The organism is Jejudonia soesokkakensis (assembly GCF_042664795.1).
GTDB classification, from domain to species: domain Bacteria; phylum Bacteroidota; class Bacteroidia; order Flavobacteriales; family Flavobacteriaceae; genus Jejudonia; species Jejudonia soesokkakensis.
Genome location: NZ_JBHTBN010000002.1, coordinates 57,672 through 115,342 on the forward strand (window position 1 = coordinate 57,672; position 57,671 = coordinate 115,342).

The following is a 57,671-nucleotide window of genomic DNA, read 5'->3' on the forward strand; positions in this document are numbered from 1 at the left end:
CAATTGCCTACATGCCGTTAGTGCTCAGCGGAATTCTCCTTACATTCCGTGGAAAATATCTCTGGGGTTTCCTGCTTACTACAGTTGCCATGGCGCTGGAGTTGGTCGCAAACCATTTTCAGATGACTTATTATTTGCTATTTCTGGTAATTTGTATTGGAATAGCATATCTGGTAGATGCTTTCAGAAAAAAAATGCTGCCTCATTATTTTAAGGCAATCGGAATTATGGCATTGGGTGTACTTATTGCCGTAGGTCTAAACGCTACAAATATTATGGCGACCAAGGAATATGCAGATACTTCTACGCGTGGCAATAGTGAATTGACTATTAATCCAGACGGTTCTCCAAAAGAAAGTAGCTCAGGCTTACCCTATGAATATATCACTGAATATAGCTACGGAAAAGCAGAATCACTCAATTTATTTATTCCAAAATTTATGGGTGGTGGCTCGGGGGACGAATTACCCGACGATTCCCAAGTAACTGAAACGCTCATCAAATCTGGTATCCCAAGGGAACAAGCAGGAGAGATTTTATATTATACGAGACCCTACTGGGGAGATCAACCTATCGTCGCAGCTCCTGCATATATAGGTGCTGTGGTTATTTTTCTAGCTGTGTTGGCATTATTCTTAGTAAAAGGGAGAATTCGATGGTGGATCTTAGGAGCGTTCTTTTTAAGTCTTTTATTGTCATGGGGTAAAAATTTCCCTTTACTAACCGATTTCTTTATTGAGTATGTTCCATTATATGATAAGTTTAGGGCAGTTTCCTCCATACAGGTTATTATTGAGCTCGTCTTGCCTATTCTGGCAATCGTTGGTTTGCATCAATACTTTAATGAGTTTGTTAGTTCTGAAGCTAAAAAGAAAGCACTCGTATGGTCAACGGGAATCGTTGGCGGACTTACAGTTGTCCTTATTCTATTTAAAGGTACCTTATTTGACTTTGCAACGCCAATAGACCGCCAAATTGCAGATGCCTTTCAATTGCCTTTTACCTACATTGAGGCGCTCAAAGAAGACCGTATGGCACTAATGACAGAGGACGCTATACGATCACTCATATTTGTTTTGCTAGCTGCTGGCGTGCTTTGGTTGTTTTTAAAATCGAAAGTAAAAGAAGGCTTAGCTATTGCTGGATTAGTTCTATTAATTGCCATAGATCTGGTTGGGGTAGATACCCGGTATGTGAATAATGAAGATTTCGTACAGGCAAGAATTATGGAGCAGCCGTTTCAAGAGAATGGTGCGAATATACAAATTGCCAAAGATGATGGACATTTTCGAGTATACGATGCCACAAATGATGCGTTTACCAGTGGACAAGCAAGTTATTTTCACAATGCACTCGGAGGGTACCATGCCGCAAAACCACAACGTATCAATGATATCAATGAGTTTTACATTCGGAAAGGAGATATTGGTATTTTAAATATGATGAATGTACGTTACATCATTGTACAGAATGAAGGTGGCGGTCCAGTAGCCCAAAGAAATCCATATGCAAACGGGAATGCATGGTTCGTTGAAAATGTGCTCTTTGCTGAAGATGCCAATCAGGAAATTAAACTACTGGACAGCTTAAATACGAAAACGACAGCCGTTGTTCATCAAAAATATAAAGATCAATTACCCTTAGCAAAGATAAAAAGGGATTCCACGGCAAGTATCGATTTGATTAGCCACGAACCAGAACATCTCATATACGAAGCTTCTTCTACCTCACCACAATTAGCCATTTTTTCTGAAGTCTATTACAAAGATGGGTGGAACGCTTACATTAATGACAAACCCGTCGACTATATTCGTGCAGATTACGTGTTAAGAGCACTTCCCGTACCTTCAGGAAATAATAAAATCGAATTTAAGTTTGAACCTTCAGTAATTAAAACCGGAAGTACGATCACCCTGGCAAGCAGTATTCTATTACTTCTTGTATTGGTAGGTGGTATTTATTATACTTTCAGAAAGAACAAACAACCTGAAGCTTAATCTCTATGAAGCGCGTTCTCATACTTACATATTACTGGCCACCTGCGGGAGGCCCTGGAGTGCAGCGCTGGCTAAAGTTTGTTACATATCTTAAAGAATTTGGTATTGAACCTATTGTTTTTGTTCCTGAAAATCCAAATTATCCACTTATTGATTCTGAAATTATAAGCGAAGTCCCCAAGGATATTGAAGTCGTTAAATTTCCAATTAAAGAGCCCTACAAACTGGCAAAATTATTTTCTAAAAAGAAAACTAAAAAGATGAGTAGTGGCGTGATCCCTTCGGAAAAGCCTTCGGTTCTAGAAAAAATGATGTTGTATGTTCGAGGTAATTATTTTATACCCGACGCTAGAGTAGGGTGGGTCAAACCTTCCGTAGCCTTTCTAAAAACATATCTTTCAGAACAAAAAATTGATACGATAGTGACTTCAGGTCCTCCACATAGTTTGCATCTTATAGGAATGGAGCTTCAGAAATTAATAGGAGTGAAGTGGTTGGCCGATTTTAGGGATCCTTGGACTACGATACATTACCATGCATCTCTTCGACTGAAGGCTTCTTCAGAAAAAAAACACAAAACACTAGAAAAACAGGTACTACGTGCTGCAGATAGGGTGGTAGTTACAAGTCCCAGTACAAAAAAAGAGTTTGAGGCTATTACTGAAAAACCTGTAAAGGTTATAACCAACGGCTATGAAGAAACAGAAGCTGTGTATCCGGTGCTGGATGATACGTTTTCCTTAGTTCATATTGGTTCGTTACTAAGTAAGCGAAATCCTTTGGTTTTATGGAAAGTACTGCAGGAAATAGCTTCAGAACATTCAGATTTTAAAAAGGATCTAGAAATCAAATTGGCAGGAGTGGTGAGCGAAGATGTATTGAAAAGTATTACTGATTTTGATTTGCATCATAACGTTTCAAATTTAGGATATGTGCCCCATTCTAAAGCTATTCAACTGCAGCATAATGCACAGGTTTTACTACTTGTCGAAATGGACACTCCAGAGACAAAAGCGATTATTCCTGGTAAATTCTTTGAATACTTAATTGCACATAGACCTATTGTTGCTCTGGGTCCTAAAGGGAGTGATGTGGAAACAATCATGAATCTCACCAAGAGTGGTGCTTATTTTAGCTATGCTGATAGCGAAAATTTAAAAAAGACCCTTTTAAAGTATTACCAGCTATTTAAAGAAGATTCGCTTACGATTACTTCGGAAGGAATTAAAAAATATAGTAGAAAAGCACTTACTAAGCAAATGGCAGGTTTGCTTCATGAATTATAATAACGAAACTCCTGATCTGCATTACTGCTTCACAGGAGTTTCTAACTAACCAACCAAAAAATTCTTAAATTCCTCTCCCTCTTTTAGAAGAACCTCTTGAAGAAGTTCTACTTCCTGAACTTTTAGTTCGAGTAGAAGTACTTTTGCCAGCACTTGATTTTCTTGAGGAAGATCTTGTTGCAGATGTGCCTCTCGTTGAGCGAGCGTCGCTACTTTTTCGTACATTTCTATTTTGCGTCGTTCTAGAAGCCGAAGCGGTTCGCTTTTGACTAGATCGGGTCACATTTCCTGCTTTTCTAGAAGTGCTTCTTTGTTGAACACTTTTTTCAGAGCGTTGATTTCCACCTCTAGATGTAATTGCTCTGGCGTTTCCATTTCTCGTCGTAGCACTTCGAGTATTACTTTTCGAATTTCCGGAGCGAGCAGTAGTTCCTCTTGTAATTGCACTTCTGGTCGTTGTACCTCTAGTTGTAGTTGCTTTAGAATTTCCATTTCTAGAGGTAGTAGCTCTCGAATTAGCAGATCGAGTTGTTGTACCTCTCGTATTTGCATTTCTTGTAGCACCAGATCGAGTTGTTGTACCTCTCGTATTTGTATTTCTAGTAGCTGAACGATTAATCGTTCCGCGATCATTTCCTTTTCTTGCAATACTGTTATTGCTTCGAACATTATTTCTATCTCCAGAACGTGCAATCATAGTATTTCGTCTGTTTGGATTGTAACTATTATTCCTAGCTACACGACCATTTTTATAGTGCACTCTACTTCCTGGACGGTAAAAATCTCTTCGAGCATTTCTATAAGGCTTGTAATGTCTATTTCTATAAAACCCTAAATGGACATTAAAACTAAATCGAACAGGGCTATAATAAGTTCTATATGGATAGTCATAAACTACACAGCTGCTATAGATTGGAGGCGCATAATACACATGCCATGGACGGTACACATAGTATGGGTTCCAGGTATTAATAAAGCCTGAATAATGTGAATAATAACCATAATTGTTATAGTGTACTCTTAACCCACCTACACGAACGATACGTCTATCATTGTATCTAATATCTACTTCTCCTGCTTGGGTAATACGTCCATAGTCATCGTAATAAATAGGGACATCTTCTACTTGAATTACTGCACCATAATCATCATATTGAACATAGGTTTCATAATCATACCCTGAATTATAACTAATATTTACATTAGGGGTATTTATATTTACGTTTACATTCCCTCCATTTTGAGGACCAACATAAACGAAATCAAACTGACCATCCGGGAACACCGAAAATTCTACGCCACCTTCTACAAATATGTAGGATTTACCATCATATCCCCTTATAGGACCTTCTGCAGCTTCTGCTGCTTTTGTTGTTGTCGTTAGTCCTACTAATAAGAAACTAAAAACGATTGTTGCGAACTTTTTCATAATTTTGAAATTTAGGTTGTACATCACTTTATTTTTTTGGTCAGTAACAGTACATCATTTTAAATACAACGACCGTGCCAAAAATCATAGGCATGGGCTAATACCATTGTCTACAGGGGTTTTGAAATTTTCATTAAACAAACCACGCTCTATTTTAACTTTTGATCATACACTAGTACGCTATTGATTGAATAGAAAATAAAAATCCGCCAAAACCTTTTAAGGGGTCATGACGGATTTAAAAACTAACCAACCAAATTTTTATTTCTTTATTCTAATTCGAGTATTTGAATGTTGATATGAGAAATCATTTCTATACTCATTATATACGTACCAATCATCGTGCCAAAATTCTCTATTAAATTTATTAATATGTCCATATGTTGCTCTAATAGTACCAAAACGTGTATAGGTTATTTTCATGTTTCCTGCTTGAACCAATCTTCCTCTGTTGTAATAAAAAGGTACACATCCAATAGTTCTCACTTTACCATTTCGCTTATAATCAATCTCAGTTTTACCTATTCGAATGATAGTTCCGTAGCGATCTTTTTTAATTTTTGGAAAGTGTTTACCTCCCTGATTATACCGAACAGCACCAAAATCAGAAGCATGATAATTCACTGCTTGATATCTACGGTTCTTTTTCTTTTTATATTTTGGTTTTGAAGGGTGAATCACCTCAAAATCAAAATGACCATTAGTAGTTACTGTATACAGAACACCGTCTTCAACAAATCGAATCGTTTCATTCGAATTGTAATAGCGATCATTTGTTCCCTGATTTATAATTACATTTTGGTGGCGTTGCGCAAAAGTCTGCGTAGCGTTTCCAATGAGGAATACTGCTACTAATAGAATTATTTTTTTCATAATTAACTATATTTTGGGTTTGTTCGATATGATAAGCGATACCGAGTTACGCTATTGAGTTAAAGAATTTCAATAGCCATGCCAAAAATATAGTTGATTGATTTGTAATGATTTACAGGTTATATCTTTTCCCTAAGATACTCCGCTGTATAAGAAGTCTTATTTTTTGCTACTTCTTCGGGAGTACCTGAAGCAATCACATTACCACCGTTTATTCCGCCTTCCAATCCAAGATCGATAATATGATCTGCACATTTTATAAGATCAAGATTATGTTCTACAACTATAACTGTATGACCTTTATCTAATAAAGCATAAAACGAGGCCAGTAATTTTTTAATATCATGAAAATGAAGTCCGGTAGTAGGTTCGTCAAAAATAAAAAGTGCCTTGTCTTTGGTATTTCCTTTTACAAGAAAGGAAGCTAGCTTAATCCTTTGCGCTTCCCCGCCCGAAAGGGTAGAAGAGCTTTGTCCTAATTGAACATACCCTAACCCCACATCTTGTAATGGTTGTAATTTATTGACGATTTTTAGCTGATTATTTTCAGAAAAAAAAGTAATAGCATCATCTACAGTGAGCCTTAAAATGTGATCAATATTTTTATTCGCAAATTGAACCTCCAGCACTTCTTTTTTAAAGCGTTTTCCATTGCAAGTATCACACTCTAGGTGCACATCTGCCATAAACTGCATCTCAATAGTCACTTCACCTTCTCCCTTGCAGGTTTCACAGCGACCTCCATCAACGTTAAAGCTAAAATGCTTTGCTTTGTATCCTCGAATATCACTTAATTTTTGAGAAGCGTATAAATTTCGAATATCATCATACGCTTTAATATACGTCACCGGGTTGGACCTGCTGGAACGACCAATAGGATTTTGATCGATAAACTCGATGTTTTTTATAGTATCAAATGTTCCTTCTAGAGCGGTAAACTGTCCAGGCTTTTCACCATAGCCATCTATGTGTCGCTGTAAAGCCGGATACAATATTTTTTTAACAAGTGTACTTTTTCCGCTTCCTGAAACTCCAGTAACCGCCGTAAAAGCTCCCATTGGAAATGCAACATCTATATTTTTTAAATTGTTATGACGTGCACCAAGAATCTTGATGAATTTTTTTGAAGAGCGCCTTTTGGCAGGGACTTTAATTTCTTTCTTACCATTCAAGTATTGAGCAGTAAGTGAATTAGATTTTAAAATATCCTGATAGGTTCCGGTGGCTACAACTTCACCTCCAAAAGTTCCAGCTTCTGGGCCAATATCGATGATAGCATCTGCAGCCTTCATGATGTCCTCGTCATGTTCAACAACAATAACGGTATTTCCCAAATCTCGTAAAGATTTTAAAACAACAATAAGCCGTTCGGTATCTTTTGGGTGTAATCCAATACTGGGTTCATCTAAGATGTACATGGAGCCGACTAAGCTACTACCTAACGAAGTGGCTAAATTAATTCGTTGCGATTCCCCACCAGAAAGTGTGTTGGATTTCCGATTTAGGGTTAAGTAGCTTAGACCAACATCCATTAAAAATTGTAATCTGTTGGTAATTTCCAGTAATAAGCGTTTTGCTATCTGCTGGTCGTATTTGTTTAGTGTAAGATTTTTAAAAAAAGTGGCAACATCGTTAAGAGGTACCTCTACTAATTCTTGTATGGATTTGCCACCCACTTTTACGTAGCTTGCTTCAGGTCGTAACCGTCTGCCATGACAGGTACTGCATCTAGTTTTGCCACGGTAACGGGATAACATCACCCGATTCTGAATTTTATAACTTTTCGACTCAAGAAATGAAAAGAAACTGTTGAGTCCTTCAAAATGCTTGTTTCCTTCCCAGACAAGTTGCTTTTGTGCTTCGGAAAGTTCAAACCAAGGTTTGTGGATTGGGAACTCAAATTTATACGCATTGTTGACCAGTTGATCCCTATACCATCCCATACTGTCACCACGCCATGGGAAAATTGCATTTTCGTATACCGAAAGGGCCGAGTTTGGAATTACTAAATCTTCGTCAATTCCAATAACATCACCATACCCTTCACAAGTAGGACATGCACCATACGGATTATTAAAACTGAATAAATGTACATTTGGTTCTAAGAATACTTGGCCGTCTGCTTCAAAGCGATTATTAAATTCTTGAATTCTTTTTTCTTCGGAAAGATGTTCGATATATAATTCGCCTTTTCCTTCAAAAAAGGCTGCTTGAGTTGCATCTGCAAGTCGGTTATAAAAATCCTCATCATCTTTTGTAATCACTCTATCGACAACCAATTGAATTTCTTCGGAAAGCATAGAATCCTTCAGTTCGTCAATTCTTACAACGTCACCCTTCACTTTAACCCTGGCATATCCTTGCTGCGCAAGTGCTTGCAGTTTATTTTTCATATCTCTGCCTTCTTCCAGATGTATTGGAGCGAGCAGCAGGAGTTTTTCACCTTCAGAAAGTGATTTTATATATCGAATGACATCACTAACGGTGTCTTTTTTTACTTCAGAACCCGAAATTGGCGAAAAAGTTTTACCAATTCTCGTATATAATAATTTGAAATAATCATAAATCTCTGTGGAGGTTCCTACAGTAGAACGAGGATTCGTAGCATTAACTTTCTGTTCAATGGCAATAGCGGGAGCAATTCCTTTGATCGAATCTACTTTTGGTTTGTTAAGTCTGCCTAGAAATTGGCGTGCGTAAGATGATAGACTTTCGACATACCTTCGTTGCCCTTCGGCGTAGAGGGTGTCAAAGGCGAGACTAGATTTTCCACTTCCCGAAAGTCCCGTAATCACCACTAATTTATTTCGAGGAATTGCCACCGAAATATCCTTAAGGTTGTGCAGTTTTGCCCCCTGAATTAAGATATTCTTTTTCGTGTCTAGCGTTTCAATTTCCAATAGAATTCTCCTGTTTTTTTAAACGAATTTTACAAAGATACTACATCCATTTTGGGTATGCACATTCAAAGAAATTATATTTTTTTATCGAAAACTTTAACTTTTTTTTGCATTTCTGATTTCTTTGTTGTTATATTTACAGCCAATAACGTAATTAATAAAATTTATTGCCTATAGCATATTACTACTTTTAAATGTAAGATTACCAAACAGCTAGTCAACCAAAATACATAGTTGTTTATTTTTAAAAAGTAATAATATGAAGCAAAGCACCCCAACAGATGCTGTACTCGTTAGCGCGTACATGAAAGGCGACGAAAATTCACTTTCTATTTTAGTTACGCGTCACAAACAAAGAATCTACAGTTTTATTTATTCGAAGGTCTTTGACCGAGATATTTCCGAAGACATTTTTCAAGATACGTTCATCAAAGTAATTCGTACCCTAAAAAGAGGTGCCTACAATGAAGAAGGTAAATTTCTACCTTGGGTAATGCGAATTGCTCATAACTTAGTTATAGATCATTTTCGAAAGAATAATCGTATGCCGAAGTTTGAAAACAAGGATGATTTTAATATTTTTTCTGTGCTTTCAGACAATTCTTTAAATATAGAAAAAAGAATGATCAAGGGACAAGTTGAGAGTGATGTTCGAAGATTGATTGAAGAACTTCCAGACGATCAAAAAGAAGTGCTCATCATGCGTATGTACAAGGATATGAGCTTTAAAGAAATTAGCGAGCAAACCGGTGTAAGTATTAATACAGCATTAGGTAGAATGCGGTATGCACTCATAAATTTGCGCAAAGTTATTGAGAAGCATAACATAGTATTAACTAATTAATTAGCTGGTATACAATAAACTTATTTTTGCTCCGTTATTTAGAAATAGTAACCTCTAAATTACGTTATATGCAAAAAATGTACTCTAAATCACGTCAGGAATGCGTGAATGAAAACTTAGTTCCAAAAGACGAAACTGTAAAGTTTCTTCTGGATTATTCTAAGGCTTTAAGTGTTATAGATTACCATAAATTGAAGTTTGAAGCGCTTCTAAACTAAACTTTGGAAAACCCCGGAAAAACACCAATTTCGGGGTTTTTTGTGTCGATTGGTTACTTTTTAGCTTTCTTTTTCTCATAAGCTGCCAGTACAGTTTTTCTCCCAATAGTTTTGGTAATACTATCTTTTTCAAGATCCCAACGGCGAGCTGGCGAGTACTGACGCCCATACCATATGATCTGTAAATGCAGGTCGTTCCAGATTTCTTTAGGAAATAATCGTTTTGCGTCTTTTTCGGTTTGAGTCACATTTTTTCCATTGGAAAAGCCCCAACGATACATCAATCTATGGATATGTGTATCTACTGGAAATGCAGGAATACCAAACGCCTGACTCACAACGACACTTGCCGTTTTATGGCCTACAGCGGGTAATTCTTTTAAGGCTTCTATACTTTCAGGAACACGTCCTCCGTACTTATCAATTAAGATGTGCGATAACCCATAAATTCCTTTTGCCTTCATAGGTGATAATCCAACTGGTTTTATGATTTCACGTATTTCTTCTTCGGAAAGTTGTATCATATCATACGGATTATCGGCAACTTCAAAAAGTAAGGGGGTAATTTTATTGACTCGAACGTCTGTACTTTGAGCCGATAGTAATACGGCAATGAGTAATGTGTAAGGATCTTTATGATCTAGCGGAATAGGAATTTCAGGATATAACTTGTTTAACGTTTCAATAACAAAATTTACCTTTTCCTGTTTGGTCATAATGTGTAGTTTTACACAAAAATAAACAAATGAAGACGTTAAAAGAAGGAGATAAAGTACCAAATTTTACAGTAAATGATCAGGATGGTAATGCAATATCTTTATCAGATTATAAAGGAAAGAAACTAATCGTGTTTTTTTACCCTAAAGCAAATACACCTGGTTGTACCGCAGAGGCATGTAATCTTAGAGATAATTTTAACGAATTGCAGAATCAAGGGTATGAATTGTTAGGCGTTAGTGCAGACACTGAAAGAAAACAAAAGAATTTTAAAGAAAAATTTGATTTTCCTTTTCCGTTGTTAGCAGATACCCAAAAAGAAGTCATAGATGCTTTTGGTGTTTGGGGAGAAAAGAAATTTATGGGACGTATCTATGATGGCATATACCGCAAAACCTTTGTTGTTAATGAAAAAGGAATTGTGAGTCGTGTGATTGATAAAGTAAAAACAAAAGATCATGCAGCACAGCTGCTCGAGGATTAATTTGCTTTGGAAATTGCTTCTTCTAAATGAAACAACTTTTTCTCTTTAATAATTTCTGAAACACCTTCAGGGAGCATAGTTTCCCAATCCTCTTCGCCGTTCTCGATCTTCTGAAGCACTTCTCTTGAGAATATATTCAGAATATCGGGATTAAAATCTTTGATGTCAATTACTTTTCCGTTGTACTTAAAGAATTTGTATAATTCTTTCATACGTGGGTGTACTTTTAAGTTTTCGCTAGTAGTATATTCTCCAGTTTCAGGATCACGCATAGGGTATAAGTATACTTTTAAATCCTTAAAAAATAACTTTCCGAAGGCTTCCAGAATTCCACCACTTAAGTGACGGTAATATTTTTCATCAAATATGTCTACGAGATTATTTACTCCCATCGCCAAACCTAAACGCATTTTAGTATATCGAGAAAAATACTCCACCAATTTATAATATTCCTGAAAATTGGAAATCATCACATTATGTCCCAGAGAACACAGTAAGCGTGCTCGATCCATAAAATCCTCTTCGTCGATTTCACCTTCAGCTCTAAGATTGGATAGTGTGATCTCAAAAATTGTTTCGGTACGCTCTGCATCGACACGGTTCTCGTCCAAAAACATCTCATATGATTTTTGATACATGTCGATGTTTACTTTGGTCACAGGTCTAAAGCTACCTCGAAGTGCGAGTATATTTTTCTTATACAGAATCCTTGCAGGCAGAATGTTATTTCCATCTGGTCCAAACATCACAGCATCTGTCATCCCATTCTTAATGAGCTGCAAACTCATTAAGCGGTTGTCCACAGCTTCAAATTTAGGTCCAGAGAAGTTGATAGTGTCAATCTCTATTTTGTCTTTATCAATATGATCGTATAAGTAACGAAGCAGTTTTCTTGGTGTATCATACTTGTAAAATGCTCCATAAATAAGATTTACACCTAAAATTCCGAGGGTTTGCTGTTGCTGTACGGCATCATTTTCATGAAAGCGTATGTGCAACATGATTTCATTATAATCCTCATTTTGGTCAATCTGATAGCGAATTCCTACCCAACCATGACCTTTGTATTTTTTTGCAAAGTCTATGGTAGCAACAGTATTTGCATAAGCGAAAAACATTTTATTGGGATGCTTTTCACGAACAATACGTTCTTCAATTAAATTGATTTCATGCGACAGCATTTTTTTTAGTCGTGCCTCTGTCACATAGCGTCCATCTTCTTCGATTCCATAGATTGCGTCACTAAAATCTTTGTCGTATGCAGACATTGTTTTTGCAATGGTGCCAGACGCACCTCCTGCTCTAAAGAAATTACGTACGGTTTCCTGTCCTGCACCAATTTCAGCAAAGGTTCCGTAGATATTTTCATTTAAGTTAATTCGTAAGGCTTTACTTCTAATGGAGGGAATATTTTCAAATTCCTTATCACCTTTTAACGTTTCTGGCATAGCAGGGTAGTATTATTCTTTTTCGTGTATAACAAAGGTATGAAATAGCATAGGCAAACAAAAAAAATACTGTTATTTTTGTGTGAATGAAAAACCAACTTTCAATTACTTTTTTAGGTACTGGAACTTCTCAGGGAATACCAGTAATTGGAAGTGATCATCCTGTTTGTTTAAGTAACGATTCTAGAGATCAAAGATTGCGTGTTTCTGTACTTTTAGAATGGAACGATCACACGTATGTGATTGATTGTGGTCCAGATTTTAGGCAACAAATGCTACGAGAACAAGTCAAACGACTTGACGGAATTTTTCTCACGCATGAACACAGTGATCACGTCGCGGGCATTGATGATATTAGACCTTTCAATTTTAAACAAGGCGGAATGGAGTTTTATGCTTCTAAAAATGTTTTTAATATTCTACATACGCGATTTGCTTACGTTTTTGAAACTGAAAACAAGTATCCCGGAGCGCCTACCATCATTGAAAAAGTAATTGACAAGGGGAGTAGTTTTGATCTCTTCGGAAAGCAGGTGATTGTTATTGAAGCATTTCATAATACGTTGCCGGTTTTTGGGTTTAGAGTTGATGATTTTGTGTATCTAACCGATGTGAAAACTATCGAAGCTTCAGAATTTAAAAAGCTTAAAGGAGTGGAGGTACTTGTTATAAATGCATTGCGTAAAACACCTCATCATAGTCATTTTAATCTTTCTGAAGCCTTAGCATTTATTAATAAAGTAAATCCTAAGAAAGCGTATTTAACACACATAAGCCATTTACTAGGTTTTCATGCCGAAGTAGAGCCAACATTACCAGAGAATGTTTTTCTGGCGTATGATGGTCTTAAAATTATGATATAATTAAAATAAGTCTGTCATTATCATGGCAGCCAGATAAACTCAATGAAGAATAAAATTTTTATGTACCTGTTTTTTTTTGCTGTATTGTTCATCATTTTTCAATACATGAATGAAAAAAAAATCTTTGAAGATCAGGATGCCAAAATCCAAAAGCTTACTACTTCAACAAAGAAGAGTGATAGTATCGTTAATAGGCTGGAAACAAAATTGCTCGATGAAAATTATTTTACGTTGCTAGGCAATGATAATGCTATGACCTATTTTGAAAAGAAAGGAGTAGAGGCAATTGATGTTCAAAATAAAGTGAGCAATGCTATATTAGATAAAAATGCCGCCCCCGAAGGAAACTCTCTTGTTCCATATAATGGTATCAACGGAGAGATGCGGATTAATAAAATCAAATTTTTAAATCACCGATGGGTAATTGCAGATTTTACCGATGGTGACTACTGGGGCGAAATGATCTTTGAATATTTTATCAACGAAGACAGCTCAGTGGACCTTACCACGCTAGGATCAGTTTTATATACGAAATAATATATTTTAATTACTCATTAACCATTCTTTTAGCTCGTAGAAATTTTGTGGTGCGACTCCATGACCTACTGGGAATTCTGAGTATTTACAATCTATATTCAGATTTTTTAAAAATGGTTCGGTCTTACGTGCCCAATCTACAGGAATTACCTGATCTACACTTCCGTGAGAAGTATAGATATTTAGATGGGAAAAGTCATTTTTTTCGTAGCCTTCTTTCAAAATTTCCTGATTAATATAACCGCTTAATCCGATGACGTTTTTCACTTTTTTGGGGTAACTGAGCGCGATACTAAAACTTAAAATTGTTCCTTGACTAAAACCTAAAAGTGTAATAGCTTCAGCATTTACTTGATATTTTTCTACAATCTCATCCATGCATTTCACCACCAACTCGCGAGAGGCAATAGCTTGTTCGTTATCACTAAACTTTCCGTCGTTAGAATCAAAATAGATATTATACCAAGCATTTCCATAGGGCTGCATTGGAATAGGAGCTTTCAACGAAATGATATGATAGTGGTCTGGCAATTCGCTGGCAAAAGAGAAAAGGTCATTCTCATCACTTCCAAAGCCATGCAACAAAATAATCGCAGGAGCATTTTTTGAAGTAGTTTTTGGTGCTTTATAATTGTGTTCTAAGAGTAATGTTTGTTTTTCCATAGGACAAAAATAACAGAAGTAATGAGATATATAAGAGATTAAATTCCTTTAAACCATTCCTGAAAATATGCTCCAAACAATGGAACAGGTTCTTTAAGACCTTTACCTGCCGAAAGTATTCCTAATAACCATAAAACAAAGGTTCCTAGTTGTAGAATCCAACCCAAAAATGGAATGCTCACCAGAAAGTTAATCGCAGAGAGAAAAATAGAAACTATAATAAAAAGCAAAATGATGCCGAGACTCTGACGGATATGATAGGCGACTAAACTATTTTTCTTTTCTGAATTATTTACATACGAAATGATCAACCCAATCGCAGTGAGATACGATATGATCGCCATAGTTTTTCCCTCTTGTGCTCCTTGAGTCTGCATGTTTCTTAGTCTAAAAATTTAAACCATTTCTGAAACTGCTCACTTAGAAATGGAATTCCTTGTTGCTTATTCGCAATGGCCATAATAAAGGAAAATAACCAGAAAACCACCGAAATCCAATAAAGGATGTCTCCAGCCAGCAAATTAATATGAAATTGAGTGATCACCGCCACAAAAAGCATAAGTACAAGTCCGAACATATTTTTAATATGCCAAGAAGCAAAACTGTCTTTATGGTCCTTGTTCATAGAAATTGCAATAAACATTCCAATAAAAGTTATGTACGCAATGATGGCTTTATTTTTTCCGGGAGGAGTAGTTACCATTCTTTTGAGAGTATTAATTTTTTATTTCCAAAGACTCCGTAAGCTTTTCCTTTTAATGCTTCTCCTAACAACGCAGCGTTTTGAGAACTGGAAAGAATGTGATCTATAGTAAAGGTCCATTCAACCTCTGGATTAAAAAGAGTAAGATTTGCTAATGCGTTTTCAGTAATAGAATGGTTTTCAATATTAAAGTGTGATTTTAATTGAGTGAAAGATTTAACTGCTTTTTCAAAACCAATAAGCGTATTTAATGCACCAAAGCAACTCTCAAGGCCAATGCTTCCGAAGGCAGCATGGTCAAACTCTGTATTCTTATGTTCAATATCTATAGGATTGTGGTCGCTTGTGACACCGTCTATAACACCTTCTGTTAATCCCTTTATAAGTGCTTTTGCATCTTCTTTTGCTCGTATTGGTGGCAATAGTTTATAATTTGTGTCAAAACTTTCTAGGACTTCATCGGTTAAAAAAAGATTGTTGATAGCCACACTACAGCTCACATTTAGCCCATTTTTTTTGGCTTCTTTAATCAATTCTACCGATTTCTTTGTAGAAATAGTTGGTATGTGGAGTCGTCCGCCAGTATATTCTAATATATACAGATCTCTTGTGATTTGAAGCTCTTCTGAAAGTGACGGAATTCCTTTTAACCCTAATTTTGTACTGTGGGTATGCTCGTGTACCATTCCTTTTGGTGAAATGGTTGCATTTAATGGAAAACTTTGTACCAATCCGTTAAAATTTTGCACATACTGAAGCGCGATCTTTAATAAATTTGCATTGGCGATAGGCTTTTTATAATCATAGAACGAAATAGCTCCTTCATTTTGCATATCATAAAGCTCTGCGAGGTCCTCGCCTTTACTTCCTGCACTTAAAGTTCCAATAGGGTGTAGGGTAACCGCATTCTTAGCTGCTTTCGATTTTAAAAACTGAATGGTACTTTTAGTATCTGCAACAGGATTGGTATTGGTATTGACGGCAACATGTGAAAATCCGCTTTGAGCTGCTGTCATAAGGCCATTCTCTATAGTTTCACGTTCTTCGTAGCCTGGTTCTCCAAAGGACACACTAGGGTCGAACCAACCTTGAGAGACGTGTAAATTGTCAAGTGAAATTTCTTTGGCTGTAGGATTTGAAATTGACGCTGCAATTTTGGTAATTGTTCCGTTTTCAATTAAAATATCGCGCTTTTTTAAATGATGTTTGCTAGAAGCGTCAACAATAATAGCAGATTTTAAAAGTACGTTCATCTTGTGCGTCAATTGATTAAAAAATGATTTTCAACGTTTATAAAATTTCAAGAACAACATTTCCAATAATAGGAATATAAATGCAAAAATAGCAAACCATTTCCAGAAACTGTTCATTGAATTTTCTTCAGATAGGGTGTAAAATAAATCTGAAACCGAATCATACACCGCTACGCCTTCCCAATCTCTGGGATTGGCATATTGCAATACACTTTCAGATCTATCATAATTATAGCTCACATTTTGTAAAACTTCCTCCTGTTTTGTAATCGAATACGTTGCTGCAGTTGCTGGCTCTTCATTTGTTGTGATGTCTACCTGATTGGCTTTGGTTTGTTGCAAGGGTATAAAGCTTTGTGTGCTATCTTTTATAGTGAGAATCTCATCTTGTATTAAAGTAACAGGCACCGAATAGTTATTTTGTTTCCCCACTTCATAATACAATTGAGGGAGTGGCAAACTAAGTTGCGCCATATTGTAAAGGGTTGGAACGATCAAAGGAGAATTCTGAAAGTTGGAATTTTCGGTATTAAATGCTGCCGTACTAACATACACAGAGCCACGATTTACGATAAACGGCTTGTTGTCTTCAAACTGAAGCACAGCCGTGGCATTGGAAGTAATCGTGTTAAAAGAATTTACTTTTGGGTACTGAAAGTTTACGACTCTTTTTTCAAATACATTACTATACAATGGATGGTCGAATACGATTTTAGTAATTTTTTTCTCTTGGTTGATGGCTTCAGAAAAAGTACCCACTCTAAGACGATTCAGTAATGCGTTATAGCTACTAGTATTTCCATTTACTGGCGGGATAATACATAAGCTTCCGCCGTTATTGACAAATGTATTCAATGCAGTCGTCAATGACTCAGGAATAACGTTTAGCTCATTGATGATTACAAAATTCTGTGAAGCAATGGTATTGTAGTTAACCGTCCGATTTGTTTGTTGTGTGTATTCAAATTCTGGTTGGTCGAAAATACGTTGCAAAAAGTTAGCTTCTGCTTCATTGACGGAAAGTACCTTGATTTTTTCTGGCGGATTAATACTAAAAAATAAATCATTGTCATACGTAAGGTTTGCTTCAGAAATAGAGAGCCTACCTTTAAAATTTGTTACATTTTCTATATCGAAGAAGACTTCGTTTTGAGAACTATTGGAGAGGTCTGCTGCGGTTTTTGCAATGAGGCTGTTTCCATTATAAAGTGAAACCGGTATAGTCTGCGCAACATCGCCTGTGCTAGAGATAACTACTTTAAGCTGTGTATTTGTTGTGCTTTTTGAAACTATGTACGCAGTATCAATAGCGATATTCTTGGTCACCACAGGAGCTAAAGGGACCACATTTACTGAGATTTCTTCGGAAAGAACAGGGAAGGCTTCTTTTTGCTGAAAGTCTGAAACATAGATCAAACGTTTATCTGCCGAAGTACTTTTTGAAAAATATTGTTTGGCTTTCAGAAGCACTTCTGAGGGAGTTAATTGTTTATTTGAATACGTAATCTTTAGGACTTCATTTTTAAAATCCTGAATCGAAACATTTTTTCGTGCATAGTCATTGGTAAACCAGCTTATGTTATCTGTACTCTTTATATTTTCGTAAATATCCTGAACTGCACGTTGCAATAAGGGGCCTTGAGATCCTTTCGCCTGCATGCTAAAGCTCGTATCCAGATATAAAACGGTTTCTTTTTCGGTATTTAGGGCAGTTGTTGACGCTGTAAATGGCTGTGCGAAAGCAATAATTATGCAAGCCAGCGCTACTAATCGTAGTAGTAATGTGATCCATTTTTTAAGCTGTGAACTTTTTCTGGTCTGGAAATTCACCTTTTTCAAAAAAGCAACATTGGTAAATGCGACCTTCTGAAACCTTCGTAATTGAAACAAATGAATAAGAATAGGAATGAGCAGTAAAAAAAGTGCGTAAAGAAGTTCTGGGTGTTTAAACTGCATTCCTGTTTCAGATATTTTTCAAAGATAAAAAACCGAAAGCAATTAAACTGTTTTCTTTATAGTAAAGGTGATAGAAGTACCCTTTCCTAGCGTTGACTCGAGTTTTATCGTACCATTAAGCTTTTTAACTAAGTTCTTTACAGTGGCCAGTCCAATACCAGAGCCTCTCTTTCCGTCTTTATCGGTATTTGCAGTTGTTTTAAACATATCAAAAATTCCCTTTTGATCTTTTGGTGAGATTCCTTGACCATTGTCTATAACTTTAAAAATATAGTTTTGGAAGTCTTCAGAAAATTCAATGGTTACTGTAGGATTTGAGTGGTGACTGTATTTTAGAGAATTGGCTATTAAATTTAGCAGAATCTGATAAAGGGCCTGTTTGTTTGTATGTATCGAAATACTTTGCGTTGGATGAATAAAGTTAGAGTTGTCAACAAACAGCATTTCTTCCAATTCTTCAAAAAGTTCATTGAGTAAGAATTGAGTTGCTTTTTCTTTTAGTAAGCCATCTGATTTGTAAAAATCAAGCATGTCGTTCACATAATTCTTCATTGTGACAGAGGATTCTTCAATATAGTCTAGATATTGATTACATTGATCACTTACAGCCGTTAAACATTCTTCTTTTAGCATTCTGGTAAGTGTCGTAATATTTCCTAAAGGAGATTTAAGGTCATGCGTTACGAGACCCGCAAATTTTTTAAGTCTTTTATTACGTTCTTCAAGTTCTTTATACGTTTTATTTAGTTCATTATTTTTTTTGTGAAGTTCAAATAATTTGACTACCTGGTTTGCTAAAGCCACTATTATTTCTTTTTCTTTATGCTGAAGCGTTCTAGGCTTCATGTCAAAAATGCATAAGGTACCTAAGGCAAATCCTTCTTCATTAACCAAGGGAGCTCCTGCATAAAATAAATGACCTTGTTCACTAACAATTGGGTTGTTTTTAAAGCGACTATCTTTTCTTGCATCCTCAACAATAAATAAATCTTGTGGAGTAAGAATCGCATGCCCACAAAATGAGGTGCTTCTTGGTGATTCGTCTATATTAACTCCATAATGAGACTTTAAAAAATTTCTATCCTTGTCAATTAGGGTAATAAGACAAATGGGAACATTGCAAACTGAGGCTACTAACGAAGTAATATTGTCATACTCATCTTCGGGAAGGGTGTCGAGGAGTTGATAGGATTGTACGGCATTAAGACGCTGTACCTCGTTTTGGGGGATTTTAGGTTCTAGCACGTTAATATTTACGGAAAATTCCTACTTATAGTTTTTGGGAAAAGGGTTAAATAACTGTTAAACTGAAGCTTTTGGCTTTCCATTGTTTTTTGCAACCGTAAAACTTATGACTGTGCTTTCACCAACTTTGGATTTAATAGAGATTTTTCCACCAAGATTGTTAACTAGATTTTTAACGGTCGATAATCCAATACCGTTTCCTTTGTTTCCATTTCGATCTACAGAACCAATTGTTGAAAATAATTTAAAAACCTCTTTTTGTTTATCTTCTGGAATTCCAATTCCATTATCACTTATTTTAAACCTATAAAAATCCTCTTTTTCCTTGAAAGTGATATTGATAACAATTTTTTCTTTATCGTTATATTTGATACTATTCCCAACCAGATTTAAGAATATTTGCTCTAAAGCAGCTCTGTTGCATTGAATTTCTATATTTTCTTCAGGAAAGTTAATCTCACAGTCAATATTGATCTTAAGCAAATCAACAATATCCTCTAGCAAATCATGTATGTCAAATTTTTCACTATTTCTGGAAGCGACATTATCACTTTCATAATGGGCTAATAGCCCTGTAATGTAGTCACTCAACGTAAAAGAAGAATGTTTAAGGTAATTTAAGTATTCTTTTCCTTTGTCATCTATTACGTTGCTATATTTTGCTTTAAGAATGTCTGACGTGACTATCATATTTGCCAATGGCATTTTCATATCATGAGAAACAACACCAGCAAATTTCTTCAACTCAACATTTTTATTTTTAAGTTTTTTCTGAAGTCTTTTAAGTTTTGTATTCTGCTTACGAACCTCAAATAGGTTAAGAACCTGCTCACTTAAGGCCAACAATGCTTCTTCTTGTTTTTTATTTAATTCTCTTGGCTTCGTATCAAACACACATAAAGTCCCTAAAGCATATCCAGCTTTATTTATTAATGGAACACCCGCGTAGAAAACTACATTTCGTTCTGTAACAATAGGATTGTCTTCAAACCGAATGTCTTTACGAGCATCCTTTATGGTAAAGATAGGCGATTCATCTATTATGGTATGACCACAAAAGGAAATATCCCGGGGGGATTCTGTGTCTTCAACTCCATAATGTGATTTTAAAAAATTACGGTCTGTATCTAGTAGCGATACTAAAGAGATAGGTACTTCGCATATAGAAGCTACTAGTTTTGTTATTCCATCAAGGTCAGATTCTGGAAGTGTATCCAGTAAATTATATTCCTTAAGAGCTTTAAGTCGTTTTTTTTCGTTTTCAGGAATAGCTGGTGCTATCATAATGAATAAAAAATTAGGTGTTTTTTTGTTAGTAGCATAACTATTAAGTCAATTCAAATAAACCAAATTTATTAGGTTTACACTAAAAATTGAATACAACTGCTAACACTACTGCTTTCATTAGTACCTTTAAGGTAAGGGACTATGGTTAGGTTGGGTATTGTAAATGTAAAGAAATTTTTAACAAACATTCGATTAAATGTTAATATTCTTAACACTTATAACGGAATGGGTTAATAAGAATTTAAAAAGCTTCAAACACACCTAATCCAAAAAGAGCAAAATCATATTTTACAGGATCTTTTGCATCTAATTTCCGGAGACTTCTGTCAAGTTCTGAACGTGCTTTCCCATCATTTTGCTTTCGCTTTAAGAGTCCTAATTTTCTGGCAACATTGCCACTATGAACATCAAGCGGACACGAAAGTTGAGCGGGTGAAAGCTGCGTCCAAATCCCAAAATCTACTCCCGAAGTGTCTTTTCGAACCATCCATCTTAAAAACATGTTTATTCTTTTTGCTGCGGAATTTTTTAAGGGATCACTTACATGTTTCTCTGTCCTAGCTTGATGCGGAAGTTCAAAAAAAGTATTTTTAAAGTGATGAATGGCCAACTGAAGCGATTCCTTTTCGGCATGTGCTGCGAATACAGCTTCTAGTCCGCCATAATTGCGATAAATATTTTGAAGGGCTTTCAGAAAGTAATACAAATCATCTTCATTAAAAGTTCGGTGTACAAAGCCTGAAAGATTTTTTTTGTTTTCTTCTGAAAAGTTCATCACAAAATCATACGGGGAATTCCCCATGATAGCTACTAGTCGGTTTCCATTGGTAATGATACTTTTTCGATTGCCCCATGCAATAGTCGCGACTAGAAATCCTATAATTTCAATATCTTCCTTGAGCTTAAATTGATGTGGAATTTGGATAGGATCACTTTCGATAAACTTCGGCTGATTGTACAACACAACTTTTTCATCGAGAAATTCTTTGAGCTGGGCTCTGTTCATGGTTACATTAGGATTTTTCCGTCCTGCATGACCAGTTTTCGATCTGCCATTTCAGCCAGTTCTTCATTGTGAGTAACAATGATAAATGTTTGTCCAAACTCATCTCTAAGCTTAAAAAATAGGTTATGAAGATTTTCGGCACTTTCGGTATCCAGATTTCCACTGGGTTCGTCTGCCAGAATAATACTGGGGTTATTAATTAAAGACCTGGCTACAGCTACTCGTTGTTGTTCTCCACCAGAAAGCTCGTTGGGTTTATGGTGTTCTCTTGCTGAAAGCCCTAAAAAAGCAAGTAATTCTTTCGCTCTTTTTTCAGCTTCAGCTTTGGGAGTTTTTTTTATAAATGCAGGTATGCATACATTTTCTAGAGCCGTAAACTCTGGTAATAATTGGTGAAACTGAAAGATAAATCCTAAATGTTCATTTCGAAATTTCGCAAGTTGTTTCCGCTTTAATCCACTAATCTCTGTATTGTCAATAATGAGAGAACCTTCAGAATAAGTATCCAGCGTACCTATTATTTGAAGCAAGGTCGTTTTTCCTGCACCAGAAGCTCCAACTATAGACACAATTTCTCCTTTTTTTATATGCAGATCCACACCTTTTAATACATGAAGCTCATCGTAATATTTATGAATATTCTGGGTAACAACCATTTTTTTTGCTGTGTTTTAAGGTATAGTAAAGATACATCTTCTGTAATTTCTTTTTAGGAAGAACTTTTATTAAACAGGTATTTTACATTATTATAGTCTATAAAGTAAGTAACTCGAAGTGAAAGTACATGTTGTTGTGGTTGGTCAAATAATCTACTCAAACTTTCACCATACCCTATGGTAGACTCATTATCCTGATTAAAAATCTGGTTTCGGTAAAGGAGAGTAGCTTCACTTCCAGGAGCAAATCTCCAACGAAAACTTAGATCCAAATTCCAAATATTAAAATTTCTATTGGGATCTCCATTTTCTAGATCATAGATGGCATCAGATCGGGTACCATCTTGATTAAGAGTTGTAAAAACATTCTCAACATAATTTACAGTACTCCAAAAATTTCTAAAGCGTAAATCAATTGCTTTATAAGGGTCAAAATTATAACTCCCTGCTATGGAATTTTCTATATTGGTAATATCTCTTTCCCCAAAAAATATAGCATCATCTACAATATTCACAAAACCAAAGTTCTTATCTCTTACTGAAATATCAGTTTCTAGAATTAATAAGAATTTATCACTAAAGCGATAGCGAGGTTCAAAATTGACTGAATAACTACGTTGTGGATCTCCTTCTAGCCAAGTACGATAATTAACTCTAAAATCATACGCAAACTTTTTTCTGAAATCTGAAGATAAAAAAACCCGTGAACCTATATTCGGATTAAAAGTAACAAAACGTCCAGCGACCCGTGGTTCAAAATAGTCGTCACTTTCTGTGTTATAATCGACATTGGCACCAAAAGCAAATCTGTTTATGGTAAAGAAAAATGAATCTAAATCATAACTAGTTCCTGTTGAAACGTTAGGCTGATACAATCTACGATGTCTCGCAGTAACACCAATTCTATAGCGGTTAAAAGCTTTGGTAGGCTCAAAAATTTCATACGAAGCACCTGCTACAAAATTATTGAAGTTATTTCTGAAATTTACACCGAGATCATTGATGTCGTAGGTTGTATTAGAGAAATCATGCCCAACTCGATACCTGAAATTACCTTTTATTCGTTGAAAATCAAATTCAGATAAGAACCCCTGTGTAAAACCATTGTCTCCATTTACGTTACTTACTATTGCTCTTCCTGAAGCTCTAAAATTATTACCCTTATCTGCCACATCAAATATAAATCCGCTGGTATTGGCATCTCTAAAATGGCCTTCTCTGGTTACGTTGGTATTGATTATTGAAACAGATGAGTTGTCATTGATTTGTTGATCAAGTACAATGATGTTGTAATTGGTTAATGGTTCTACTAATACTTCACGAGTTTCATTGGTGTCTTCATTTCGGATAGTAGCAAAAGTTTTTTCACTAATGGCATTAAAAAAACCAACGCCTAGTCCATCTTTCGTTCTTCCAGAAATTTTTAAAGCATTTAATAAATTTACACGGGAAGGAAATTCTTCTATAAATTCATTTTCTTGAAGGTCATCAACACTTCCTGAAGGCCTACCACCTACACGACGAGAAAAGAAAACTCTTCCTTTATTAAAAAGTTCGATTCCTTCTCTAAAAAATTGACGGTTTTCTCCAAAAGTTTGTTCAAATGGTCCCAGATTAAGCGTTACTTCATCAAAGGCTGCCTGCCCAAAATCTGGAATTAATGTCGCATCCAGTGTAAAGCTATCACTTAATCCATATTTAATATCCATACCCGCACTAAAATCGGTGGAGGTCTCACCATCAAAGGTACCAACATTGGCCTGTCCAAATGGGAAGAGGGTAAGTCTTACAGGTGGATCAATATTTCGAACTCCTGTGATAGGAGCACTGTATTGTGGTTCTCTACCTACACCATTTTCAATAAAACTCCAAGTGTGTATTTCATTTTCTTTTTTAAGATTTCTATAAAAGTTAGCACTCCAGTTTTGTAGTTCTACCTTCGGAAAGCGAAGGGCATTGTATGGAATTCTGTATTCTGCATACCATCCTTTTGCATCATAGGATATTTTACATTCAAAAACAACATCATACCCAAAATCCTGATCGTTTAAAGTTACTCTTGAATCTCCAATAGTTCCTGCACTAGTTACAATAAAGCGGGTTTCGTTAATACCATCATTATAGGTGTTTAAAGCAAACGTAAAGCTGTCTGCTTGGACATTGACATTGTCTCGTTGCGAGAATTGCTTCAGCATCTGGTCAGGGTTTGGATGATACATATATGCAGCTACATAGACTGCCTGATCATCATAAGCAAGCTTGATTTCTGTTCTATACGCTTCAGGAATGGTGCCTTCATTGCCAGGCTGGTATTTGTAGAAATTGCCATAGGCTTTTAAATCATTCCAGATTTCATCGTTTAACAATCCATCAATTTTGGGCACGTTAGTAATACGCTCTGCTTGAAGTGATTTTTGATTCTGTGAAAAACTTTCCGAAGGAATAATAGAAAGCATAAAAAGTACAGAAATAAAAACTTTAATTGAAAATACTGTGTTGCTCAAACCCTTTTAAATTATTGATTGAAAGTTGTAAGAAGATTAGCGACAAAACTACGGTAGTCCACTTCGGACAAGTATTAACAAAAAGTTAAAACCTTAAACTTATCTTAGCAAGGAGTTTTTATGGCTAACTTTGTTTAATTATTTATTATAAATATGGAACAAGCAGTTTTTGCAGGAGGATGTTTTTGGTGTACCGAAGCTGTATTTCAAAGGCTGGAAGGAGTAACAGAGGTCGTTCCGGGGTATACAGGTGGGAATATCAAAAATCCTGCATATAGAGAAATATGTACAGGGCGTACGGGCCATGCAGAGGGTATTGAAATTACATTTGATCCTTCTAAAGTAAGTTTTGAAACCTTACTTGAAGTATTTTTTGCAACGCACGATCCAACTACATTAAATCAGCAGGGGAATGATAAAGGAACTCAATATAGGAGTGCTATATTTTTTACTTCAGAAGTTCAAAAAGAAAAAGCAGAGGCATTTATTACATTGTTAGAAGATAATCACGTATTTGAAAATGAGATCGTAACAGAAGTATCCCCGCTGGATGTTTTTTATGTTGCAGAGGTAGATCATCATGATTATTATAATGAACATACTCAACAGCCTTATTGCCAGTATATCATTCAGCCAAAAATTGATAAGATTAACACCTACTATTCAGATAAATTAAAAAAAACATAAATGGGATCATACAAGTATTTTGAAGAGTACAATGAAGAAGTAACAGACAATCTAAAATCGAACTTTTCAGAAATTCTGAAAGAAGTTGGAGAGGACATTTCTCGTGAAGGCATTTTAAAAACCCCAGAACGTGCTGCAAAAGCGATGCAGTTTTTGACCTCAGGAAACTGTCAAGATCCAGCAGCAATACTTAAAGGAGCTATGTTTGCCGAAGACTATAATGATATGGTGATCATCAAGGATATTGAATTATATTCTCTTTGTGAACATCATATATTGCCTTTTTTTGGAAAGGCTCATATTGCATACATTCCTAATGGCCATATCGTTGGACTAAGTAAAATCCCACGAGTAGTGGATGTTTTTGCAAGAAGATTGCAGGTTCAGGAAAGACTTACTCATGATATTCTAGAATGTATTAATACAACATTAAAACCTAAGGGTGTCGCTGTGGTGATTGAAGCATCGCATATGTGTATGATGATGCGTGGCGTTCAAAAACAAAATAGTGTTACTACTACTTCTGGCTTTAGAGGTCAATTTGAAAAAATTGAAACTCGAAACGAGTTCTTAAAGCTAATTAGCAGTGATTTAGCTTAATTATAGTGCTTCGGAAAGTGTCGAAACTGACATTAAAATTTTTGGCAACATTATTGCGTTGTAAGAACTAGTAGTAACTCTGATTGTTTTATACATTTTCAGAATTAAATTTTTTAAAATGAAAAACCCAAAATATAAATTATTAAAAAAAGGACTCCTATTTGATGCTATTGGTATGATTACTATGGCTATTCCTGTAGTTGGACCTTTTCTAGACATTATCTGGGCGCCTATAGCTGCCAAGCAAATGAGTAAGATGTACAAAGGTGAAGCAGGTAAAATTGCCTCAGCTGTGGTGTTTATCGAAGAGATTTTACCAATGTCAGATTTAATACCCACATTCACATTGATGTGGTTGTACACATTTGTGTACAAGGGTGTTAAGATGCCAGTTCCACAAACAATTGAAGTGGAAGCGAATGAATAAGTAATTATAAGACTTCACAATTAATAAAACCCCCGAGAATGTTATGAAAATGTTAACATTCTCGGGGGTTCATTTTTGTACTTTGTTGAAAATTTTTAAAAAACCTTCCGAATGAAAAAAATGTTCTACTATTTCACCCTTTTGGTGACCATTGTCTTTGCAGTTTCTGCTTGCTCAACAAGTAAAAATGCCAAAGGGAAAAAAGGAGCTGCAGCAACAGCCGAAAAAAAACCAAGTAATGATAAGGATGCTATCCAACCTTATGACAAAGTCGTTACTAAAGAAGCAATTACCGATAGTGGTCTGTTTCATGTCCATAAAGTAAAAGAAGATTACTTATACGAGATACCCGATACATTGTTTGATCGTGAGATGCTTATGGTAACACGTATTGCTAAGACAGCTTCAGGCATTGGTTTTGGAGGTGGAAAGCAAAACACACAAGTGCTAAGGTGGCAGAAAAAAGATAAAAAAGTATTGCTTCGAGTTGTTTCTCATGAAGTTTTTGCCGCAGATTCATTACCAGTTCACGAAGCAGTAGTAAATTCTAACTTTGAACCTGTTTTATATACATTTCCTATCAAAGCTTTCAGTAAAGATTCTACTGCAACAGTAATTGATGTAACTCCTTTATTTGAAAAAGATGTCAAAGCATTAGGCTTTCCTGCTAGAAGTAGAAGTAACTATAAAATAACTAGAATGGACTCAGACCGTTCTTATATCGAAACGTTAAAAAGCTACCCATTAAATATCGAAGCAAGACACGTTAAAACCTATGAAGCGAACGATCCACCATCAAACGAGAGTACAGGGTCAATCTCACTTGAAATGAGTAACTCAATGATATTACTGCCAAAGGAACCTATGAAGCGACGCTATTTTGATCAGCGTGTAGGATGGTTTGCCAGAGGTCAAACAGATTACGGTCTTGATGCTCAAGAGAGTAAAACAGTACGCTACTTAGACCGATGGAGATTGGAAGTAAAAGATGAAGATATCGAAAAGTTTAAAAGAGGGGAACTAGTTGAGCCTAAAAAACAAATAGTTTATTATGTTGATAGAGCAACTCCAAAACAATGGGTTCCTTATATCAAACAGGGTATCGAAGACTGGCAAGTAGCCTTTGAAGCCGCTGGATTTAAAAATGCCATCATCGCAAAAGATCCTCCTACTAAAGAGGAAGATCCAGACTGGAGCCCAGAGGATGTTCGCTATTCTGTAGTACGTTACCTTGCTTCTCCTATTCCAAATGCCAATGGACCTCATGTAAGTGATCCAAGAAGTGGAGAGATCTTAGAAAGTGATATTAATTGGTACCATAATGTAATGACACTATTACGTAATTGGTACTTTGTACAAACAGCTGCCATTAACGAAGATGCACGAGGTGTAGCATTTAAAGATGAAGTCATGGGGCGTTTGATTCGTTTTGTATCTGCTCACGAGGTTGGCCATACCATAGGTTTACCTCATAATATGGGTAGTAGTGTTGCGTACCCAGTAGAAATGCTGAGAGATGCAGATTTTACTCAAAAATATGGAACAGCACCATCAATTATGGATTATGCACGTTTCAATTATGTAGCTCAGCCAGAAGATACAGGCGTGGCATTAATGCCAAATATTGGACCTTATGATAAGTATGCTATAGAATGGGGATATAGACCTATTTTAGACAAGTCTGCTGTAGAAGAAAAGAAAGTACTTGATGAGTGGATATTAGATAAGGCAGATGATCCTAAGTATCGCTTCGGAAGACAACAATTTGGGGTTATTGATCCAAGTTCCCAAACTGAAGACCTTGGTGACGATGCTGTTAAAGCAAGTAACTATGGGATTATGAATCTGAAGCGTATTGTACCAAATTTAATTACCTGGACAGCCGAAGACGGTAAAAATTACGATGATCTGGAAACAATGTATGGTCAGGTTTTAGGACAATACAATCGCTATATGGGACACGTTACATCAAATATTGGAGGTGTTTATGAATACTACAAAACCTACGATCAAGATGGCGCAGTATATACACATGTAGCTCCCGAAAGACAAAAAGAAAGTATGCAGTTTTTACAGGATCAATTATTTACGACACCAGAATGGTTAATAGATCCAAATATTTTTAATAAAGTTGAAAGTGCTGGGTCAATTGAACGTTTACGAGGTACCCAAGAACGTACTTTGAATAATATTCTAGACTTCGGAAGAATGGCAAGGCTTATTGAAAATGAAACGATGAATGGTAATAGTGCCTACGGATTAGTAGATATGATGACCGATCTTCGTACCGGTATCTTCTCTGAACTATCTAGAGGAAGAGCAATCGACACCTACCGAAGAAACCTTCAACGTGCTTATGTAGATAGAATGGAATACTTGATGAACGAAGAGCAGAATATTCCTTCAGCCTTTAGAAGATTTGGTGGGGTAACAAGTGTAGAGGTGAGTCAAAGTGATATTCGACCAGTCGTTAGAGCAGAGCTAAAGAATTTACAACGTAACGTTCGTGCTGCCATTGGAAGAACGTCAGACACGATGAGTAGATACCATCTTGAAGATTTAAATGAACGTATTAAACTGATACTAGATCCAAACGGATAGAATTAATTTACCCATAAAAAAAACTCCCGGATTTCCGGGAGTTTTTTTATATATAATGTTAAAAGAATGCTTATGCTCTTCCGTAGAGCTTTTCATATAAGTCATGATACATTTCCTTTATCACCTTACGTTTTGGTTTCATAGTAGGAGTAAGGTGTCCTGCTTCAATCGTCCAAACCTCTGGAGTTAATTGAAAGGTTTTAATTTTTTCCCACTTCCCGAATCTTTCATTATAAAAATCTACATCTTTTTGTATGGCTGCTATTAGAATTTCATCTTTTACAGCATCTTTTGGATCTTTTGGTAGCGCCGAATGATTGGCTTGTGCCCAGCCTTCAATAAATTCCCAGTTAGGTTGTATTAAAGCGGCAGGCATTTTCTCACCGTCACCTACTACTAGAATTTGCTCAATGAACTGAGATTGTTTCATGGCATTTTCGATTAGTTGAGGTGCTACATATTTACCTCCACTTGTTTTAAACATTGATTTTTTACGGTCTGTAATCTTTAAAAATCCATCTGAATCAATAACACCTATATCTCCTGTATGGAAATACCCATTTTTAAGCACCTCGTTTGTTTGCTCTTCATCTTTATAATAACCCTGCATTACCTGAGGTCCTTTGGCAAGTATTTCACCATCTTCGGCTATTTTGATTTCTGTTTCGTTTAGTGGTTTTCCTACAGTTCCAATTCTAAATCCGCCATCACGCATGTCATTTACCGTAAGAACCGGGGAGGTTTCAGTAAGTCCATAGCCTTCCATGATAGGAATTCCTGCAGCATTAAATACTCTCGCTAAACGTGGTTGCAAAGCAGCACTTCCGCTGGCAATTGCCTTTAAGTTTCCACCTAAAGCTTCCTGCCACTTACTAAAGATCAACTTTCTAGCGACACCAAGCTTTGTTTCATACCACCAGCCATTTTTTCCGTAGGGTTCCCATTTTAATCCGAGATCTACTGCCCAGAAAAATAATTTTTTCTTAACACCCGTAAGGTCTTCTCCTTTTGCAATGATTTTGTCATATACCTTTTCAAGTAAGCGAGGTACTGCTGTCATTACTTCAGGTTGTATTTCCTTAAGATTGTCACTTATAGTTTCAAGGCTTTCAGCAAAATGAATACTAACCCCACAATACTGATACATGTACAATAACATCCGCTCATAGATATGACAGACGGGTAAGAAGCTAAGTGATTTTGAAACTCCAAAATCTATAGGCAGCCTTTTTTCACTATGAATGGCATTACATGCGATGTTTTTATGACTTAACATAACTCCTTTTGGGCGCCCAGTAGTACCAGAAGTATAAATCAATGTTGCCAGATCATCTTCATGTACAGCAGCCATACGTTTTTCAACTTCTTTTTGTAAATCCATATTGTCATTACCAAGTTGTAATACTTTATCCCAGTTAGGACAACCTTGTACAGCATCAAAGCAATAAACTTCTTTTAAGGAAGGAACATTTGCTCTTATCTTATTAATTTTTTCAAATACTTCTTTACATGACACAAAACAATAGGTGGACTCACTATGATTTAAGACATATTCATAATCTTCCTCACTAATCGTAGGATAAATAGGAACATCCTGAGCACCTGTTTGTAAAATACCTATATCACAGATATTCCATTCGGTGCGATTTGTCATCGATATAATCGCAATTTTATCATTAGGTTGAACGCCTAGTTTTATAAGTCCGCGGCTTATAGCACAGGCCTTATCTATATATTCTTGTGTTGAGGTTTTTACCCATTCTCCATTCACTTTGCTTACTAAAGCGCCCTCTTGCGGATACTGCTCTAACTGATAGTATGGAAAATCAAATAGTCTTTTTACTTCGGTCATAGTTTTATAGTATTGTGAACCTGCAAAATAGGAATTTTTTTTCAGTTTTCTGAAATAAAAAAAGAAGCGCAATTGCGCTTCTTTAAAGTGTTGATATAAATTACATTACAGCTTTTTAATGCAGAATTTCAAATTCCAATCGACTTTCTTCAATTTAAATATCGCTAAAGATTTACTGTTTTATTCTTATTTCTGTTCCAGCCATTTTCTTGCATTTACAAATGCTTCAAGCCACGGAGAAACTTCGTCTTTTCTGTTTGTTGGATAGTGGCCCCAGTTCCATGGAAAGGTAGAGCGTTCCAGGTGCGGCATCATTACAAGGTGACGACCTGTAACATCTGTCATCATAGCGGTATTAAAATCACTTCCATTTGGGTTTGCGGGTAATGTTTCATACCCATAATTTCCAACGATGTTGTAATTGCTTTCTTGGTTTGGAAAACTAAACTTGCCTTCACCATGTGCCGCCCAGATTCCTAGCGTACTCCCAGCCATTGTAGATAACATGACCGAATTATTTTCCTGTATTTTTACCGAAGTAAAACTACATTCAAATTTGCCAGTATCATTGTGTAACATGGTAGGTTTTTCAGAATCATTTGGTGTGAGTAATCCTAATTCTATAAACAGTTGACACCCATTGCATACTCCTAAAGAAAGGGTATCGTCCTTTGCGAAAAAATCATTAAGGGCCTTATTGGCTTTTTCATTATATAAAAATGCTCCCGCCCAGCCCTTAGCGCTTCCTAGGACATCACTATTTGAAAAACCGCCCACCGCAGCAATAAACTTAATATCCTCTAGTGTTTCACGACCCGAAATCAAATCGGTCATGTGAACATCTTTAACATCAAATCCTGCTAGATACATTGCATTTGCCATTTCACGTTCACTATTACTTCCTTTTTCACGAATAATCGCTGCTTTAATTCGAGGTTTGGTGTCGTCTAAAGTGGGTAATGCTCCTGTAAATTGCTTCGGAAAGATAAATTGTAACGGTTGTTCTTTATAGTTGACAAAGCGCTCTTTAGCTTTTGCTTCGCCACTTTGACGTTTGTCTAGCAAATAAGATGTTTTATACCAGATATCGCGCATTTCAGGAATGTCGAAGTCCAAAGAGGTTTTGTGAATCTTCAGTTGAAGGGTCTCACTTTCGGTAACGGTTCCCAGTTTTGTATATTGGATATTTGCTTCGGAAAGAGCCTTTTTCACCGAAGAATCTTCCGCAGCCTGAATCACAATTCCACAATTTTCAGAAAATAATAGCTTTACCACATCCTCTTCATCTAATTGAGAAAGATCCAGACAGGCTCCCAGATTTGTATCAGCAAAACACATTTCTAATAATGTGGTGATCAATCCGCCTGAAGCAACATCATGTCCGGCTGCTATTTTTTCTATGGTAATTAACTGCTGAATTGTATTGAAAACATTTTTAACATAGCCAGCGTCTTTCACAGTTGGTGTTTCTGAACCAATCGCATTTTGAGTTTGTGCAAAGGAAGAACCTCCCAGTTTAAAATTGTCCTGCGAGATGTTAATATAATACACACTGCCTTTATCTTTTTGAAATACAGGCTCAACAACTTTTGAAATCTCATTACAGTGAGCAGCAGCAGAAATAATGACTGTTCCTGGAGAAATCACCTCTTCATTTTTATATTTCTGTTTCATCGACAACGAGTCCTTCCCAGTAGGCACATTGATTCCTAAATCGATGCTAAATTCACTTACAGCTTCTACAGCCTTGTATAAACGAGCATCTTCACCAGGATTGTTACATGGCCACATCCAGTTAGCCGACAGCGAAATACTCTCGATGCCGTTTTCTAAAGGAGCCCAGATAATATTTGTAAGCGCTTCCGTAATTGAATTTCTGGCGCCTGCGACAGGATCGATTAATCCAGAAATAGGGGAGTGCCCTATACTGGTCGCCACGCCGTTTTTACCGTTATAATCTAGGGCCATCACGCCACAGTTGTTTAGTGGAAGTTGTAATGGTCCTGCACATTGTTGTTTGGCAACCCGTCCCGTTACACAACGATCGACCTTATTGGTAAGCCAGTCCTTACAGGCAACAGCTTCCAATTGGAGCACTTGTTCAACATATTTTTTTACAGTAGTTGGTGTGTATTGTGGATTCTTATAATTACGAGTGATGGTTTCATCTTTCATGATCGTTTTTGGAGAACTCCCAAACATATCTGCCAGCTCGAAATTCATGGGAGTCTCACCCGTAGTTTCACTTTTGAATACAAAGTTATAATCACCGGTCACTTCTCCTACTTCATACATAGGCGAACGTTCTCGTTCTGCTACCCGTTGTAAAGTTTCTATATCTTTTTTGGCAATAACAAGCCCCATACGTTCTTGAGACTCATTACCAATAATTTCTTTTGCTGAAAGGGTTGGGTCTCCCACAGGTAGTTTATCCAAATTAATTTGTCCCCCAGTATCTTCTACCAGTTCGCTCAAGCAGTTTAAGTGTCCGCCAGCTCCATGGTCATGGATCGATACAATAGGGTTATGGTCACTTTCAACCATTCCTCGGACCGCATTCGCTGCTCGTTTTTGCATTTCGGGATTAGAACGCTGAATGGCATTCAGTTCAATTCCGCTAGAGAATTCACCTGTGTCAGCACTAGAAACAGCAGCGCCACCCATTCCGATTCTATAATTTTCACCTCCTAGAAGAACAACAGTATCTCCTTTTTTTGGAATGTCTTTTAAAGCCTGATCCGCTTTTCCGTAGCCGATTCCACCTGCAAGCATGATTACTTTATCAAATCCAAGTTTACGTGCTTCTTCTTCATGTTCAAATGTTAAGACAGAACCTGCAATAAGAGGCTGACCAAATTTATTGCCAAAATCTGAAGCACCATTACTTGCTTTGATTAAAATATCAAGAGGAGTCTGGTATAACCATTCTCTTGGCTGCATGTTCTGTTCCCAGGGGCGATTTTCTTCAAGTCGGGAATAGGATGTCATATACACAGCGGTTCCTGCTAAGGGTAATGAGCCTTTTCCACCCGCAAGACGATCTCTAATTTCTCCTCCACTTCCAGTGGCGGCTCCATTAAATGGTTCAACCGTAGTGGGAAAATTATGAGTTTCGGCTTTTAAGGATATAACACTCTCGAACTCTTTTTTTTCGTAATAATCTGGTTTATTGGGTGATTTTGGAGCAAATTGCGTAGCTGTTGGTCCCTTTACAAATGCAACATTGTCTTTATAGGCAGAAACAATTCCGTTAGGATGTGTTTCTGACGTTTTTTTAATTAGTTTAAATAAGGAAGTAGGCATTTCTTTACCATCGATAATAAACGTTCCGTTGAAAATTTTATGGCGACAATGCTCACTGTTTGCTTGACTAAAACCAAACACTTCACTATCTGTTAAGGGTCTTTTTAATTTGACTGAAAGATTATTTAGGTATACAACTTCTTCGTCGCTTAGTGCTAAACCTTCAGCAAGGTTATAAGCTGCAATATCTTTGATATTTTTTATTTTTTCAGGAACGATATCAATTTTAAAAATATCCTGATCTAGTGCTTTGTATTTTGAAGAAAGCATCGGGTCAAATTCTGAAAAATTTTCAGCAACATTTTTAAACTCTTCAATTCTGGAAATTCCAATAATTCCCATGTTTTGAGTTATTTCTACAGCGTTCGTGCTCCAGGGAGTTATCATCGCGGCTCTAGGGCCAATAAAAAAATCCGCTATTGCGGACTTGTCTATTTTAGATTGGTTGCCAAACAACCAGGCTAATTTTTGTATGTTTTCCTGAGATATTTCGCCCGAAGTTTGGACTGCAAAAACAATGTTTTTAACGTCGCCAAAAAAGTGAATCATTGGTTTGAGTATTTGAATGATTTTAAAGGTGTAAAGATATTAAAATTTGGTCAACTTTTTTTGGTATTCTACCTCACAAATACATATAAATTCGTTGTTATTATTTTATGTTTACTGAATTGTTATTTTTTTTGTTACTGAATTAGATCCGCTTCTTAATTCGAGCAAATATAAACCACTAGTAACTGATGATACATCAATAGAGGGTTGATTTTCTAAAAGAGTACCTTCTGAAACTTTTTTGCCAGTTACCGAATATATTACATAGTGTTCAGCTATAGTACTGGATGAATTTTGAACATAAATTATTTCTGAAGCAGGGTTAGGATAAAAGGTAATAGTATCTAAAGCAGAAGTGGTTACACCTAAAATTCCCCAACGGTCTTCTGCTTGTGGACCTCCCCAGATAACAGTGGCTAATGCCGGATTGTCAATAAAAGGATTACGGTTTCCGTATTCTATTTCAGTACGCGGATTTCGTTGATCCTCATATTCACTTACTGGATCGTCTGCATTCCATTGTAAATAAATTTGAAGCATATCTGTACTCCCTTGCGTTGCACCTGTACCATTTAATGAAGGCAAGCAGCGATCTCCGTAACGAGTGTACATATACATCATCATACGAGCTACATCACCTTTCCATTCGTCTCCAGGGTACCAGTTTCCACTCCCTACATTACCAGCGTTTCCAGAACCTGAAGCAAATTTTTTACTGCCGCGGTTATTGTTCATTTGTTGATCGCTAGAACGTAAGTTGTGGGGGTCTGCTCCAATACCAGTGGTGCTATTACTTACATTTCCCATTTCAGGATTTGCATTCGATCGAGAGAAAACATGTTCCCGATTATATTCACAATTTGAGCCACCAAAAGCGCCTTTATCCCTAGAGCGATCTGTTGTGCAATCGCTATTATCTTGGAAACCATAAATTAACAAAACATCGTTTGTGTTATCTGGATTTTCTTCCGTTATTAAAAAAGTATCTCTTACATCTCCATAGTTGTAGGAGTTACTCGCAATATTAATTTTTTGTTGTAATTCAAAATAGAGATCCTGACCAGTCAAGGTTAGATCTACGTTATCGTAATAAGGTTGTTGGGCATTAACAATATAACTTAGACAGATTGCTACTAGTACTACAATTTTTTTCATGCTTATTCTTTTTCTTTTTTCTGAAGTTTAGCCATATAGAATCCGTCAAATCCAGAACTACTTGGCATAATGTTATCGTCTTTTATAAAGGTAAAACTTTTACCTTCTTCTGAAGCTAAAAAGGTCTTTACCTGGGCTTCATTTTCCGAAGGTAATATGGAGCAAGTTGCATAGACAAGTTCCCCTCCCGGTTTTACCATTCGTGAATAGGATTGTAAAATTTCCTGCTGGGTATTTTTTATAGATTCAAGGAATTCTGGCTGTAATTTCCATTTTGCATCCGGATTTCTTTTTAAAACGCCTAAGCCAGAACAAGGAGCATCAATCAAAACCTTATCGGCTTTTTCTACTAGTTTCTTAATAGCTTTTGTAGTATCAATAACTCTAGTTTCAATATTATGAACTCCATTACGTCGGGCTCTTCTTTTAAGCTCATTCAATTTATTTTCATAAATATCCAGAGCTAGAACCTGTCCCTTATTGTCCATTAACGAAGCTATGTGTAAACTTTTTCCGCCAGCTCCTGCACAAGCATCTACAATACGTTCTCCTGGTTTTGGATTTAGAAAGTCTGCTACTTTTTGAGAGGAAGCATCCTGTACCTCGAACCATCCATTTTTAAACTGTTCGGTTCCAAAAACGTTAGCTCTTTCTTTTAGTTTTAATGCAAAAGGATACCCTTTTAAAACTTCAGTTTCTATATTTTGATCTGAGAGCTCATTTTGTACTTGGGTCACAGTCGCTTTAAGCGGATTAACACGAAGTACAACATCTGCTAACTGATTGAGAGCCTTAATTTCTTTATCCCACTTTTTACCTAATTCTTTGACCCCTAATTCATCCAGCCAATCTGGTATTGATTCTTTGATCTTTCGAATATTAGATAATTCATCAAATCGTCCTTTGATCCTTCGGGTGGGGGTATCTTCAAATTGTTTCCAATCAGGAATTTTGATTCCGTTTAGCGTTGCCCAAACAGCAAAAAGTCTAAAGAGGTTGGGTCTGTCAAAAGGTTCTTTGACTTCAGCAATTTCTGCATACAAACGCTTCCACCTCACAATATCATAGGTAGTTTCAGCAATAAAACCACGATCTCTGGATCCCCAGCGTTTATCTCTCTTTAATGTATTTTTCATCACCTTATCGGCTTGCTTTCCTTCATTAAAAATAAGATGAAGTGAGTCGATGGTTGCAAAAACTAAATTACGATGTAATCTCATACAGTACTTTTAAGACATTATTTTAGCATGTCTTTAAAGTTGCAAAGGTATCATTTTACCAACGAATAGATTTGATTACTTTTGGCAAAAATTTTTAATATGCGATATTTGTTTTCCCTCTTGATGGTTTTAGGATTCATTTCTTGTGATTCTTTTTCTAAAAAAGATATTGTTTCCGTAGAAATCACACCTGTTTTTGAAGACAGCTTGAGTATTAGAGCTATTTCTCCGGTAGATGAAACCAAAGTCTGGTTTGCTGCAGACAAAGGAATTGTGGGGTTGATTGATGGAAAAACACCTAAATTGGCAACAATTAAATATGAAGATTCTTTATTGCATTTTAGATCAATCGCACAAACCAAAAATGCCTTTTTTGTATTAAGTATTGCAAATCCTGGAGTTTTGTACAAAATTGGGTATAACGGAAATGAAGCCACTAATATTGAAGAAGTGTATCTAGAAAGAGGGGAGAAGGTATTTTATGATGCGATGGCTTTCTGGAATGATTCTGAAGGCATAGCTATGGGCGATCCTATAAATGGCTGTCTTTCTATTATTAGAACTAAGGATGGTGGAAATACCTGGAGCAAAATATCTTGTGATAATTTACCTAAAACAGAAGCCGCAGAAGCTGCTTTTGCAGCTAGTAATTCTAATATTTCATTAGTGGGCACGCATGTCTGGATCGTGACGGGTGGGAAAAGAGCGCGTGTTTTCCATTCGGCAGACAAGGGTGAAACTTGGGAGGTTTTTAACACACCTATCATTCAAGGGCAGGCGATGACTGGAATTTACAGTGTAGACTTTTATGATGAAAACTTAGGGGTCATCTTTGGTGGTAACTGGGACAACAAAACGTTTAATGAAGGAAATAAAGCCATAACGAGAAATGGTGGAAAAACTTGGGATTTAATTAGTAATGGAAAAGGACCGGGGTATCGGTCGTCTGTACGATTTATTCCTGGAACCCAAGGAGAAAGCCTGGTTGCGGTTGGTTCCCCAGGGATTTCATACAGCCCAGATCAAGGTGACAGCTGGACCGAACTTTCAGAAGAAGGGTTTTATGCCCTCGAATTTGTAAACGATAGTGTTGCTTTTGCGAGTGGTCAACATAAGATTTCAAAGTTAGTATTCAGAAAATAAAAAAGGAGGCTTTAAAAGCCTCCTAAACAATCTAACAAAAACCAATTGTCGACTAAAACGAAACAATTATCTTTTTTCGCGCCTCTTATTGCGATATCGTTCTAAGAGTTGCTTTTTAAAATCGTCTTCAGCTTTTTTAAGCTTAATGACTTTTTTGGGGGAGATTACTTTACGCAATGCATTGAGCATTTCAGTTCTATACGTCACATCATTTTGCTTAAATACCAATGCTTTGTCAATAAGAGCGTTAGCTTGTGCGTCTGTCATGGTTTCAAGACCTTCATTTCGTAGAGGCCCTAAAATTTCTTTTCTTTCAGCTTTGCGCAAATCGTGCATTTTATCTTCGTAGGCATTGTATATAGGCCAAAACTTTTCAGCTTCGGTAGCAGTTAAAGAAAGTGCTTCGGTTATGTGAGCAGCCTTTAAGGCTTTAATTTTTTCGTGTTTATCTCCCTGTGCTGCTAAATTTGCAGTCATAACTAAGGAGAGTATTAAGATTATTTTTTTCATATTATTCGGTAATAAATGAGGTGTCTTCTAAATTGTTAAGTAAGTAATCTTCCAGGTTTTCAGCTGAAAATAAATTTGACTGTTCTGAAAAAGCAGCAATGGTCTCATCATCCAACATGGCGAGGACATCTTCGGTATCAATATCTAAATTATCATCATTGATATAAGCTTCAACCATCGCAGCATCAATATTTGAAAAGCTTGCTGTACTATTAAAATTGACTACTGAAAAGAGGAAAGCAACACATGCAGCTGCAGCTGTTACTAACCAGAATTTTTTAGAAGTAAACAACGTACGGACAGGAGTTTCTTTTTCTGAAACTTTTATTGAACCCATCACCACATCTTCTAATGCTTCAAAATAGGATGGTGGTGTTTTAAAACCAGTCTCTTTCACTTTTTCCTGAAGTGCAATTTCTGCGAATAGTTGATCTTCAAAAGAGTCAAAATATCCTTCAGGAATTTTAAAACCGTGTATGTGTTTATTCGTTTTCATTTGTTACTTTGACTATTATTTTATAAAAAGGTTTCATCGGTTTTTAAAATTTCGGTTATTTTCTTAACTGCGATGTGATAACTACTTTTCAATCCGCCAACCGATGTTTCCAATATTTCTGAAAGTTCTTCGTACGTATGTTCTTCAAAATACTTCATGTTAAAAACCAGTTGTTGTTTTTCAGGAAGGGTGGCAATAGCTTTTTGCAGTTGCAACTGAATTTGAGAGCCTTCAAAATAAACATCGCTTTGTAAATTTTTTAAAGCAGTGTTTTTCACCTCTTCAATATTCGTATTGGCTCTTTTGGCTTTTTTGTTTAAGAATGTGATAGCTTCATTGGTAGCGATACGATACATCCAGGTATAAAGCTTACTGTCCCCTTTAAATTTACCAATGTTCTTGTATACCTTAATAAACGTATTTTGTAGCACATCATCTGCATCGTCATGATCAAGAACCATTTTTCTAATATGCCAATACAACCGCTCCTTGTATTGGGAAACAAGGGTTCTAAAAGCAGTTTCTTGCCTGTTTTTAGTTTGAAGGTCTACTATAAGTGTGGTTTCTTCCAACAATTCTATAAAAATATGATATACATATAGACTTAGAGAAACGAAAATAGTTTAATTTTTGATGAAAATAAACATAATAAACACTTTCACAATCGATAAAATGCAATTAAAATCGATAAAATGTAAAAAAATTTTGTTTTGTAGGAAAATTCTGCTTAGCTTTGGACTACATTTCTTATGTAATCGTTTTTATTATAAGCCCCAACTGTAGTAAAAACAACTAAGACGGGCTTATGCGGGGGCTAGCCCGTCTTTTATTTTAGATTCTATTTGCGTATTGAAGTTGTAGGAAAAAAGTAAACCTAAATTGTATTTTATCGATAAAATGCAAATATTTAAGATAAAATGCAAAATAATTTTGCAAATATTAAAAATACGTTTATATTTGAATATACTTATGAGATTAATAACGTTGCTAGCCCCAAGGTAATGTTATAAAATAAAAAGCGGTCCCCAAGCCGCTTTTTTATTTTTTAATATTTTTGAATTGAGATTACTGAAAAGACTGCATCTCTACCAATCCGTAGTAAACTCCTTTTTGATCTAATAATTCTTGGTGTTTACCTTGTTCTACAATTTCTCCTTTCGACATGACTACAATAGTATCTGCATTTTGGATTGTTGATAACCTATGCGCAATAACCACTGAAGTTCTGTTTTTCATCATGTTTTCCAAAGCATTCTGAACCAATCGTTCACTTTCGGTATCCAAAGCAGAGGTAGCTTCATCTAGAATCATGATGGGTGGATTCTTCAATACCGCTCTCGCAATACTTAGACGCTGTTTTTGTCCGCCGCTAAGTTTATTTCCACTGTCCCCAATATTTGTTTCGATACCTAAAGGAAGTTCTTTTACAAATTCCCAGGCATTTGCTATTTTAAGTGCTTCAACAATTTCTTCATCTGTTGCATTTTCTTTTGCTATCAACATATTGTCTTTAATACTGTCATTAAAGAGAATTGAATCCTGAGTAACAAGTCCTAATAACCCTCGAAGTGATGACTGAGAAATGTTTTTAATATCAAATCCATCTATGCTAATAGCCCCTTTATTTACATCATAAAAACGGGTAATAAGATTGGCGATGGTACTTTTCCCGCTTCCGCTTTGACCTACCAAAGCAACAGTATGTCCTTTAGGAACCGTTAGTGAAAAGTTTTTCAGCACATATTCATCATCGTATTTAAATGAAACACTTTCTATGGTTAGCTTTTCGGTAAAGTCTTTTTTATAAATAGCATCTGGCCTGTCTTTAATCAAAGGCTCAGTTTCTATAACTTCCAAAACACGCTCTGCTGCAGCATTTCCTTTTTTCACACCATAGCTTGCTTTACTAATGGCCTTCGCAGGAGTTAAAATATTATAGGCAAGACCCATATATACCAAAAATGCTTCAGGTTCTAGCGTGTTCTCAAGCACCATCGTACCGCCATACCACAACAATACAGCAATGACAACTATCCCTAAAAACTCACTCATAGGTGACGCTAGGTTTTGTTTATTCAGCAAAGAATTTGAAAATTTAAAATAACGCCGTGTTGAATTTTTAAAACGGTCGTTAAAGATGCGTTCTGCATTAAACCCTTTTATAATTTTTAATCCGCCCAACGTTTCTTCCACGATAGAAAGAAAGGCTCCTTGTTCTCTTTGAACCCGTTCTGACTTCTTTTTAAGGTTTTTCCCAATTCTTGAAATGATAAATCCACTTACTGGTATAAAAATAAAGACAAACAAGGTGAGCTGTGGACTCAATAAAACCATGGTAATAAGCGTGAAAATAATTGTTAAAGGTTCACGAACAATCAGTTCCAAAATGCTTAGAAATGATCCTTGAATAACTTCAACATCATTCGAAATTCTAGCTATAGTATCCCCTTTTCTTTTTTCAGAATAATATGATATAGGTAACTCTATGGTTTTTTTGTATAAGTCATTTCGTAAATCCTTTAACACACCATTTCTAAAAAATGTAATAAAATACATTGCGAGATACCCAAAAAGATTTTTAAGTAAAAAGGTAGCAATCACAAGACCAATTAGATACATTAGTGTAGTTTCAACACCTACTTTATTGATATATGTATTGATAAAATAGTTGGAGTACTCTTGAAAATAATCTTTAATAGTTAACCAACTCTCTAATATTGGTTTTTCGGTAACGGGTTCTTGATTCTCAAACAACACCTTCATCATTGGCATTAAGGATACAAAAGCAAGCGTACCAAAAAGCGCATAAAAAATATTTGAAATGATGTTCAAATAGGCATATCCTTTATAAGGCTTTGCGTATTGAAAAATTTTTTTGATGTATTCCACTAGTGTATATTTAAGTGTGCACTTATTTTTTCTATTTTCTTCTGAAACTCTTCGGGTGCATTTTGGCTATGTTGCACACTCATGTAAAACTTTATCTTAGGTTCGGTACCGCTAGGTCTGGCTGCGATCTTGCTTCCGTCTTCGGTATAATAAATAAGTACGTTAGATTTTGGTATTTCCATCTCTTCTGAAGTTCCCTCTACAATATTCTTACGCTCTCCTGTACTATAATCTTCTAAACAGATTACCTTGCTGCCAGCAATTTCAGTAAAGGGATTTTCCCGAAGCTGTTTCATAATTGCTGAAATCTCTTCGGCTCCTTTTTTGCCTTTCTTTACTAAGGAAACCAAATGTTCCTGAAAATATCCGGTTTCCATATAGATTTCCTGAAGGTACTCAAACAGACTACTTCCTTTTTCTTTTTGCTGAGCTGCAATTTCGCATGCGAGTAGGGTAGCGGTTACTGCGTCTTTATCACGTACAAAATCGCCCACCATATATCCAAAACTTTCTTCGCCACCACCTATAAATTCAAGTTCAGGATGGTCTTTAACCATTTTTGCAATCCATTTAAAGCCCGTAAGTCCTTCTTTGTATTGTACTCCAAAATTTTGTGCAATTTTTTGAATCATTGGTGTTGATACAATAGTAGATGCGACAAATTGATTTTCGTTGAGTATATGTTGCTTTTTATATTGTGATAGTAAGAAATGGGTCATAATGACCATTGCCTGATTTCCATTTAAAATCGTCATCTTACCTAAAGAATCTCTTACGGCAATACCTAATCTGTCACAATCTGGGTCGGTACCAATGACGATATCGGCATTTATTTTTTCTGAAAGCTCTGTAGCCATTTTTAATGCTGCGGGCTCTTCAGGGTTTGGAGAAGACACTGTTGGAAAATCACCATCCGGCACTTCTTGTTCTTTTACAACTGTTACATTCGTATATCCTGCCATTTCTAGCACTTTTGGAATCATTGTGATAGAAGTACCATGAAGCGACGTGAATACAATTTTTAAGTTGTTTTTTGCTTCTTTTGGTGTATGAAAGCTTCCGTTTTTAAGAGATGCTTCAGCAAAGGCTTCGTCTACCTCTGTATCGATATATTCAATTAACTCTGAATTTTCTTTAAATAGAATATCTTCATATCGAAGTGAATTAATTTCAGCAATAATTTCACCATCCTGAGGGGGGACTAACTGGCCACCATCCTGCCAATACACTTTATAGCCATTATATTCTGGCGGATTATGGGAGGCAGTTAATACAATTCCGCAGTGGCATTTGAGATGTTTTACTGCAAATGAAAGTTCTGGCGTTGGACGAAGGTCGCTAAAGAGATAAACTTTTATTCCGTTTGCCGAAAATACATTGGCAACCACTTTTGCCAGCTCTTTACTATTATGGCGACAGTCGTAAGCAATAGCTACCTTATAAGTTTCATTAGGAAACTGTGCTTTGATATAATTTGAAAGTCCCTGAGTGTTTTTTCCGAGGGTGTACTTATTAATACGATTGTCGCCAACACCCATGACGCCGCGCATGCCGCCCGTCCCAAAGGCTAAACTTTTATAAAAACTATCTTCAAGACCTTCAGGATCATGAGCGATCATTTCTTTGATGGTATGTTGTGTGTCCTTATCAAAAAAAGGAGTTAACCAAGTATTTACGCGCTCCAGAATTTTTGGATCTACATATATCATGCTGCTGTTTTAGGTTGCAAAAATAAGGATAATAGTTGAGAGGATTTGTGTGGTAAACTTAAAGCGACATCAATTTACAGCGTCGTTTCTTTAATGATATAAGCTGCACTGTTCTTTTTGGTTCTAAGTAATAATTCGCCAATGAATCCAGCGAGAAAAAATTGCGTGCCTAAAATCATTGCTGTGAGAGCGATAAAGAATTCTGGACGTTCTGTGATCAATCTTCCTTGTGGATGAATAAAAAGTTTGTCAATGCCAAGGTACAGAGCAAAACAAAATCCAATAAAGAGAATAATGGCTCCCCAAGCACCAAAAAGGTGCATAGGACGCTTTCCGAAGCGGGATAAAAAAGAAATCGTGATAAGATCTAAAAATCCTCTTGTAAAACGTTCTAAGCCAAATTTTGTTTCTCCATACTTTCGTGCTTGGTGTTGTACAATTTTTTCTCCAATGGATGTAAAGCCCGCATTTTTGGCGAGAACGGGAATGTACCGATGCATTTCACCTGTTACTTCTATATTCTTGATAACATCTCTGTGATAGGCCTTAAGTCCGCAATTAAAATCATGCAATTTTAAACCAGACGTTTTTCTAGCGGCAAAATTGAAGAGTTTTGAAGGTAAGTTTTTACCAATGACACTGTCATATCGTTTCTTCTTCCAGCCAGAAACCAGGTCGTACCCTTGTTGTGTGATCATGTTATAAAGTTCAGGGATTTCTTCAGGATTGTCCTGTAAGTCTGCATCCATGGTTATGATAACATCTCCAATTGCTTTTTCAAAACCAGCATGGAGCGCTTGTGACTTTCCGTAGTTTTTAAAAAAACGAATTCCTTGTACTTCTTTATGTGCTGAGGATAATTTTTCGATAATCTGCCAAGAATTGTCCGTGCTACCATCATCAATAAGAATTAATTCATATAAAAAACCATTGGACTGCATAACATTTGCAATCCAATGGTATAATTCCTGTAGTGATTCTTCTTCGTTAAGAAGAGGTATGACGATGGAGATATTCATTCAGTAAATTTACTGTAAATATTCGGGTTTATTAACCTTCATGATTAAACCAGCAATTAATGATATGATAAATCCGATAAATAATGTTGATATAATACTAATTGCAAATAAAATTCCTGGACTCATCATTTTTTCCTGAATACTAAGTGCCATGTCCATTTGTTCATCTGTCATATTTGGGTTGGATTCGATCATTTTATCTCTAGACGTTTCCATCATCTGAATAGCAAAATCTGGTTCTATTACGGTTACAAATAAAAGTGTAAAGAGACCGCCAAGAAGACCAGCAACAAGAGCAATACCAAGTCCTGTTTTTAGCGCTTCACCAAGAGAAAGGAAGCCACCGTTGTCTGCTTTAAAAGCCTTAATACCGTATACGATACATCCTATCGAGATTAAAAAACCAGTTAGAGATTGCCACCAGGGTTGTTGTGTGTGCATTCCCATTACATAAACGATTACTGAGAGTCCAATGGTTAGGAGTGCTAAAATAAGTCCGTAGGACAATGCGATTTTTTTTACTGAAGCTTTTTGAGTTTCCATGTTGTTGATTGTTTTTTGGTTTGGCAGATTAGTAGACAAATATAGCAAAACGTTACGGATAGGTTTCTAATACTTTTTTAGAAATAAAAAATCCTTCCAGAAATGAAAGGATTTTTTTGTAGCGAGAACGAGACTTGAACTCGTGACCTCCGGGTTATGAATCCGACGCTCTAACCACCTGAGCTACCTCGCCATCATAAGTAAAGCTTACATGTCATGTAAGCGGCTGCAAAGATAATAACAATTTAATCTGACGCAAGTATATATTTTGTTTTTTATAGTTTAAAATTTATATCTAAAAAAAACTAACTTTCTTTTTCCTTTTGTTTTTAATATCTATATTGGCGACAACTAACAAATAATTATGGACGATAAAATTAAATATGAGATGGAATTCCCTATCCAGGTGTCGCCGTCTTTGTTGTACACTTATATCTCTACGCCTTCAGGCTTGAGCGAATGGTACGCAGATAACGTAAACTCGCGTGGTGAATATTTCACATTTATTTGGGAAGGAAGCGAAGAAAAAGCGAAATTATTGAGTAAGAAAAGCCCAGAACGCATCAAATTTCGTTGGATCGATGATGAACATACCGACTATTTTTTTGAGCTACGTATACAGGTAGATGAAATTACTAAAGATGTTTCCTTAATGATTACAGACTTTGCCGAAGAAGACGAAATAGAAGAAGGAAAAATGCTGTGGGAAAATATGATCTCTGAACTAAAACAAATATTAGGATCTAAATAAAGACCTTTTAAAATATTTACCTTTGCACCGTCTTTCTAAAACAAGACGGTTTTTTTATGATAAATTTCAACGGAAAATTGCTCGATGCAACCAATTCAAATATATCTTATGCCAACAGAGGTCTTGCCTTTGGGGATGCTCTTTTTGAAACCATACGAGTATCTGGTGGCAAAATTTTCTTTTGGGAAGATCACTATTTTAGATTGATGGCCTCTATGCGTATCCTTCGAATGGAAATTCCCATGAACTTTACTATGGAATACCTTTCGGAACAAATATTTAGTGTGATAGATACTTCAGAAAAAAGTAAAACGCATAGAGTCAAAATGTTGGTTTGGAGAGAGGCAACTGGAAAGTATACTCCAAACTCTAACGATATAGGATTTGTAATTTCTTCGGTAAAACTGGAAGAGTCGTTTTATACCATACAGGACAGTTCCTACGAAATAGAATTGTTTAAAGACCATTATGTTACCTCAGGATTGCTTTCTACACTAAAGACCAATAATAAAGTAATTAATGTCTTAGGTAGTATCTATGCAAAAGAGAATGATTTTGCGAATTGTTTGTTGCTCAATGAAAAGAAGCAAGTGGTTGAAGCATTAAACGGTAATTTATTTCTTGTAAATGGGTATAAAATTAAAACACCACCCATTTCAGATGGTTGTCTAAACGGAATTTTGAGAAAACAGATTATTAAAATAGTGGGTACCATGCCAGATTATATTTTAGAAGAATCTTCAGTTTCCCCTTTTGAGCTTCAGAAAGCAGACGAAATATTTATTACTAATGTAATTACTGGCATTCAACCAGTTTCAAAATATCGTAAGAAAGAGTATGCTTCAGCAGTGGGTAAAGAACTTATAGGAAAATTAAATGCTGCAGCTCGTTTGGGTTAATTAAAACTTGGATTTTCGGGAGCGTTTGACCATAAGACATAATCACCTCCAAATTCTAACATTTTTTCTTTCCAGAAATTTTCAATTTGCTTTCCAATAATATTATTCTTGTAGGTATTGGGAGTTACTACCCAACTATTCACTTCTAATTCCTGTTCCAGTTGTTCGCTATCCCAGCCAGAATATCCTAAGAAAAATCTAATTTCATCTTCGGTAATTTTATTTTCTTTCAATAGATCAAGAATTGCAGTAAAATCACCTCCCCAATAGATACCGTTTGAAATTTCGATACTATTAGGAATGATATCTGGGACTCTGTGAATAAAGTATAGATTGTCCTGCTCCACAGGACCTCCATTATACACGGGAATCTCATTATCGATTTCGGGAATAAAGTCCTTAAGTGTATATTCTAAGGGCTTATTAAGAATAAAGCCTACCGAACCATCTTCGTTATATTCAGCCAGTAATACGATGGACCGATTGAACGAAACATCTCCTATAATCGAAGGCTCTGCGACGAGTAAGACGCCTTTTTCGGGTTTTAGAGTGGTCATAAGTTATTTGATTAGTCAAATAAACTTAACTATTTATAATTACACTACCAACTTAAACTTCAAAATATGTAAAATAAAAAATCCCACCAAAGGTGGGATTCTTAAAAACTTTAGGTCGATTAGATTAGTTTACACTACTCTGTAAATCTGAACCAGCTTTAAACTTCACTACATTTTTTGCAGCAATTTTAATAGTTTTTCCAGTCTGTGGGTTTCTTCCTTCTCTTGCAGCTCTTCTAGTAACTGACCAAGATCCAAAACCTACTAAAGAGACTCTGTTTCCTTTTTTAAGAGATTTCTGTACGTTTCCTAAGAAAGACTCTAATGCTTTTTTTGCTGCTGCTTTTGTTACACCGGCATCTTCTGCCATTGCATCGATTAAATCTGATTTGTTCATAGTTTGTTTTAATGATTATAGTTAAACTTCAATTTTATTGCTCTACAAATGTAAAAGGATTATCGGTTCACACAAGGAATGACGCGGTAAATCCGCGTTTTTGTTAATAACTTCACAGGTTTGTTAATAAAGATGCCCTCTTTTTTGATGTTTTTAAAGAAATCAGTAATGATAAGGGTTTACATAACTTTCGCATCTTTTGTAAAAGTAAAACCATTTAATAAAGAAAGGGTAGCCATTTTTCGCTTTCCGGGAAGCTGCAACTCCTTTATAAATAGGAAGCCGTTTTTTGCAGCAATTTTTAACTCTTTTTTGGTCGTACTAATACTCCCAGGTACTTCAGAATGTTTTTCTTCTAAACTTTCAGCCTCATAAATTTTCATCATTAGCGTTTCTCCATTCATATGTACTTCTGTCCAGGCCACCGGATAGGGAGAAAGCCCTCGTATAAAGGCATCAATATCTGAAACAGATCTGTTCCAATCGATTCTAGTATTTTCTGAAGTTAATTTTGGAGCCTCTTTAAATGTTTCGGTTTTAGGCTGCGGAAGGGTTTTAACTTCTGAAGTTTCTATACGATTCACAGTCTCTAGTACGAGCTTGCTACCCAACACCATAAGTTTATCGTGCAATGAACCTGCAGTTTCCCTTTCTTCAATAGCAATTTCTGAAGCTAAAATAATCTCACCAGTATCGATTTTTTCATCAATAAAAAAAGTTGTCACTCCCGTTTTCTTTTCTCTATTCATCACAGCCCAGTTAATGGGTGCTGCACCACGATACTGTGGTAGGAGAGAGGCGTGTAAATTAAAAGTTCCGTATGCAGGCATTTGCCATACAGCTTTGGGTAACATTCTAAAGGCCACTACGATTTGTAAATTGGCTTGTAATGCTTTCAACTCTTCGAGAAATGCTTCGCTTTTAAGATTAGTAGGCTGTAACACGGGGAGATTTTTTTCAGCAGCAAACTTTTTTACAGCAGAAGCATGAAGTTTTCTACCACGACCAGCTGGTTTGTCTGGGGCAGTAATGACGCCTACAATGTTTTTTTTTCCTTCAACAAGTTTTTTTAATACACCTACCGCAAAATCGGGGGTTCCCATAAAGACGATACGCAAGTTTTTTTTCATACTAAGTAATATTGATTTTTTGTGTTAATTCCAATTTGATCGGCATCCAAAAGCAACTGTAAAACTTTCAGGATTTTTGCTTCGGTAAAGGTACCCTTTTCAACTAATTCTCGTGAGGTGAGTGGAGCTTCTTCTAATAGAATTTTAATTTTTTCAGAAATGAGTTGTAATTCTTTTTTGCTTACTGAAGTATTTTGCGATGCGCACACAGAGCAAATTCCGCAGGCAACTTCATTTTCTTCCCCAAAATAGGAAACTAGCTGAAGACTTCTACACTTTTTCTCATTTGTGATATACGTTAGCACCGAATCTAATTGTGCTTCTTTTTTTGCATTGAGTTCGTTAACGTCCTTTGCAATCACATGAATTGTTTTATCATCTTCGCGTGGCACTAAAAAAGTTATGGTAGCATCGGTAATACGAAGGCTTAATTCAATGATCTCATCACGTTCCATTTTACGGAGCACTTCAATAATGGTATGCAAAGACTGTCCGGTTTTTTTTGCCAAATAGTCAAGATTAACAGCTGTACTGATTTCAAAAATACCACCATAGATTCGTAATAAAGACTTCCCAATGACAGATGCTGTGGGGTCTTTTTCAAAATAGGTAAGTAATTTTTCTGAAGGTATTAAAAACTGCACCTGAGACTTTCTTCCAAATTGTTTGGATAGTTGTAGTACACCCAACCTATCTAATGTTGTTAATCCATTAAATGTAATAAGGGTGTTTAATTGGTATTGTTCACAAAATTCTGAAAAACCAAAACTATGCTCTGTAAAAACTCCTTCTCCATACGATATTTGAAAATAATTGTTTAATTTTCTATAGATGTGTTTCAAATCCTCTACGGAAGCTAGCGATTTTACAAATTGCTTATGTGCTAAAACTTTATCATATTCGTTGTAAAGTACAATCGCTTGGGCGTAATTTCCATCACGACCTGCCCGACCAGCTTCCTGGAAGTAACTCTCCAGACTCTCTGGGAGTTGAATATGAATTACAAAACGAACATTAGGGTTGTCTATGCCCATTCCAAAGGCATTGGTTGCAACTATTGTTGATATAGTTCCGTTTTTCCATTGTTCTAATTGGCTGTCTTTGTCTTTTTTTGATATGCCACCATGATAAAAAGTGCTACTTATTCCAATAGCATTAAGTTGGTCGCTGTATTCAATGGTTGCTTTTCGGTTGCGAACATATACTATGGCACTTCCTGCGTTATTTTTTAAAAACTGTTCTACATAATATAGTTTGTCATCTGCCTGATATACTTTATACGCTAGATTTTCTCTGGTAAAACTATTCTTAAAAATAGCAGGGACTTCAAGGTTGAGTTCATTGATGGTGTCCTCAAGTACTTCTGGAGTAGCTGTGGCAGTAAGCGCTATGATTGGAACCAATGGATGAAGTTGGCGTACTAACACAATGTTTTTATACGCGGGTCGAAAATCATTTCCCCATTGCGAAATACAATGTGCTTCATCTACTGCAATAAGATTTACAGGCATTTGCCGTATGGCATTTTGAACAACTTCCTGTTGTAACCGTTCTGGGGAAAGGTATAAAAATTTATAATTGCCATGAATAGCATTGTCTAATAGTGTACGCAGTTCTTCAAAAGAGATGCCACCAGTTATTGCTAAGGCTTTGATTCCTTTTTCTTTCAAAACACCTACTTGATCTGTCATTAGGGCAACTAAGGGAGAAATTACAATACATATTCCAGGTTGTAATACTGCTGGAACTTGAAAACAGATAGATTTTCCACCACCTGTAGGTAATAAAGCTACGGTATCTCGTCCGTCGAGCACCGCTTCAATAATTTCTTCCTGTCTCGGTTTAAATGCCGAGTATCTCCAAAATTCTTCTAAGATCTGGAGGGGTGTTTTCAATTATTTTGGAGTTTAGTTTGTAAAAAGGTAATGCGTTCTTCTACCGTTCCAGTGGGAATTTCTATAATGTCATAGCCGTACGAAGCATACCCTTTTTTTAAAAACTGATAGATTGTTTTAGCCTGTTCAAAAGACTCATAGCGTTCATTGTCCTGTTGGTATATTGCCTTCCATGGCGGGAGCATAAATACAGCGTCGTATGTGTTATTGCTGCACGTTTCCCGAAAATATTCGGGATAACTAACCTTTATAAAATCCATATAAATAGGAACATCTGGAAGGCCTCGATCAAAAAAAACAATATCTGTTTCCCAATCTGAAACTGCGTTAAATTGTTCTAATCTTCCTTCTAGTAAGAGTTTACTGAATAGGATAGGATCTTCTAAAAACAACTGATCGATACCTTCTTCCTGAGCTTTTTTAGTAACATCTCTTGAAATTTCATGCATTACAGCATGTCCAAGCTCTTCAAGGTGATTGATTAAAGTTGTTTTTCCAGAGCCTGGTCCTCCAATAATCGCGATTCGTTGCGGCATAGGTTTCTTTATTCTGAAAATTTTTCCGAAGTAAAAACTACGAATTCTAACTCACAAATATCGTAACTATTTATTGAGACTGAAAATGTATCTTTGTAAACAAAAGCACTAGCGCTATGAATGAAGCAAAAAAAAGGGAAGATTTTTATAACCGATTACGAGAACAGCTGCAAGGGGATACCCAATGGCCTTCGGAATATCTGTATAAATTTATTGTTCCTGCCAGCAACGAGAAGATAGCAGAGATTGAAGCAATTTTTGATGGTACAGGAGCCTTGATACAAAGAAGAGATTCATCGAAAGGCTCCTACACCAGTGTTTCAATTAAAGTCACTATGGATTCGCCCGACGCGGTGATAAAAAAATATCTTGAAGTTTCTGAAGTAGAAGGCGTAATTTCCCTATAATTTTAGTATTTTGCAACCAATATACTTCCAGAGTACAAGCATATTACTTTCCTTATTATAAATACAAATTATTTTGATTGACAATTTAGAATACAATACCGAACGTCCGCATTTGATCATACCTGAGTATGGACGTCATCTTCAGAAAATGGTAGAACAAGCAATGGCTACCGAAGACCGCGATGAGCGCAACAAACAAGCTAAAAGCATTATTGCTGTGATGGGAAATTTAAATCCGCATTTGAGAGATGTTTCAGACTTTCAGCATAAGCTATGGGATCAACTTTTTATCATGTCTGATTTTAACCTTGATGTTGACTCACCATTCGATAAACCTTCGAAAGAGGAATTAACAGAACGCCCAGAAACATTAGAATATCCACAAAATTTTCCTAAATATCGTTTCTACGGAAACAACATCAAACGAATGATCGATGTTGCAATCCGTTGGGAAGACGGAGATAAAAAGGACGGACTTATTTTGACGATTGCGAATCATATGAAAAAATGTTTTCTTAACTGGAATAAAGACACGGTTGAGGACGATGTGATTTTTAATCACCTTTTTGAACTTTCAGAAGGAAAAATCAATCTAAAGAACAGTGATGAAGACCTTCGCGACGCTCAAAAGCTTCTAAAGAACAAAAAGCGTTACAATAGCAGTAACAGCGGTAAAAAGAACTACAAGTCTAACAATAGAGGGCGTAAGCGCTACTAAATTTTTCACTCATACTTTATGGGAACTTTTCAAATTGAAGGCGGTCACAGATTACAAGGTGAAATCCGTCCGCAGGGTGCTAAAAATGAAGCGCTGCAAATTTTGTGTGCCGTATTATTAACTTCAGAAGAAGTCATTATTGAGAACATTCCAGATATTAGGGATGTCAATAAACTTATAGGAATCCTTAAAAACTTGGGGGTTAAAATTAAAAAGCTTTCAAAAGGAACTTATTCTTTTATATCTAATGAAATTGATCTTAGCTATTTAGAATCCCAACTTTTTAAAGAGGAGGGAAGCTCTTTACGTGGTTCTATTATGATTGTAGGGCCTATGTTGGCTCGTTTTGGCAAAGGATACATTCCACGTCCAGGAGGCGATAAAATTGGTCGAAGACGATTGGATACACATTTTGAAGGGTTTATAAAACTTGGGGCTGATTTTAGATATAATAAAGAAGAGCGATTTTATGGTGTAGATGCACCAAACGGACTTACGGGTACGTATATGTTATTAGATCAAGCTTCGGTTACCGGAACTGCAAATATTGTGATGGCTGCAGTCTTAGCAAAAGGTACCACGACCATATACAATGCTGCTTGCGAACCTTATTTGCAGCAATTGTGTAAAATGCTCAACAGCATGGGAGCTAAGATCAAAGGAGTTGGCTCTAATCTTTTAGAAATAGAAGGCGTTGAAAAACTTGGGGGTTGTACTCATCGAGTATTGCCGGACATGATCGAAATAGGGAGCTGGATTGGTCTTGCGGCTATGACTCGTAGTGAAATTACCATAAAAGATGTAAGCTGGGATGATTTAGGGTTAATTCCGAATACTTTCAGAAAACTTGGAATAGAATTAGAACGAAGAGGAGACGATATATATATCCCTACTCAAGAAAGTTACGAAATTCAAGGTTACATTGACGGATCTACACTAACCGTTGCCGATGCCCCTTGGCCTGGATTTACCCCAGACTTGCTTAGTATTGTATTGGTCGTTTGTACCCAAGCGAAAGGAAGTGTGTTGATACATCAAAAAATGTTTGAGAGCCGATTATTTTTTGTAGATAAGCTAATTGATATGGGAGCTCGTATTATCTTATGTGACCCACACAGGGCTACCGTTATTGGACATAATTTTGAATCACAGCTAAAAGCAACAACAATGGTTTCTCCTGATATTAGAGCTGGAATCTCATTATTAATTGCGGCTTTATCTGCCAAAGGAACCAGTGTGATTCACAACATTGAGCAGATAGACAGAGGCTATGAAAATATTGACGAACGTCTTCGAGCGATAGGTGCTAAAATTACCAGATTAGAAGCATAGTCTTAGAACTTAATAATAATATAAAAGCCTTTAGAGAACTAAAGGCTTTTTTGTTTCAAATAAAAAGGTGGGAAATATTATCCTTTTCTGTTTTTATTAATTTCGTCTTGTAATTTTCTTCGAAGTTGTTGTTGTTCTTCCAGTTTTTTCTGTCGGTGTGCTTCAAATTCAATTTCTGTTTCTGCCAATTTCAATTCGGCATTTTTAGTAACAGCATGACTATTTTTAAACTTATAGATAAAGAATCCGAGTCCTATGAGAAGGATACCAATAATTGACCACATAATGGTATTGTAGGTGGATTTTTCAGTAATAATCCCAAAAATTTCTATCCCATTTTCCTTTTTTTGAGATAGTGCTAGATCTTCGTTGACTTTCGCTAAATTATTCTCTAAAGAAGAAATCGTAGCTTGCTGTGTGTCAATTTTAATTTGAGCAGAATCTACTCTCGCTTCGAGTGAAGAGACACTATCCATGATGTTTTCCCGTAGTTTATTGATCTGAAACTTCTTGATTACTTTATAATCCTGATAATTGTTTGAACCATCAACCACCTCATTAAATTGCTTTTCTAGGGTATTTATAGAAGAGCTAGGGATAGAATCTTGGGCATAAATCGAAACTGTTAGTACGAATAGCGGTAGAAAAGCTGCTAATTTTTTTGTCATAATAGCGATGTTAGGTTTTGTTAGTCTTTTTAACTCTACAAGAGTATAAAAATTGTACAAAAACGCCCAAAATAAGCAGGTTTTTACAAAATCTTTAACAGGGTCTAATTTTTATCGTAGCAGAAATTTAGTGCTCCAGATGGACATCTTTTTATCTGTCTCACAATGTGTTTTGTTTTTGCTGCATCTAGATTAATCCAAGGTATTACAGTAGTTCTAAAAACACTGGATAGTTCTTTTGCACATTTTTCAGCATGAATACATTTCTTTGGGGTAAAAGTTACTGTGATTTCACCATTCGAAAATTCGTTCGTATACGTTCTCATAAGCATAAATTTGGGGGTTATGAATACATTTTAACACAAAAACTTCGATAAACATACAAAAAAATACGACAAAAAACAATTTTGAAGAAAAAACTTACAATTTAACTAACAGCTTCTTTATAAACTTTTAAGCAACGTTCTCTTGCTTCTTTATGGTCCACCATTTTTTCGGGATACGATTCTGAACCAAATTCTGGAACCCATTCTTTTATATAGGTGTGGTCTTTATCATATTTTTCAATTTGTGTTGTAGGATTAAAAATCCGGAAGTAGGGAGCTGCATCCACACCGCTACCGGCCGCCCATTGCCAATTTCCTACATTACTAGATTGTTCATAATCTAAGAGCTTTTCTGCAAAATACGCCTCACCCCAGCGCCAATCGATAAGTAAATGTTTGCACAGAAAACTAGCTACTACCATACGCACTCTATTATGCATGTATCCAGTTTCATTAAGTTGACACATACCTGCATCTACCAAGGGATATCCAGTCTGTCCTTTTTTCCAGAGTTCAAATTCTTCTTCATTATTTCGCCAGTTGATACGATCGTATTTGCTTCGGAAAGCATTATCTACTGTTTTTGGAAAATGCCATAAGATTTGCATAAAAAATTCTCTCCAAATTAACTCCTGCCAGAATACTTCGTTTTTTTCAGCAATCGCTTTTTTTATAATTTTTCGAATACTGACTGTTCCAAAACGTAAATGCGGACCTAAACGAGAAGTACCTTTTTTTGCAGGAAAGTTTCTAGTTTTTTCATATTCCTGAATCGTAGTGGGAGTTACGTCATATTCGGGAATTTCTATAGAAGATTTTTTAAATCCGATATCAGATAATGAAAGGTTTGGGAGTCTTGAATGCTGAATTAAATTCTCAAGGTGTTGAGACGTATAGTGTATTGTAAGGTGTTTATCGCTATCGAAAGTCTCTTTCCATAACTTCATATAAGGTGTGTACACAACATAGGGATCACCGTCGCTTTTAACAATTTCATCTTTCTCAAAAATCACTTGGTCTTTGTAGGTGTAAAAGCCAATCTCTTTATCTGAAAGGTAGTTTGCGATTTCTTCGTCTCTATTTTGAGCGTAGGTCTCGTAATCCCGATTTGTTATAACATTCTGAATGTCAAACTCTTTTAATAACTTTTTATAGACTTCTAAGGGTTTTCCGTGGTAGATAGCAATACTACTTCCGTATTCTTGAAGCTCATTTCTCATACTCTGAAGCGTCTCAAAAATAAATGTTACACGTGCATCATCTTTAGGAAGATCCTCCAAAATTTCAGAATCAAAAATAAAAATGGGTAAGACAGGAAACTTTCCGTGGAGCGCTTTATAAAAGCCAACATTGTCATCTAATCTAAGATCTCTGCGAAACCAAAAAACATTTACTTTATCTGCCAAACTATTGGATGTTTAAAGTTGAAAGTCCGCCATCAACACCCAGTATTTGGCCAGTTACCCAAGAAGATGAATCTTCTAATAAGAATGTTGCAGTTGCAGCGATATCTTTTGTCGTACCCACTCTTTTTAGCGGGTGACGATCTCCCATTTTTTCTTTTTTATCATCACTCGATAATAACTTTTTTGCAAGCGGTGTATTTGTTAAGGAAGGCGCAATTACATTAACTCTAAAGCTTGGCGCATATTCTGCTGCCATCGCTTTTGCAAACCCTTCTATGGCTCCTTTTGCGGCAGCAACACTTGTGTGAAATGGCATCCCTACTTTTACAGCTACGGTGCTAAAAAAGACCAAACTTGCTTGTTCTGCATTTTTTAAATTTGGCAGTAATGCATGCACTACTTTTACTAAAGATAAGAAATTTAGTTCCATATCTTTTGAAAAAGCTTCAGGAGAGAGCATTTTAAAAGGTTTTAAATTGATGCTGCCTGGGCAATACACCAATCCATGTAAAGTATCTGGCAGGTCTAAATTTGCGATGTCATCTTTAAGTACATCAAATTTATGGTGTGTAATCCCTTCCGATACGTTCTCATTGCTTCTCGAGGCTACGTGAACAGAGTGTGATTCTTTAAGCTGATTTGCAATTTCAAAGCCAATACCGTAAGATCCGCCAATTAAAAGTATGTTTTTTTTCATATTGTATAGGTTCCGAAGAGCTCTTCTAATTTTTCTTTCCTATAGTCAAAAATTTCTTTTAACTTAGGTTGTACCAAGATAGGATGTAACAAACGGCCTAAGAACCCGAAAGGTAGTTTGTAATCAATAATGTCCTCCATTTCCACACCGCCTTCTATTTCTTTAATAAAGTGTTTGTGATGCCAAAGCGAGTAGGGGCCAAAGCGTTGTTCGTCCACAAAATAAGCTTCATTTTTACTGTGTGTAATTTCAGTGACCCATTTAGTTTTAATTCCTAATACAGGTGTCACAATATATTGTATAATTTGTCCAGCGAACATTGGTCTGTCTGCTCCCGAAAGAATATTAAAGCCCATGTAATCTGGTGTGATGGTTTTTAA

52 protein-coding genes and 1 tRNA gene (2 of these 53 cut by a window edge) are annotated in these 57,671 nt (G+C 36.1%); 16 read left to right on the forward strand and 37 right to left on the reverse strand.

Translation table 11 applies throughout. The features are described 5' to 3' along the window. On the forward strand, window positions 1-1,997 hold the 3' portion of the coding sequence (locus ACFQO1_RS04875; RefSeq protein WP_380216859.1) for a YfhO family protein. The gene continues 445 nt to the left of window position 1, outside the view; only the last 1,997 of its 2,442 coding nucleotides appear in the window; its start codon lies beyond the left edge, outside the window; the stop codon is at window positions 1,995-1,997. A gap of 5 nt (window positions 1,998-2,002) precedes the next feature. Beyond that, complete coding sequence (locus ACFQO1_RS04880; RefSeq protein ID WP_380216860.1) at window positions 2,003-3,283, forward strand: glycosyltransferase family 4 protein; 1,281 nt, start codon at window positions 2,003-2,005, stop codon at window positions 3,281-3,283. 64 nt (window positions 3,284-3,347) lie between these two features. On the opposite strand, the gene ACFQO1_RS04885 is transcribed toward ACFQO1_RS04880, so the two are convergent. The 3 genes from ACFQO1_RS04885 to uvrA all read right to left on the reverse strand — a co-directional run bounded on the left by ACFQO1_RS04885 (window position 3,348) and on the right by uvrA (window position 8,485). Continuing rightward, entirely contained in the window at window positions 3,348-4,712 is a 1,365-nt protein-coding gene (locus tag ACFQO1_RS04885; RefSeq protein ID WP_380216861.1) for a hypothetical protein, read from the reverse strand. A gap of 261 nt (window positions 4,713-4,973) precedes the next feature. Continuing rightward, window positions 4,974-5,585 carry a hypothetical protein gene (locus tag ACFQO1_RS04890; RefSeq protein WP_380216862.1) on the reverse strand — a complete coding sequence of 204 codons (612 nt, stop codon included), beginning with the start codon at window positions 5,583-5,585 and terminating at the stop codon, window positions 4,974-4,976. Window positions 5,586-5,704: 119 nt separating this feature from the next. Continuing rightward, window positions 5,705-8,485, reverse strand: a complete 2,781-nt coding sequence (gene uvrA / locus ACFQO1_RS04895; RefSeq protein WP_380216863.1) for an excinuclease ABC subunit UvrA — start codon at window positions 8,483-8,485, stop codon at window positions 5,705-5,707. 259 nt (window positions 8,486-8,744) lie between these two features. On the opposite strand from uvrA, the gene ACFQO1_RS04900 reads away from it, so the two are divergent. Then, entirely contained in the window at window positions 8,745-9,329 is a 585-nt protein-coding gene (locus tag ACFQO1_RS04900) for an RNA polymerase sigma factor (protein ID WP_380216864.1), read from the forward strand. 271 nt (window positions 9,330-9,600) lie between these two features. On the opposite strand, the gene ACFQO1_RS04905 is transcribed toward ACFQO1_RS04900, so the two are convergent. Continuing rightward, window positions 9,601-10,263 (reverse strand): endonuclease III domain-containing protein, encoded by a 663-nt coding sequence (locus tag ACFQO1_RS04905; RefSeq protein ID WP_380216865.1) that lies wholly within the window; start codon window positions 10,261-10,263, stop codon window positions 9,601-9,603. Window positions 10,264-10,292: 29 nt separating this feature from the next. On the opposite strand from ACFQO1_RS04905, the gene bcp reads away from it, so the two are divergent. Then, window positions 10,293-10,748 (forward strand): thioredoxin-dependent thiol peroxidase, encoded by a 456-nt coding sequence (bcp, locus tag ACFQO1_RS04910; protein WP_380216866.1) that lies wholly within the window; start codon window positions 10,293-10,295, stop codon window positions 10,746-10,748. On the opposite strand, the gene ACFQO1_RS04915 is transcribed toward bcp, so the two are convergent. Beyond that, window positions 10,745-12,196 (reverse strand): TonB-dependent receptor, encoded by a 1,452-nt coding sequence (locus ACFQO1_RS04915; RefSeq protein WP_380216867.1) that lies wholly within the window; start codon window positions 12,194-12,196, stop codon window positions 10,745-10,747. The two genes, bcp and ACFQO1_RS04915, sit on opposite strands and share 4 nt — an antisense overlap. An 86-nt stretch (window positions 12,197-12,282) precedes the next feature. Between ACFQO1_RS04915 and ACFQO1_RS04920 the strand changes: the two genes are divergently transcribed. Further along, window positions 12,283-13,059, forward strand: a complete 777-nt coding sequence (locus ACFQO1_RS04920) for an MBL fold metallo-hydrolase (protein ID WP_380216868.1) — start codon at window positions 12,283-12,285, stop codon at window positions 13,057-13,059. Between the two features lie 105 nt (window positions 13,060-13,164). Beyond that, window positions 13,165-13,596: a hypothetical protein gene (locus ACFQO1_RS04925; RefSeq protein WP_380216869.1), complete on the forward strand. Its 432-nt coding sequence runs from the start codon at window positions 13,165-13,167 to the stop codon at window positions 13,594-13,596. A 6-nt stretch (window positions 13,597-13,602) separates the two neighbouring features. Here the strand turns inward: ACFQO1_RS04925 and ACFQO1_RS04930 are convergent, their stop codons facing one another. From ACFQO1_RS04930 to ACFQO1_RS04975, 10 genes are all read right to left on the reverse strand, one after another. Continuing rightward, the gene (locus ACFQO1_RS04930; protein WP_380216870.1) at window positions 13,603-14,259 is read right to left on the reverse strand and encodes an alpha/beta hydrolase; all 657 of its coding nucleotides are present in this window, start codon (window positions 14,257-14,259) and stop codon (window positions 13,603-13,605) included. A gap of 38 nt (window positions 14,260-14,297) precedes the next feature. After that, window positions 14,298-14,636: a DUF4870 domain-containing protein gene (locus ACFQO1_RS04935; protein ID WP_380216871.1), complete on the reverse strand. Its 339-nt coding sequence runs from the start codon at window positions 14,634-14,636 to the stop codon at window positions 14,298-14,300. A gap of 5 nt (window positions 14,637-14,641) precedes the next feature. Further along, window positions 14,642-14,962 carry a hypothetical protein gene (locus tag ACFQO1_RS04940; protein WP_380216872.1) on the reverse strand — a complete coding sequence of 107 codons (321 nt, stop codon included), beginning with the start codon at window positions 14,960-14,962 and terminating at the stop codon, window positions 14,642-14,644. After that, window positions 14,956-16,215, reverse strand: coding sequence for a dihydroorotase (locus ACFQO1_RS04945; protein ID WP_380216873.1), 1,260 nt, complete (start codon window positions 16,213-16,215; stop codon window positions 14,956-14,958). Before ACFQO1_RS04945 ends, ACFQO1_RS04940 begins: the two co-directional genes overlap by 7 nt. Before the next feature lie 30 nt (window positions 16,216-16,245). Then, window positions 16,246-18,171 (reverse strand): BatA domain-containing protein, encoded by a 1,926-nt coding sequence (locus ACFQO1_RS04950; protein ID WP_380216874.1) that lies wholly within the window; start codon window positions 18,169-18,171, stop codon window positions 16,246-16,248. Between the two features lie 42 nt (window positions 18,172-18,213). Continuing rightward, entirely contained in the window at window positions 18,214-19,416 is a 1,203-nt protein-coding gene (locus ACFQO1_RS04955; RefSeq protein ID WP_380216875.1) for a sensor histidine kinase, read from the reverse strand. A gap of 57 nt (window positions 19,417-19,473) precedes the next feature. After that, complete coding sequence (locus ACFQO1_RS04960) at window positions 19,474-20,700, reverse strand: GAF domain-containing sensor histidine kinase (RefSeq protein WP_380216876.1); 1,227 nt, start codon at window positions 20,698-20,700, stop codon at window positions 19,474-19,476. A 244-nt stretch (window positions 20,701-20,944) separates the two neighbouring features. Next, on the reverse strand, window positions 20,945-21,709 hold the full coding sequence (locus tag ACFQO1_RS04965; protein ID WP_380216877.1) for a TIGR02757 family protein: 765 nt from the start codon (window positions 21,707-21,709) through the stop codon (window positions 20,945-20,947). Between the two features lie 2 nt (window positions 21,710-21,711). Beyond that, the gene (locus ACFQO1_RS04970) at window positions 21,712-22,365 is read right to left on the reverse strand and encodes an ABC transporter ATP-binding protein (RefSeq protein ID WP_380216878.1); all 654 of its coding nucleotides are present in this window, start codon (window positions 22,363-22,365) and stop codon (window positions 21,712-21,714) included. Between the two features lie 53 nt (window positions 22,366-22,418). Then, on the reverse strand, window positions 22,419-24,869 hold the full coding sequence (locus ACFQO1_RS04975; protein ID WP_380216879.1) for a DUF5916 domain-containing protein: 2,451 nt from the start codon (window positions 24,867-24,869) through the stop codon (window positions 22,419-22,421). Window positions 24,870-25,022: 153 nt separating this feature from the next. On the opposite strand from ACFQO1_RS04975, the gene msrA reads away from it, so the two are divergent. From msrA to ACFQO1_RS04995, 4 genes are all read left to right on the forward strand, one after another. After that, entirely contained in the window at window positions 25,023-25,556 is a 534-nt protein-coding gene (gene msrA / locus ACFQO1_RS04980; RefSeq protein ID WP_380216880.1) for a peptide-methionine (S)-S-oxide reductase MsrA, read from the forward strand. Next, window positions 25,557-26,156, forward strand: coding sequence for a GTP cyclohydrolase I FolE (folE, locus tag ACFQO1_RS04985; RefSeq protein ID WP_380216881.1), 600 nt, complete (start codon window positions 25,557-25,559; stop codon window positions 26,154-26,156). 118 nt (window positions 26,157-26,274) lie between these two features. Further along, window positions 26,275-26,583 (forward strand): hypothetical protein, encoded by a 309-nt coding sequence (locus ACFQO1_RS04990; RefSeq protein ID WP_380216882.1) that lies wholly within the window; start codon window positions 26,275-26,277, stop codon window positions 26,581-26,583. A 111-nt stretch (window positions 26,584-26,694) separates the two neighbouring features. Further along, the gene (locus ACFQO1_RS04995; protein WP_380216883.1) at window positions 26,695-29,184 is read left to right on the forward strand and encodes a zinc-dependent metalloprotease; all 2,490 of its coding nucleotides are present in this window, start codon (window positions 26,695-26,697) and stop codon (window positions 29,182-29,184) included. Between the two features lie 70 nt (window positions 29,185-29,254). Here ACFQO1_RS04995 and ACFQO1_RS05000 read toward each other — a convergent pair whose 3' ends face one another. The 4 genes from ACFQO1_RS05000 to ACFQO1_RS05015 form a co-directional block, all read right to left on the reverse strand. Further along, on the reverse strand, window positions 29,255-31,036 hold the full coding sequence (locus ACFQO1_RS05000; RefSeq protein ID WP_380216884.1) for an AMP-dependent synthetase/ligase: 1,782 nt from the start codon (window positions 31,034-31,036) through the stop codon (window positions 29,255-29,257). Between the two features lie 186 nt (window positions 31,037-31,222). Next, window positions 31,223-34,888, reverse strand: a complete 3,666-nt coding sequence (gene purL, locus ACFQO1_RS05005) for a phosphoribosylformylglycinamidine synthase (RefSeq protein WP_380216885.1) — start codon at window positions 34,886-34,888, stop codon at window positions 31,223-31,225. A 111-nt stretch (window positions 34,889-34,999) separates the two neighbouring features. Then, entirely contained in the window at window positions 35,000-36,043 is a 1,044-nt protein-coding gene (locus ACFQO1_RS05010) for an endonuclease (RefSeq protein ID WP_380216886.1), read from the reverse strand. Window positions 36,044-36,045: 2 nt separating this feature from the next. Beyond that, entirely contained in the window at window positions 36,046-37,263 is a 1,218-nt protein-coding gene (locus tag ACFQO1_RS05015) for an RsmB/NOP family class I SAM-dependent RNA methyltransferase (RefSeq protein ID WP_380216887.1), read from the reverse strand. A gap of 99 nt (window positions 37,264-37,362) precedes the next feature. Between ACFQO1_RS05015 and ACFQO1_RS05020 the strand changes: the two genes are divergently transcribed. Continuing rightward, entirely contained in the window at window positions 37,363-38,406 is a 1,044-nt protein-coding gene (locus ACFQO1_RS05020; RefSeq protein WP_380216888.1) for a WD40/YVTN/BNR-like repeat-containing protein, read from the forward strand. Window positions 38,407-38,472: 66 nt separating this feature from the next. Here ACFQO1_RS05020 and ACFQO1_RS05025 read toward each other — a convergent pair whose 3' ends face one another. From ACFQO1_RS05025 to ACFQO1_RS05060, 8 genes are all read right to left on the reverse strand, one after another. Continuing rightward, window positions 38,473-38,916, reverse strand: coding sequence for a hypothetical protein (locus tag ACFQO1_RS05025; RefSeq protein WP_380216889.1), 444 nt, complete (start codon window positions 38,914-38,916; stop codon window positions 38,473-38,475). Between the two features lies 1 nt (window position 38,917). Beyond that, window positions 38,918-39,412 (reverse strand): hypothetical protein, encoded by a 495-nt coding sequence (locus ACFQO1_RS05030; protein WP_380216890.1) that lies wholly within the window; start codon window positions 39,410-39,412, stop codon window positions 38,918-38,920. Between the two features lie 20 nt (window positions 39,413-39,432). Further along, window positions 39,433-39,987, reverse strand: a complete 555-nt coding sequence (locus ACFQO1_RS05035) for an RNA polymerase sigma factor (protein ID WP_380216891.1) — start codon at window positions 39,985-39,987, stop codon at window positions 39,433-39,435. 490 nt (window positions 39,988-40,477) lie between these two features. After that, window positions 40,478-42,301 (reverse strand): ABC transporter ATP-binding protein, encoded by a 1,824-nt coding sequence (locus ACFQO1_RS05040; RefSeq protein ID WP_380216892.1) that lies wholly within the window; start codon window positions 42,299-42,301, stop codon window positions 40,478-40,480. Next, window positions 42,301-44,010: a phospho-sugar mutase gene (locus tag ACFQO1_RS05045; protein WP_380216893.1), complete on the reverse strand. Its 1,710-nt coding sequence runs from the start codon at window positions 44,008-44,010 to the stop codon at window positions 42,301-42,303. The genes ACFQO1_RS05040 and ACFQO1_RS05045 overlap by 1 nt, the downstream gene beginning before the upstream one ends. 74 nt (window positions 44,011-44,084) lie before the next feature. Continuing rightward, window positions 44,085-45,029, reverse strand: a complete 945-nt coding sequence (locus tag ACFQO1_RS05050; protein WP_380216894.1) for a glycosyltransferase family 2 protein — start codon at window positions 45,027-45,029, stop codon at window positions 44,085-44,087. A gap of 9 nt (window positions 45,030-45,038) precedes the next feature. After that, window positions 45,039-45,572: a DUF4199 domain-containing protein gene (locus tag ACFQO1_RS05055; RefSeq protein WP_380216895.1), complete on the reverse strand. Its 534-nt coding sequence runs from the start codon at window positions 45,570-45,572 to the stop codon at window positions 45,039-45,041. 119 nt (window positions 45,573-45,691) lie between these two features. After that, window positions 45,692-45,765: transfer RNA gene (locus ACFQO1_RS05060), tRNA-Met, on the reverse strand. Between the two features lie 171 nt (window positions 45,766-45,936). Between ACFQO1_RS05060 and ACFQO1_RS05065 the strand changes: the two genes are divergently transcribed. Together ACFQO1_RS05065 and ACFQO1_RS05070 are read left to right on the forward strand one after the other, a co-directional pair. Further along, window positions 45,937-46,323, forward strand: a complete 387-nt coding sequence (locus tag ACFQO1_RS05065; protein WP_380216896.1) for an START-like domain-containing protein — start codon at window positions 45,937-45,939, stop codon at window positions 46,321-46,323. A gap of 56 nt (window positions 46,324-46,379) precedes the next feature. Next, on the forward strand, window positions 46,380-47,222 hold the full coding sequence (locus ACFQO1_RS05070) for an aminotransferase class IV (RefSeq protein WP_380216897.1): 843 nt from the start codon (window positions 46,380-46,382) through the stop codon (window positions 47,220-47,222). Here the strand turns inward: ACFQO1_RS05070 and ACFQO1_RS05075 are convergent. The 5 genes from ACFQO1_RS05075 to ACFQO1_RS05095 all read right to left on the reverse strand — a co-directional run bounded on the left by ACFQO1_RS05075 (window position 47,219) and on the right by ACFQO1_RS05095 (window position 51,737). Continuing rightward, the gene (locus tag ACFQO1_RS05075) at window positions 47,219-47,779 is read right to left on the reverse strand and encodes a YqgE/AlgH family protein (RefSeq protein WP_380216898.1); all 561 of its coding nucleotides are present in this window, start codon (window positions 47,777-47,779) and stop codon (window positions 47,219-47,221) included. The genes ACFQO1_RS05070 and ACFQO1_RS05075 overlap by 4 nt on opposite strands. Window positions 47,780-47,903: 124 nt before the next feature. Beyond that, window positions 47,904-48,176, reverse strand: a complete 273-nt coding sequence (locus ACFQO1_RS05080; RefSeq protein ID WP_380216899.1) for an HU family DNA-binding protein — start codon at window positions 48,174-48,176, stop codon at window positions 47,904-47,906. Between the two features lie 179 nt (window positions 48,177-48,355). After that, window positions 48,356-49,306, reverse strand: coding sequence for a methionyl-tRNA formyltransferase (fmt, locus tag ACFQO1_RS05085; protein WP_380216900.1), 951 nt, complete (start codon window positions 49,304-49,306; stop codon window positions 48,356-48,358). Next, window positions 49,303-51,201, reverse strand: a complete 1,899-nt coding sequence (locus ACFQO1_RS05090; RefSeq protein WP_380216901.1) for a RecQ family ATP-dependent DNA helicase — start codon at window positions 51,199-51,201, stop codon at window positions 49,303-49,305. Before ACFQO1_RS05090 ends, fmt begins: the two co-directional genes overlap by 4 nt. Further along, entirely contained in the window at window positions 51,198-51,737 is a 540-nt protein-coding gene (locus ACFQO1_RS05095; protein WP_380216902.1) for an AAA family ATPase, read from the reverse strand. Before ACFQO1_RS05095 ends, ACFQO1_RS05090 begins: the two co-directional genes overlap by 4 nt. Window positions 51,738-51,853: 116 nt before the next feature. On the opposite strand from ACFQO1_RS05095, the gene ACFQO1_RS05100 reads away from it, so the two are divergent. From ACFQO1_RS05100 to murA, 3 genes are all read left to right on the forward strand, one after another. Continuing rightward, window positions 51,854-52,144, forward strand: coding sequence for a DUF493 family protein (locus ACFQO1_RS05100; RefSeq protein ID WP_380216903.1), 291 nt, complete (start codon window positions 51,854-51,856; stop codon window positions 52,142-52,144). Between the two features lie 73 nt (window positions 52,145-52,217). After that, window positions 52,218-52,862: a DUF4290 domain-containing protein gene (locus tag ACFQO1_RS05105; RefSeq protein WP_380216904.1), complete on the forward strand. Its 645-nt coding sequence runs from the start codon at window positions 52,218-52,220 to the stop codon at window positions 52,860-52,862. Between the two features lie 18 nt (window positions 52,863-52,880). Beyond that, on the forward strand, window positions 52,881-54,194 hold the full coding sequence (gene murA, locus ACFQO1_RS05110) for a UDP-N-acetylglucosamine 1-carboxyvinyltransferase (protein WP_380216905.1): 1,314 nt from the start codon (window positions 52,881-52,883) through the stop codon (window positions 54,192-54,194). A 77-nt stretch (window positions 54,195-54,271) separates the two neighbouring features. Here the strand turns inward: murA and ACFQO1_RS05115 are convergent, their stop codons facing one another. The 5 genes from ACFQO1_RS05115 to ACFQO1_RS05135 all read right to left on the reverse strand — a co-directional run. Continuing rightward, window positions 54,272-54,862, reverse strand: a complete 591-nt coding sequence (locus ACFQO1_RS05115; protein ID WP_380216906.1) for a hypothetical protein — start codon at window positions 54,860-54,862, stop codon at window positions 54,272-54,274. Between the two features lie 104 nt (window positions 54,863-54,966). Next, window positions 54,967-55,194 carry a (4Fe-4S)-binding protein gene (locus ACFQO1_RS05120; protein ID WP_380216907.1) on the reverse strand — a complete coding sequence of 76 codons (228 nt, stop codon included), beginning with the start codon at window positions 55,192-55,194 and terminating at the stop codon, window positions 54,967-54,969. A 95-nt stretch (window positions 55,195-55,289) separates the two neighbouring features. Further along, window positions 55,290-56,594: a cryptochrome/photolyase family protein gene (locus ACFQO1_RS05125; RefSeq protein ID WP_380216908.1), complete on the reverse strand. Its 1,305-nt coding sequence runs from the start codon at window positions 56,592-56,594 to the stop codon at window positions 55,290-55,292. A gap of 1 nt (window position 56,595) precedes the next feature. Beyond that, complete coding sequence (locus tag ACFQO1_RS05130; RefSeq protein WP_380216909.1) at window positions 56,596-57,291, reverse strand: SDR family NAD(P)-dependent oxidoreductase; 696 nt, start codon at window positions 57,289-57,291, stop codon at window positions 56,596-56,598. Further along, window positions 57,288-57,671: the 3' portion of an SRPBCC family protein gene (locus ACFQO1_RS05135; RefSeq protein WP_380216910.1), read on the reverse strand. It continues 84 nt past the right edge of the window; 384 of the gene's 468 nt are visible here — the last part of the coding sequence; the start codon falls outside the window, past its right edge; the stop codon is at window positions 57,288-57,290. The genes ACFQO1_RS05130 and ACFQO1_RS05135 overlap by 4 nt, the downstream gene beginning before the upstream one ends.

Coding starts and splice junctions, on each gene's coding strand:
- ACFQO1_RS04925 (WP_380216869.1), top strand. CDS start 13,165: ATGAATGAAAAAAAAATCTTTGAAGATCAGGATGCCAAAATCCAAAAG.
- ACFQO1_RS04990 (WP_380216882.1), top strand. CDS start 26,275: ATGAAAAACCCAAAATATAAATTATTAAAAAAAGGACTCCTATTTGAT.
- ACFQO1_RS05095 (WP_380216902.1), bottom strand. CDS start 51,737: ATGCCGCAACGAATCGCGATTATTGGAGGACCAGGCTCTGGAAAAACA.
- ACFQO1_RS05130 (WP_380216909.1), bottom strand. CDS start 57,291: ATGAAAAAAAACATACTTTTAATTGGCGGATCTTACGGTATTGGCTTT.
- purL (WP_380216885.1), bottom strand. CDS start 34,888: ATGATTCACTTTTTTGGCGACGTTAAAAACATTGTTTTTGCAGTCCAA.
- ACFQO1_RS05050 (WP_380216894.1), bottom strand. CDS start 45,029: ATGAATATCTCCATCGTCATACCTCTTCTTAACGAAGAAGAATCACTA.
- ACFQO1_RS04970 (WP_380216878.1), bottom strand. CDS start 22,365: ATGGTTGTTACCCAGAATATTCATAAATATTACGATGAGCTTCATGTA.
- fmt (WP_380216900.1), bottom strand. CDS start 49,306: ATGAAAAAAAACTTGCGTATCGTCTTTATGGGAACCCCCGATTTTGCG.
- murA (WP_380216905.1), top strand. CDS start 52,881: ATGGGAACTTTTCAAATTGAAGGCGGTCACAGATTACAAGGTGAAATC.
- ACFQO1_RS04995 (WP_380216883.1), top strand. CDS start 26,695: ATGAAAAAAATGTTCTACTATTTCACCCTTTTGGTGACCATTGTCTTT.
- ACFQO1_RS04965 (WP_380216877.1), bottom strand. CDS start 21,709: ATGAACAGAGCCCAGCTCAAAGAATTTCTCGATGAAAAAGTTGTGTTG.
- bcp (WP_380216866.1), top strand. CDS start 10,293: ATGAAGACGTTAAAAGAAGGAGATAAAGTACCAAATTTTACAGTAAAT.
- ACFQO1_RS05055 (WP_380216895.1), bottom strand. CDS start 45,572: ATGGAAACTCAAAAAGCTTCAGTAAAAAAAATCGCATTGTCCTACGGA.
- ACFQO1_RS05030 (WP_380216890.1), bottom strand. CDS start 39,412: ATGAAAACGAATAAACACATACACGGTTTTAAAATTCCTGAAGGATAT.
- ACFQO1_RS04945 (WP_380216873.1), bottom strand. CDS start 16,215: ATGAACGTACTTTTAAAATCTGCTATTATTGTTGACGCTTCTAGCAAA.
- ACFQO1_RS05020 (WP_380216888.1), top strand. CDS start 37,363: ATGCGATATTTGTTTTCCCTCTTGATGGTTTTAGGATTCATTTCTTGT.
- ACFQO1_RS05080 (WP_380216899.1), bottom strand. CDS start 48,176: ATGAACAAATCAGATTTAATCGATGCAATGGCAGAAGATGCCGGTGTA.
- ACFQO1_RS04890 (WP_380216862.1), bottom strand. CDS start 5,585: ATGAAAAAAATAATTCTATTAGTAGCAGTATTCCTCATTGGAAACGCT.
- ACFQO1_RS04885 (WP_380216861.1), bottom strand. CDS start 4,712: ATGAAAAAGTTCGCAACAATCGTTTTTAGTTTCTTATTAGTAGGACTA.
- ACFQO1_RS04905 (WP_380216865.1), bottom strand. CDS start 10,263: ATGACCAAACAGGAAAAGGTAAATTTTGTTATTGAAACGTTAAACAAG.
- ACFQO1_RS04935 (WP_380216871.1), bottom strand. CDS start 14,636: ATGCAGACTCAAGGAGCACAAGAGGGAAAAACTATGGCGATCATATCG.
- ACFQO1_RS05025 (WP_380216889.1), bottom strand. CDS start 38,916: ATGAAAAAAATAATCTTAATACTCTCCTTAGTTATGACTGCAAATTTA.
- ACFQO1_RS04950 (WP_380216874.1), bottom strand. CDS start 18,171: ATGCAGTTTAAACACCCAGAACTTCTTTACGCACTTTTTTTACTGCTC.
- ACFQO1_RS05015 (WP_380216887.1), bottom strand. CDS start 37,263: ATGAGATTACATCGTAATTTAGTTTTTGCAACCATCGACTCACTTCAT.
- ACFQO1_RS05070 (WP_380216897.1), top strand. CDS start 46,380: ATGATAAATTTCAACGGAAAATTGCTCGATGCAACCAATTCAAATATA.
- ACFQO1_RS05075 (WP_380216898.1), bottom strand. CDS start 47,779: ATGACCACTCTAAAACCCGAAAAAGGCGTCTTACTCGTCGCAGAGCCT.
- ACFQO1_RS05000 (WP_380216884.1), bottom strand. CDS start 31,036: ATGACCGAAGTAAAAAGACTATTTGATTTTCCATACTATCAGTTAGAG.
- folE (WP_380216881.1), top strand. CDS start 25,557: ATGGGATCATACAAGTATTTTGAAGAGTACAATGAAGAAGTAACAGAC.
- ACFQO1_RS05100 (WP_380216903.1), top strand. CDS start 51,854: ATGAATGAAGCAAAAAAAAGGGAAGATTTTTATAACCGATTACGAGAA.
- ACFQO1_RS04900 (WP_380216864.1), top strand. CDS start 8,745: ATGAAGCAAAGCACCCCAACAGATGCTGTACTCGTTAGCGCGTACATG.
- ACFQO1_RS04930 (WP_380216870.1), bottom strand. CDS start 14,259: ATGGAAAAACAAACATTACTCTTAGAACACAATTATAAAGCACCAAAA.
- msrA (WP_380216880.1), top strand. CDS start 25,023: ATGGAACAAGCAGTTTTTGCAGGAGGATGTTTTTGGTGTACCGAAGCT.
- ACFQO1_RS04915 (WP_380216867.1), bottom strand. CDS start 12,196: ATGCCAGAAACGTTAAAAGGTGATAAGGAATTTGAAAATATTCCCTCC.
- ACFQO1_RS05010 (WP_380216886.1), bottom strand. CDS start 36,043: ATGAAAAAAATTGTAGTACTAGTAGCAATCTGTCTAAGTTATATTGTT.
- ACFQO1_RS04960 (WP_380216876.1), bottom strand. CDS start 20,700: ATGATAGCACCAGCTATTCCTGAAAACGAAAAAAAACGACTTAAAGCT.
- ACFQO1_RS05065 (WP_380216896.1), top strand. CDS start 45,937: ATGGACGATAAAATTAAATATGAGATGGAATTCCCTATCCAGGTGTCG.
- ACFQO1_RS04940 (WP_380216872.1), bottom strand. CDS start 14,962: ATGGTAACTACTCCTCCCGGAAAAAATAAAGCCATCATTGCGTACATA.
- ACFQO1_RS04920 (WP_380216868.1), top strand. CDS start 12,283: ATGAAAAACCAACTTTCAATTACTTTTTTAGGTACTGGAACTTCTCAG.
- ACFQO1_RS05120 (WP_380216907.1), bottom strand. CDS start 55,194: ATGCTTATGAGAACGTATACGAACGAATTTTCGAATGGTGAAATCACA.
- ACFQO1_RS05115 (WP_380216906.1), bottom strand. CDS start 54,862: ATGACAAAAAAATTAGCAGCTTTTCTACCGCTATTCGTACTAACAGTT.
- ACFQO1_RS04880 (WP_380216860.1), top strand. CDS start 2,003: ATGAAGCGCGTTCTCATACTTACATATTACTGGCCACCTGCGGGAGGC.
- ACFQO1_RS05045 (WP_380216893.1), bottom strand. CDS start 44,010: ATGATATATGTAGATCCAAAAATTCTGGAGCGCGTAAATACTTGGTTA.